The 56,417-nt window shown below is 63.8% G+C and carries 55 protein-coding genes and 1 tRNA gene (2 of these 56 cut by a window edge); 34 read left to right on the forward strand and 22 right to left on the reverse strand.

Annotated elements, in window-relative coordinates:
• From F0185_RS14085 to F0185_RS14120, 8 genes are all read left to right on the forward strand, one after another.
• Positions 1-394, forward strand: partial view of a Crp/Fnr family transcriptional regulator gene (locus tag F0185_RS14085; protein WP_167225406.1) — the 3' portion only. The gene continues 293 nt to the left of window position 1, outside the view; the window shows 394 of its 687 coding nt (coding positions 294-687); its start codon lies off the left edge, out of view; it ends in the stop codon at positions 392-394.
• A gap of 95 nt (positions 395-489) precedes the next feature.
• Positions 490-2,298: an aminopeptidase P family protein gene (locus F0185_RS14090; protein ID WP_187362529.1), complete on the forward strand. Its 1,809-nt coding sequence runs from the start codon at positions 490-492 to the stop codon at positions 2,296-2,298.
• Entirely contained in the window at positions 2,298-2,564 is a 267-nt protein-coding gene (locus F0185_RS14095) for a hypothetical protein (protein ID WP_167225409.1), read from the forward strand. The genes F0185_RS14090 and F0185_RS14095 overlap by 1 nt, the downstream gene beginning before the upstream one ends.
• Before the next feature lie 24 nt (positions 2,565-2,588).
• A complete protein-coding gene (locus tag F0185_RS14100) occupies positions 2,589-3,335 on the forward strand; it encodes an MgtC/SapB family protein (RefSeq protein WP_167225411.1) in 747 nt (248 codons plus the stop codon).
• Between the two features lie 13 nt (positions 3,336-3,348).
• Positions 3,349-3,927: a DUF924 family protein gene (locus tag F0185_RS14105; RefSeq protein WP_167225413.1), complete on the forward strand. Its 579-nt coding sequence runs from the start codon at positions 3,349-3,351 to the stop codon at positions 3,925-3,927.
• Positions 3,928-4,755 carry a Rossmann-like and DUF2520 domain-containing protein gene (locus tag F0185_RS14110; protein ID WP_167225415.1) on the forward strand — a complete coding sequence of 276 codons (828 nt, stop codon included), beginning with the start codon at positions 3,928-3,930 and terminating at the stop codon, positions 4,753-4,755.
• A 176-nt stretch (positions 4,756-4,931) separates the two neighbouring features.
• Positions 4,932-5,294: a hypothetical protein gene (locus tag F0185_RS14115; protein ID WP_167225417.1), complete on the forward strand. Its 363-nt coding sequence runs from the start codon at positions 4,932-4,934 to the stop codon at positions 5,292-5,294.
• A 391-nt stretch (positions 5,295-5,685) separates the two neighbouring features.
• Positions 5,686-6,183, forward strand: a complete 498-nt coding sequence (locus F0185_RS14120; protein WP_167225419.1) for a hypothetical protein — start codon at positions 5,686-5,688, stop codon at positions 6,181-6,183.
• A 373-nt stretch (positions 6,184-6,556) separates the two neighbouring features.
• Here the strand turns inward: F0185_RS14120 and F0185_RS14125 are convergent, their stop codons facing one another.
• Positions 6,557-7,138 carry a putative pterin-binding protein gene (locus tag F0185_RS14125; RefSeq protein ID WP_167225420.1) on the reverse strand — a complete coding sequence of 194 codons (582 nt, stop codon included), beginning with the start codon at positions 7,136-7,138 and terminating at the stop codon, positions 6,557-6,559.
• A 217-nt stretch (positions 7,139-7,355) separates the two neighbouring features.
• Between F0185_RS14125 and F0185_RS14130 the strand changes: the two genes are divergently transcribed.
• Both F0185_RS14130 and F0185_RS14135 read left to right on the forward strand, forming a co-directional pair.
• Positions 7,356-7,949 (forward strand): alpha-ketoglutarate-dependent dioxygenase AlkB family protein, encoded by a 594-nt coding sequence (locus F0185_RS14130; protein WP_167225422.1) that lies wholly within the window; start codon positions 7,356-7,358, stop codon positions 7,947-7,949.
• Positions 7,950-8,152: 203 nt separating this feature from the next.
• Positions 8,153-8,710 carry a porin family protein gene (locus F0185_RS14135; RefSeq protein WP_167225424.1) on the forward strand — a complete coding sequence of 186 codons (558 nt, stop codon included), beginning with the start codon at positions 8,153-8,155 and terminating at the stop codon, positions 8,708-8,710.
• Between the two features lie 143 nt (positions 8,711-8,853).
• Here F0185_RS14135 and F0185_RS14140 read toward each other — a convergent pair whose 3' ends face one another.
• A complete protein-coding gene (locus F0185_RS14140) occupies positions 8,854-9,327 on the reverse strand; it encodes an REP-associated tyrosine transposase (protein WP_167225425.1) in 474 nt (157 codons plus the stop codon).
• 126 nt (positions 9,328-9,453) lie between these two features.
• Positions 9,454-11,121: an energy-dependent translational throttle protein EttA gene (ettA, locus tag F0185_RS14145; RefSeq protein WP_167225427.1), complete on the reverse strand. Its 1,668-nt coding sequence runs from the start codon at positions 11,119-11,121 to the stop codon at positions 9,454-9,456.
• Between the two features lie 303 nt (positions 11,122-11,424).
• Here ettA and F0185_RS34815 point away from each other — a divergent pair, with 303 nt between their 5' ends.
• Entirely contained in the window at positions 11,425-12,198 is a 774-nt protein-coding gene (locus F0185_RS34815; protein ID WP_167225429.1) for a choice-of-anchor L family PEP-CTERM protein, read from the forward strand.
• A 62-nt stretch (positions 12,199-12,260) separates the two neighbouring features.
• Here the strand turns inward: F0185_RS34815 and rarD are convergent, their stop codons facing one another.
• Positions 12,261-13,127, reverse strand: coding sequence for an EamA family transporter RarD (rarD, locus tag F0185_RS14155; protein ID WP_167225833.1), 867 nt, complete (start codon positions 13,125-13,127; stop codon positions 12,261-12,263).
• A 256-nt stretch (positions 13,128-13,383) separates the two neighbouring features.
• On the opposite strand from rarD, the gene F0185_RS14160 reads away from it, so the two are divergent.
• The 3 genes from F0185_RS14160 to F0185_RS14170 all read left to right on the forward strand — a co-directional run bounded on the left by F0185_RS14160 (position 13,384) and on the right by F0185_RS14170 (position 17,143).
• A complete protein-coding gene (locus tag F0185_RS14160; protein WP_167225431.1) occupies positions 13,384-15,264 on the forward strand; it encodes a potassium transporter Kup in 1,881 nt (626 codons plus the stop codon).
• 123 nt (positions 15,265-15,387) lie between these two features.
• A complete protein-coding gene (locus tag F0185_RS14165) occupies positions 15,388-15,840 on the forward strand; it encodes an FKBP-type peptidyl-prolyl cis-trans isomerase (RefSeq protein WP_167225433.1) in 453 nt (150 codons plus the stop codon).
• Positions 15,841-16,066: 226 nt separating this feature from the next.
• A complete protein-coding gene (locus F0185_RS14170) occupies positions 16,067-17,143 on the forward strand; it encodes a PEP-CTERM sorting domain-containing protein (RefSeq protein WP_167225435.1) in 1,077 nt (358 codons plus the stop codon).
• Here F0185_RS14170 and F0185_RS14175 read toward each other — a convergent pair.
• The 9 genes from F0185_RS14175 to F0185_RS14215 form a co-directional block, all read right to left on the reverse strand.
• Positions 17,118-17,585 (reverse strand): GNAT family N-acetyltransferase, encoded by a 468-nt coding sequence (locus tag F0185_RS14175; RefSeq protein ID WP_167225437.1) that lies wholly within the window; start codon positions 17,583-17,585, stop codon positions 17,118-17,120. The two genes, F0185_RS14170 and F0185_RS14175, sit on opposite strands and share 26 nt — an antisense overlap.
• A gap of 26 nt (positions 17,586-17,611) precedes the next feature.
• On the reverse strand, positions 17,612-18,655 hold the full coding sequence (locus tag F0185_RS14180) for a histone deacetylase family protein (protein ID WP_167225439.1): 1,044 nt from the start codon (positions 18,653-18,655) through the stop codon (positions 17,612-17,614).
• A 26-nt stretch (positions 18,656-18,681) separates the two neighbouring features.
• The gene (gene gshA / locus F0185_RS14185) at positions 18,682-20,274 is read right to left on the reverse strand and encodes a glutamate--cysteine ligase (protein ID WP_167225441.1); all 1,593 of its coding nucleotides are present in this window, start codon (positions 20,272-20,274) and stop codon (positions 18,682-18,684) included.
• 143 nt (positions 20,275-20,417) lie between these two features.
• On the reverse strand, positions 20,418-22,253 hold the full coding sequence (locus F0185_RS14190) for a DUF885 domain-containing protein (protein WP_229477010.1): 1,836 nt from the start codon (positions 22,251-22,253) through the stop codon (positions 20,418-20,420).
• Positions 22,254-22,300: 47 nt separating this feature from the next.
• Positions 22,301-23,134, reverse strand: coding sequence for a peptide chain release factor N(5)-glutamine methyltransferase (gene prmC / locus F0185_RS14195; RefSeq protein WP_167225443.1), 834 nt, complete (start codon positions 23,132-23,134; stop codon positions 22,301-22,303).
• Positions 23,135-23,136: 2 nt separating this feature from the next.
• Positions 23,137-23,610 carry a disulfide bond formation protein B gene (locus F0185_RS14200; RefSeq protein ID WP_167225445.1) on the reverse strand — a complete coding sequence of 158 codons (474 nt, stop codon included), beginning with the start codon at positions 23,608-23,610 and terminating at the stop codon, positions 23,137-23,139.
• A gap of 221 nt (positions 23,611-23,831) precedes the next feature.
• Positions 23,832-24,908 carry a peptide chain release factor 1 gene (prfA, locus tag F0185_RS14205; RefSeq protein ID WP_167225447.1) on the reverse strand — a complete coding sequence of 359 codons (1,077 nt, stop codon included), beginning with the start codon at positions 24,906-24,908 and terminating at the stop codon, positions 23,832-23,834.
• Between the two features lie 82 nt (positions 24,909-24,990).
• Complete coding sequence (hemA, locus tag F0185_RS14210) at positions 24,991-26,265, reverse strand: glutamyl-tRNA reductase (protein ID WP_167225449.1); 1,275 nt, start codon at positions 26,263-26,265, stop codon at positions 24,991-24,993.
• A 357-nt stretch (positions 26,266-26,622) separates the two neighbouring features.
• A complete protein-coding gene (locus F0185_RS14215) occupies positions 26,623-27,312 on the reverse strand; it encodes a response regulator transcription factor (RefSeq protein ID WP_166891310.1) in 690 nt (229 codons plus the stop codon).
• Between the two features lie 243 nt (positions 27,313-27,555).
• Between F0185_RS14215 and F0185_RS14220 the strand changes: the two genes are divergently transcribed.
• The gene (locus tag F0185_RS14220) at positions 27,556-28,047 is read left to right on the forward strand and encodes a hypothetical protein (RefSeq protein WP_167225451.1); all 492 of its coding nucleotides are present in this window, start codon (positions 27,556-27,558) and stop codon (positions 28,045-28,047) included.
• 34 nt (positions 28,048-28,081) lie between these two features.
• Here the strand turns inward: F0185_RS14220 and minE are convergent, their stop codons facing one another.
• Genes minE through minC form a run of 3 tightly spaced genes read right to left on the reverse strand, consistent with a single transcriptional unit; the run spans position 28,082 to position 29,927 of the window.
• On the reverse strand, positions 28,082-28,333 hold the full coding sequence (gene minE / locus F0185_RS14225; RefSeq protein WP_166875981.1) for a cell division topological specificity factor MinE: 252 nt from the start codon (positions 28,331-28,333) through the stop codon (positions 28,082-28,084).
• Between the two features lies 1 nt (position 28,334).
• Positions 28,335-29,150: a septum site-determining protein MinD gene (gene minD / locus F0185_RS14230; protein ID WP_166875984.1), complete on the reverse strand. Its 816-nt coding sequence runs from the start codon at positions 29,148-29,150 to the stop codon at positions 28,335-28,337.
• A 27-nt stretch (positions 29,151-29,177) separates the two neighbouring features.
• On the reverse strand, positions 29,178-29,927 hold the full coding sequence (minC, locus tag F0185_RS14235; RefSeq protein ID WP_167225453.1) for a septum site-determining protein MinC: 750 nt from the start codon (positions 29,925-29,927) through the stop codon (positions 29,178-29,180).
• Between the two features lie 171 nt (positions 29,928-30,098).
• On the opposite strand from minC, the gene F0185_RS14240 reads away from it, so the two are divergent.
• Complete coding sequence (locus F0185_RS14240; RefSeq protein ID WP_167225455.1) at positions 30,099-31,043, forward strand: hypothetical protein; 945 nt, start codon at positions 30,099-30,101, stop codon at positions 31,041-31,043.
• 26 nt (positions 31,044-31,069) lie between these two features.
• On the opposite strand, the gene metE is transcribed toward F0185_RS14240, so the two are convergent.
• Complete coding sequence (gene metE / locus F0185_RS14245) at positions 31,070-33,370, reverse strand: 5-methyltetrahydropteroyltriglutamate--homocysteine S-methyltransferase (protein WP_167225457.1); 2,301 nt, start codon at positions 33,368-33,370, stop codon at positions 31,070-31,072.
• A 109-nt stretch (positions 33,371-33,479) separates the two neighbouring features.
• Between metE and F0185_RS14250 the strand changes: the two genes are divergently transcribed.
• The 11 genes from F0185_RS14250 to F0185_RS14300 all read left to right on the forward strand — a co-directional run bounded on the left by F0185_RS14250 (position 33,480) and on the right by F0185_RS14300 (position 42,092).
• The gene (locus F0185_RS14250) at positions 33,480-34,388 is read left to right on the forward strand and encodes a LysR family transcriptional regulator (protein ID WP_167225459.1); all 909 of its coding nucleotides are present in this window, start codon (positions 33,480-33,482) and stop codon (positions 34,386-34,388) included.
• A 165-nt stretch (positions 34,389-34,553) separates the two neighbouring features.
• Positions 34,554-34,883, forward strand: a complete 330-nt coding sequence (locus tag F0185_RS14255; RefSeq protein WP_167225461.1) for a hypothetical protein — start codon at positions 34,554-34,556, stop codon at positions 34,881-34,883.
• A gap of 65 nt (positions 34,884-34,948) precedes the next feature.
• A complete protein-coding gene (locus F0185_RS14260; RefSeq protein WP_167225463.1) occupies positions 34,949-36,127 on the forward strand; it encodes an acetyl-CoA C-acetyltransferase in 1,179 nt (392 codons plus the stop codon).
• A gap of 151 nt (positions 36,128-36,278) precedes the next feature.
• Positions 36,279-37,019 carry an acetoacetyl-CoA reductase gene (phbB, locus tag F0185_RS14265; protein ID WP_126073641.1) on the forward strand — a complete coding sequence of 247 codons (741 nt, stop codon included), beginning with the start codon at positions 36,279-36,281 and terminating at the stop codon, positions 37,017-37,019.
• A gap of 86 nt (positions 37,020-37,105) precedes the next feature.
• Positions 37,106-37,810, forward strand: a complete 705-nt coding sequence (locus tag F0185_RS14270) for a YuaM family protein (RefSeq protein ID WP_167225465.1) — start codon at positions 37,106-37,108, stop codon at positions 37,808-37,810.
• 1 nt (position 37,811) lies between these two features.
• Positions 37,812-38,528, forward strand: coding sequence for an AAA family ATPase (locus F0185_RS14275; protein WP_167225467.1), 717 nt, complete (start codon positions 37,812-37,814; stop codon positions 38,526-38,528).
• Positions 38,521-39,540, forward strand: a complete 1,020-nt coding sequence (locus F0185_RS14280; RefSeq protein WP_167225469.1) for a DUF1993 family protein — start codon at positions 38,521-38,523, stop codon at positions 39,538-39,540. The genes F0185_RS14275 and F0185_RS14280 overlap by 8 nt, the downstream gene beginning before the upstream one ends.
• Entirely contained in the window at positions 39,521-40,081 is a 561-nt protein-coding gene (locus F0185_RS14285; protein WP_167225471.1) for a hypothetical protein, read from the forward strand. Before F0185_RS14280 ends, F0185_RS14285 begins: the two co-directional genes overlap by 20 nt.
• A gap of 59 nt (positions 40,082-40,140) precedes the next feature.
• The gene (gene pip, locus F0185_RS14290; RefSeq protein ID WP_167225473.1) at positions 40,141-41,097 is read left to right on the forward strand and encodes a prolyl aminopeptidase; all 957 of its coding nucleotides are present in this window, start codon (positions 40,141-40,143) and stop codon (positions 41,095-41,097) included.
• Positions 41,098-41,161: 64 nt separating this feature from the next.
• On the forward strand, positions 41,162-41,620 hold the full coding sequence (locus F0185_RS14295; RefSeq protein ID WP_167077931.1) for a DUF2721 domain-containing protein: 459 nt from the start codon (positions 41,162-41,164) through the stop codon (positions 41,618-41,620).
• A gap of 16 nt (positions 41,621-41,636) precedes the next feature.
• A complete protein-coding gene (locus tag F0185_RS14300) occupies positions 41,637-42,092 on the forward strand; it encodes a hypothetical protein (RefSeq protein WP_166891343.1) in 456 nt (151 codons plus the stop codon).
• Between the two features lie 9 nt (positions 42,093-42,101).
• Here the strand turns inward: F0185_RS14300 and F0185_RS14305 are convergent, their stop codons facing one another.
• Positions 42,102-42,593: an SRPBCC family protein gene (locus F0185_RS14305; protein ID WP_368737917.1), complete on the reverse strand. Its 492-nt coding sequence runs from the start codon at positions 42,591-42,593 to the stop codon at positions 42,102-42,104.
• Between the two features lie 248 nt (positions 42,594-42,841).
• On the opposite strand from F0185_RS14305, the gene F0185_RS14310 reads away from it, so the two are divergent.
• Positions 42,842-44,881 (forward strand): NADPH-dependent 2,4-dienoyl-CoA reductase, encoded by a 2,040-nt coding sequence (locus F0185_RS14310; RefSeq protein WP_167225475.1) that lies wholly within the window; start codon positions 42,842-42,844, stop codon positions 44,879-44,881.
• Between the two features lie 167 nt (positions 44,882-45,048).
• On the opposite strand, the gene F0185_RS14315 is transcribed toward F0185_RS14310, so the two are convergent.
• Positions 45,049-46,170: a beta-ketoacyl-ACP synthase III gene (locus F0185_RS14315; RefSeq protein ID WP_167225477.1), complete on the reverse strand. Its 1,122-nt coding sequence runs from the start codon at positions 46,168-46,170 to the stop codon at positions 45,049-45,051.
• Between the two features lie 111 nt (positions 46,171-46,281).
• Positions 46,282-47,739 carry a S41 family peptidase gene (locus F0185_RS14320; protein WP_167225479.1) on the reverse strand — a complete coding sequence of 486 codons (1,458 nt, stop codon included), beginning with the start codon at positions 47,737-47,739 and terminating at the stop codon, positions 46,282-46,284.
• Between the two features lie 406 nt (positions 47,740-48,145).
• Between F0185_RS14320 and F0185_RS14325 the strand changes: the two genes are divergently transcribed.
• Positions 48,146-50,395 carry a TonB-dependent receptor plug domain-containing protein gene (locus F0185_RS14325; RefSeq protein WP_167225481.1) on the forward strand — a complete coding sequence of 750 codons (2,250 nt, stop codon included), beginning with the start codon at positions 48,146-48,148 and terminating at the stop codon, positions 50,393-50,395.
• 69 nt (positions 50,396-50,464) lie between these two features.
• Positions 50,465-52,507 (forward strand): M13 family metallopeptidase, encoded by a 2,043-nt coding sequence (locus tag F0185_RS14330; protein ID WP_167225483.1) that lies wholly within the window; start codon positions 50,465-50,467, stop codon positions 52,505-52,507.
• Between the two features lie 125 nt (positions 52,508-52,632).
• Here the strand turns inward: F0185_RS14330 and F0185_RS14335 are convergent, their stop codons facing one another.
• Positions 52,633-53,520 carry a c-type cytochrome gene (locus F0185_RS14335; RefSeq protein WP_167225485.1) on the reverse strand — a complete coding sequence of 296 codons (888 nt, stop codon included), beginning with the start codon at positions 53,518-53,520 and terminating at the stop codon, positions 52,633-52,635.
• Between the two features lie 196 nt (positions 53,521-53,716).
• On the opposite strand from F0185_RS14335, the gene F0185_RS14340 reads away from it, so the two are divergent.
• The 3 genes from F0185_RS14340 (at position 53,717) to F0185_RS14350 (ending at position 55,074) form a co-directional block, all read left to right on the forward strand.
• Positions 53,717-53,792, forward strand: a tRNA-Arg gene (locus F0185_RS14340).
• Positions 53,793-53,877: 85 nt separating this feature from the next.
• Positions 53,878-54,189, forward strand: a complete 312-nt coding sequence (locus F0185_RS14345) for a hypothetical protein (RefSeq protein ID WP_167225488.1) — start codon at positions 53,878-53,880, stop codon at positions 54,187-54,189.
• A gap of 288 nt (positions 54,190-54,477) precedes the next feature.
• Complete coding sequence (locus F0185_RS14350) at positions 54,478-55,074, forward strand: HAD family hydrolase (RefSeq protein ID WP_167225490.1); 597 nt, start codon at positions 54,478-54,480, stop codon at positions 55,072-55,074.
• A gap of 45 nt (positions 55,075-55,119) precedes the next feature.
• On the opposite strand, the gene F0185_RS14355 is transcribed toward F0185_RS14350, so the two are convergent.
• Entirely contained in the window at positions 55,120-55,752 is a 633-nt protein-coding gene (locus F0185_RS14355; RefSeq protein WP_167225492.1) for a hypothetical protein, read from the reverse strand.
• A 289-nt stretch (positions 55,753-56,041) separates the two neighbouring features.
• Between F0185_RS14355 and F0185_RS14360 the strand changes: the two genes are divergently transcribed.
• A protein-coding gene (locus tag F0185_RS14360) for an NAD-dependent epimerase/dehydratase family protein (RefSeq protein ID WP_167225494.1) crosses the window boundary here: on the forward strand, positions 56,042-56,417 show its 5' portion. The gene runs 431 nt beyond the window's last position; only the first 376 of its 807 coding nucleotides appear in the window; it begins with the start codon at positions 56,042-56,044; its stop codon lies off the right edge, out of view.

Here is a 56,417-nt window from a genome sequence, read left to right on the forward strand (position 1 = left end):
CGATGTGATGGCGCTGCGCGACACCCGCGTGGCGCGCATGCCGCGCGAAACGTTCGAGTGGCTGCTGGAAGTGAGCCTGCCGTTTACCCGCTTTTTGCTGATGCAGCTCAACGAACGCCTGGGCCAGTTCATCGGCCTGGTCGAAAACGACCGCATGCTCGATATCGACACCCGCGTGGCGCGCTGCCTGGCCGCCATGTTCAACTCGCATTTGTATCCGGGGCTGGAAAAGCTGGTGCAGATTTCGCAGGAAGAAATCGGCTACCTGTCGGGCGCTTCGCGCCAGCGCGCAAACCAGGCCTTGCAACTGCTGGAGAAGGAAGGCCTGGTACGGCTCGACTACGGCGGCGTCCGCGTGCTCGACCTGGAAGGGCTGCGCCACTTCCAGGCATGACCTCCGCGTTCGCGCCCGCGTTCGCGTTCGCGCCACGGCCGGGCGCGATAGAGGTATCATAAGACACAATGACACCACCCGATTCAACGCTGCCCATGCCCACCTCCACCGCGCGCGACGAGCGCCTCGCGCAGCTGCGCGCCGCCATGCGGCTCGCGCAGGTCGACGCCTGCGTCATCCCTTCGTCCGATCCGCACCTGTCCGAATACCTGCCCGGCCGCTGGCAGGGGCGCGAATGGCTGACCGGTTTTACCGGCTCGGTCGGCACTTTCATCGCCACCGCCGACTTCGCCGGCTGCTGGACCGACGCCCGCTACTGGACCCAGGCCGCCACCGAACTGGCCGGCAGCAGCGTGCAACTGATGAAAATCCCGTCCGGCGCCAGCCTGCTGCACATCGACTGGCTTGCCGCCAACCTGGCTGCGGGCCAGACGGTGGCGGTGGACGCGCGCGTGCTCGGCCTGTCCAGCGCGCGCCTGCTGGCCGACGCCTTGAAAGCGCGCGGCGTCAATTTGCGCACCGATATCGACCTGCTGGACGCCGTCTGGAGCGAGCGCCCGGCGCTGCCGCCCGCACCGGTGTTCGAGCACGCCGCGCCGTTCGCGTCCCTAAGTCGCGCCGACAAGCTGGCCGCCATCCGCGCCGCCATGGCTACACTGGGCGCGAACCGCCACTTCGTCTCGACTCTCGACGACATCGCCTGGCTGTTCAACCTGCGCGGCGCCGACGTGAGCTACAACCCGGTCTTCCTGGCGCATGCGCTGCTAACAACCGACAGCGCGACCCTGTTCGTGGCCGAAGCCAAGGTCGATGCCGCATTGCGCGCACGCCTGCTGGAAGACGGCGTCAGCCTCGCTCCCTATGAAGACGCCGCCGCCGCCCTGGCCGCATTGCCGGCAGGTGCAACGCTGCTGATCGACCCGCGCCGCATCACCGCCGGCATGCGCGAGGCTGTCGCAGCGGGCATCAACGTGATCGAAGCGGTCAACCCGAGCACCTTCGCCAAGTCCAGGAAATCCGCGCTCGACGCGGCCCACGTGCGAGCCACCATGGAGCAGGACGGCGCCGCCCTGTGCGAATTTTTCGCCTGGCTGGAGGCCGAACTGGCCAACCCGGCGCGCGCGCCGCTGACCGAAGTGGCGATCGATCGCCACATCACGGCCGCGCGCGCACGCCGGCCCGGTTTCGTGAGCCCCAGTTTCGGCACCATCGCCGGTTTTAACGCCAACGGCGCCATCATCCACTACCGCGCCAGCGACGCCGCGCACGCCGTCATCGAAGGCGACGGCCTGCTGCTGATCGACTCCGGCGGCCAGTACCTGGGCGGCACCACCGACATCACCCGCGTGGTGCCGGTCGGCGCCACCAGCGAGGCGCAGCGGCGCGACTTTACCCTGGTGCTTCAGGGCGTGATCGCGTTGTCGTCGGCGCGCTTCCCGCGCGGCACCCGCTCGCCGATGCTCGATGCGCTTGCGCGCGCCCCGATCTGGGCCGCCGGCATCGATTACGGCCACGGCACCGGCCACGGCGTCGGTTTCTTTTTGAATGTGCACGAAGGGCCGCAGTCGATTTCCGCAAGCGCCATGCCGGAGCCGCACACCGCCATGGAAGAAGGCATGATCACCTCGGTCGAACCGGGCATCTACCGGCCCGGCCGCTGGGGCATCCGCATCGAAAACCTGGTTCTCAACGTGGCGGCGGACAGCACCGAATTTGGCCACTGGCTGCGCTTCGAAACCTTGACCCTGTGCCCGATCGACACGCGCTGCCTGCACCTGCCGCTGCTGCGCGCCGACGACATCGCCTGGATCAACGACTACCACGCCACCGTGCGCGCGCGCCTCGCGCCGCATGTCAGCGGCCCGGCCGCCGCCTGGCTTCAACGACGCACACAGGAGATCTGATGTCGACCGCACGTTCAACCCGCGCCAGCGCCGCCGTCGACCGCCTCAAGGTCCGCAGCGGTAACGCCGGCTATTCCATGGCCCGCACCGGCGACGGCCTGTTCTTCCTGTCCGAAGCGCCGGGCGAGCCGCCCCTGTGCGCGCCGCTCGACCTTGATGAGTTTGTCGCCTTCGTCAACAAGCTCGGACCGCAGGTGGCGCGGCGCGTCAGCAAGCTCGATGTCGCCTTCGAAAAGCAGCTGGTGAAAAAGAAGCCCGCACCATAATGTAGTTCCGCACAAGGACAGCGCATGCCCACCATGGAATTACTGTCGGCCTACTGGTCGAAACCCGAAATCGCCACCAATGGGCTGATCCTGCTCAATTTGCTCGGCGCGCTGATACTCGGGCTATTGGTCGGCTACGAACGCTCGTACCACGGGCGCGCGGCCGGCATGCGCACCTATGGCCTGGTGTGCATGGCCTCGGCCGCGCTGACCATCGTGGGCGGCTATCCGGGCTTCTGGTTCGGCGGCCATGGCGCCTCGCTGCTGGCCGCGGTCGACCCCACGCGCGTCATCCAGGGCATCGTCACCGGCATCGGCTTTCTGGGCGCGGGCGTGATCATGCGCGAAGGATTCAATATCAGCGGCCTGACCACGGCGGCGTCGATCTGGACCTCGTCGGTGATCGGCATCCTGGTCGGCGTCGGCTTTTATCTGGCGGCGATGGGGCTGGCCTTCTTTTCGGCGATGATCATGATTTACCTGTCCAAGGTCGAAGCCTGGCTGCCCTCGCGCCACGCGGTGGCGGTGATGATGCGCTTCAAGCACGACTTCGTGCCGCGCGAAGATGCGCTGCGCCGCATCGCGCTGGCGCGCGGCTACGCCATCGCCGGCGGCTCGCTCACCATCGGCAGCGAGAACAATATGCAGGAATGGCGTTTCGTGGCGCTGGCGCTGTCCAAAAAGAGCGGTGCGCCGCTGTCCGACCTGGCGGCCGAACTGGCGCAATTCAACGGCATCGACAGTTTTCAAATCTCCCATGCCCGTAACTAGCCAAGGAGCTGCCATGAAGGCACAAGACGTACTCGATTTCTGGTTCCTGCCCGCCGGCGCCGAAGGCCACGGCCAGGCGCGCGAGGCCTGGTTTCGCAAGAGCGACGCTTTCGACGCCGAGGTGGCCGAGCGCTTCGGCCCCCTGCTCGAACACGCGCTCGCCGGTGGACTGCGCGAGTGGGACGACCAAGGCCCGCAAGGCGCGCTGGCGCGCATCGTGCTGCTCGACCAGCTCACGCGCAACGCCTGGCGCGGCCAGCCGGCGTCGTTTTCTGGCGACGCGCTGGCGCTGGCGGCCGCCATGCGCCTGGTCGAGAGCGGCGCCGACAAAACGCTCACGCCGGTGCAGCGCTGGTTCGCTTACATGCCCTTCGAGCACGCCGAGGATGCCCGCATGCAGGAGCGCGCGGTGGAACTGTTTTCCGACCTGGCGCAGTACGGCACGGCCTTCGAAGGCGCGCTCGATTATGCGCACCGCCACCGTGGCGTGATCGCGCGCTTCGGCCGCTTCCCGCACCGTAACGCGATCCTGGGACGCGCCTCGACGCTTGACGAAATCGCGTTTCTCAAGCAGCCGGGTTCGGGCTTCTAGGTGGTGCGCACGCTCAATATCGTCGGCGCCGGCCATGTGGGGCGCGTGCTGGGGCGCCTGTTCGCCGCCACCGGCGCATTTGCGGTGGGCGATGTGCTGACCCGCTCGCACGCGGGCGCGCTGGACGCCGTCGGCTTCATCGGGGCCGGGCGCGCGGTGTCGGCCATGGACCAGATGCGCAGCGCCGACGTGTGGATGCTGGCCGTCGGCGACGACCAGATCGGCGCCGTGTGCGCGCAACTGGCGCTCTGCCATCCATTACAGGGCGCGATCGTGTTCCATTGCAGCGGCGCCAAGTCGTCGGCGCTGCTGGCGCCGGCCACGCAGGCCGGGGCGCTGGCGGCGAGCGTGCATCCGATCCGCAGCTTTGCCGATCCGGCACAGGTGGCGCAGCACTTCGGCGGCACCTTTTGCGGGGTCGAGGGCGATGCCGGCGCGCTGGCCGTGCTCACGCCGGCCTTGCAAGCGATCGGTGCGCAGCCGGTGGCGATCGACGCGCAAGCAAAAACCGTGTACCACGCGGCCTCGGTGTTCGCTTCGAATTACCTGGTGACGGTGCTCGACGCCGCGCTGCGCGCCTACCAGGCGGCCGGTGTGCCGGAACCGGTGGCGCGCGCGCTGGCGCAGCCGCTGGCGGCGGAAAGCATGGCCAATGTATTTCGCCTGGGCGCGGCAGCGGCGCTGAGCGGGCCGATTGCGCGCGGCGACATGGACACCGTGGCGCGCCAGCAGGCGGCGCTGGCCGCGTGGGACGGGCCGACCGGGGCGCTGTACGCGGCGCTGGTGGCGCCGACGCAGGACCTGGCGCGACGCAAGGCACGCGGCTAAGGAACACGGTTCACGCTTATGCAACGCGGCTGATGCATTAATGCGAAAAGATGCAACCATGCATCGACAAACGCAAAAAATCGCAATAAGCTAGACCGTTACGGTGATGTTGCGGGAGACTTGCCAAAACGGCAGGGATCGCCATGCCGCAGCTTACGTCGACCAGGGAGACCAGCATGCTATTTTTGAAAAGTACGTCTGTCACAAAGGCGCCCGGCATTTATGAAGTCGACATCGCCGCCAAACCGCCTGGCAAGACCTTCGGCGTATTCATCGCCACCGACCCTGACAATCCCCCGAATTCGATTCTCGCCGGCCTGGCCGAGCTGGGCTTCCAGAACACCCACAGCGAGGCCTACACCCACAAGGATCGCGGCAAGGTGCTTGACCTGCACTTTCAAAAAGATGGCACCGACATCTTCAAAGGCTGGAAAACCGAAGAGTGCGAGGAGAACCTGAAAGCCATCGATACCTTGTTCGGCAACGTCGGCATCAGCGTCACGCCGCGCGTGATGTCGCTGGCCGAAGCGTATTCCTGAGCCGACCTAGCTGTAGCGGCTCGCATTTGAAAACGGGCGTGCTCGCATTCGACGCCGTTTTCGGCTCGAATTTTCTGCAACTGGTGGGGTGCCCGTGCTCACGCTATCTGCAAATGAGCTTTCAATCGACGGCGCCAGCTCGCATTCCATGGTGCCGTGTTCGCGCTAACTGCAAGCACCAGAAGGCCATGGATCGTCTCGTTTGGGTCTAGACAATCGGGTGCCGATGTCTCGAAAGTACCGTATCAACCCATGTGAGACACGAAAAGCGTCTCGATGGCAGCGTCACGCATGGGTGTATACAATACAATGCATGACGGCAAGGCTCGCTTTCGGCCATTTGCGGACAGCGGCCCCCTCATTCCAAACCAGCAATGGCTGAATACGTTTAGTGCTCGACGCCAATTTTTTTGAGGTAATCTTAGTGAAAACTCGCGTTACCTTGGCAACGTGTTTCTTTGCCTTTTCCACCTTGGCGACCTCGGCCCTTGCCGGTGAAAGCGGGTGCGCTCAGCAACTTGACGAACAAATGAGAGAAATGCAGGCAATGGTTTCAGGGTATGCAGGATCCGTCACATACAAGAAACTCATGGATCGGGCGATGCAATGCATGAATTCAGGCACGTGCGGAAAGGCTGACCTGTTGATAGGCGCGCAGGAAATTATGCTGGACGAAACCGTGATCGGGCTACAGCGAGAAAAACTCGCCGTGCTCAAAAAATTTCTGGTGCAACAAAAAACGAAGCCCAACTCCAACGACCCTTGCGAGTTAATGAGATCGTTCCCACCAGTTCTTGAGCAAATAAAAGCGTTGAATGAAAAGCAAATCGAAAAATTCCAAGAGCTTTCATCCAGCATGTTCATGCCTATTGGCGGTCAGTCGAAGTAATAGTTACCGTCGCGCCAAATCTAGTCGTCAGCTGAACCTCCGAACAACGGTGCAATTGTGTCGTGTCCGACCTGCAGCGCCTGGCGGTTGGGAATGCTCAACGTTGCGTCCGGTTTGGACGAAGTCGAGCGTCTCCAGTGAGTCGTATGCCGCCCGCCAACTTCAACCCTTCGATCCAGTTTTTTATGGATTGATGCCAACTTTTCATTGACAGTTATCGTGAGCATGCAAAAATGGAATGCGAGTCGGCGCGGAAAAACGCAAGCTCATTTGCAGATAATGTGCGCACGTGTGTTCCGTCATTTGCATTTAATTCGAACCGAAATCGGCGTCAAATGCGAGCATGACCGGTTTCAAATGCGAGCCGTTACACCTAGCCGGCCACCTCGATGTGATACAGGGCCCACGGACAGGCGCCGAAGCGTTCGGCCAGCGGCCGCGCCGCCATGTCCGCAAAGCGGTCCGCATCGTACACCGCCCATAGCGGCCCCAGTCCGCCCAGCGCCATCGGTTTGCCGTCCAGGTGGGTGGCGACAATGAAGCGCTGCGCGCGCGCCTGCGCCACCGGCAGCGCCACCGCATAGCCATCGACCGCGCGCAGCAGCAGTTTGCCGTCCTCGCGCGGGCGCGTGCCGGAGAGCGCCACCACATCGAGCAGCAGCGGGCCGCGCAGCGTGTGCGGCCTGGCGTCGTATTCCAGCGTAGGGCGGATGCTCTGCGCGGGCAGCGCCAGCAGGGCGCCGAAGTCGATGCCGAAGGCTTTGTCGAAGCTGAGCTTTTGCTTGTGCATCATCTGGTCGCGCACCGGGTCGAACGGGCCGCGGTTGCTGTGCGCCAGCGCGCCGGTCAGGGTCAGCAGGGCCGGCCCGGGTGCGCGCCCGGCATTCGCGCCGCCGGCCGCTGCCGGCAGGGCGGCCGCGCTCAGGGCCGCGCCCAGGAAGTGACGTTTTTTCATGCGAAAATAGCTCCGTCGTTAAGAGCCTATTCCAGTAGGCGGGGGGAAGCACATGGCGATGCCTGCCATGCGCGGGCAAGGCGCGAGGAGGCCGCATGGCTAGCCATGCAACGACGAGCAACGCCGCCCCCGTTTGGCAGGCGCGCCAGGTGCGACTCCTGCCTGCTGGAATAGGCTCTAAGTACCCACAGTGTCTTCCTGCCATCATACCGCCCCCATGGACCTGTTTCAAGAAACCCGGCTCACTCCGTTCCCGCTCGACGACGGCGCCTTGTCGGTGCTGCCGCAACTGCCCTTGCGCCTGCCTAACGCCGAGGTGCTGGCGCGCCTGATTGCCGAGACCGACTGGCGCGCCGAGTCGATCACCCTGTGGGGCAAACAGCACCTTCAGCCGCGCCTGACCGCCTGGCATGGCGAGGCGGCCTACACCTATTCCGGCCTGCGCCTCGCACCGCTGCCGTTTTCGCCGCTGCTGCTGGAACTCAAGCATGCCGTCGAGGCCGCCTGCGGGCAGCGCTTCAACAGTGTGTTGCTCAATTACTACCGCAACGAACGCGACAGCATGGGCATGCACAGCGACGACGAAGCCGAGCTCGGAGCGCAGCCGGTGATCGCTTCGCTCAGTTTCGGGGCGTCCCGAACCTTCATCCTGCGCCATAAACGGACGAAACAGACACTTAAACTAGGCTTAAATGACGGTACTCTAATAGTGATGTCAGGAAACACTCAAACGCACTGGCAGCATGGAATCAACAAGTCGACGCGCGCGATCGGGCCACGCGTGAACCTAACTTTCCGCTACATCTATTAATTTGCGCTTAACGTGCGCTAACTGAAAAATACATATAGCTGAACTCCCAGTCAGTTATTTGCCGCGAGGGTGATTTTTCTCGTTACATCTGCTTACAAGTCTTACGGAATGGGACTTCATGCGTCCTTTCGCTGGTGCTATCTTGATTACCTCGCAATTCATTGGGAATTGCGGAACAGACTGTTTCACACAAAGGATTCCGCATGAAAAAGCTCATTTTTGCATTGATCGCCGGCGTCACCGCGATGACCGCCGCACAAGCTCAAAGCCCTGCTCCGTACATCGGCCTGGGCGTGGCATCGTCCGACCACAGTTTCAAAATCGGCGGTAGCGACTTCGACGGCGACGGTTTCAAGCCATCGCTGAAAGTCTTCGGCGGCGTCGACATTACCCCGATGTGGGGCGTGGAAGCCGGTTACACCGACCTGCGCAAGGCTGAATACGATTACAAGATCGGCAACAACAGCTACACCGGCAGCACCGAAGGCAAGCGCGCTTATGTCGCCGGCAAGGGCACCATGCCTGTGAACGAGATGTTCTCGGTCTACGGCAAGCTGGGCGTCGGTTACAGCAAGGTCGACAGCACCTCGTCGAACCTGAACTACAAGGAAAGCGACACCGGCGTGTACGCTGGTGTTGGCGCTCAGTACAACATCAACAAACAGGTCGCCCTGACGCTCGAATATGAGCGCTATGGCAAGAGCAAGGACTTCGGTGCCAAGGCGGACGCCATCACCGTTGGCGCTCGTTACAACTTCTGATGATGGGCCCGGGCTGACGCGCTACGCGCGCAGTCCGGGCCGCTCCTGACAGAAGGGCAGACCGGAACAGGCACGGCGCCTTCCAGTGTGTGCAGCAAGCGCCCCCTCCGCTTGTTGTACCCATCGGGAGGCGCTTTGTTTGTTTACAGGCGCTCGTCCGTCACCATGCCCGCCGCGATGAAGCGGTGCAGCGACGACCATTGCCAGTCGCGCGGCGCGGCGCACAGGCCGTGGCGCAGGGGATTGTGGTGGATGTAGTCGACCAGGCCGGCGTACTCGTCGGCGCCGACCGGATGCTGCTGGTAGTGCGGTTCCCAGATATTGTCCAGGCCCGCTCCCGCGCGCGACTTGCCCAGCGACTTGGAAAACGCGATCTTGACCGCGCGCCAGCGCGCCGCGCAATCGTGGTCGCCCGGGGGCAGGGTCCAGATGGCGTGGGCGTGGTCGGGCAGGGCGACCCAGGCATCGACATGGAATGGTTTGCGGCTGCGCGCCTGGCGGATCGCTTCGCCGAAGGCGGAAATATGGTCGGTCAGCAGGGTGCCGCCGCGCCCGGACAGGCGCACCGTAAAGAAGTAACTGTGCCCGGCGACCCGGTTGGCGCGATAGTCATTCATCTTTCCAGTATGCCGGGCAGGGCGGGCTTGTCGTTCGATCAGCGCCAATGTGGCGTGGTTTTATAGCGAGCTGTGCTGCAAAAAACGCTTGCGCCACCCCGCCGGCGGGGTGGCTTGCGGCACCGCTTACACCGTGAGCGGCTTGTAGCGGATGCGCTTCGGCTTGGCGCCTTCTTCACCCAAACGCTTCTTCTTGTCCGCTTCGTATTCCTGGTAGTTACCGTCGAAGAAGGTCACTTGTGAGTTGCCTTCGAAGGCCAGGATGTGGGTCGCGATACGGTCCAGGAACCAGCGATCGTGGGAAATGACCATGACGCTGCCGGCAAATTCCAGCAAGGCATCTTCCAGCGCGCGCAGGGTTTCCACGTCCAGGTCGTTGGACGGTTCATCGAGCAGCAGCACGTTGCCGCCTTGCAGCAAGGTCTTGGCCAGGTGCAAACGACCGCGTTCACCACCGGAGAGGTTGCCGACGATCTTTTGCTGGTCCGAACCCTTGAAGTTGAAGCGGCCCAGGTAGGCGCGCGACGGCATGTCGAAACGGCCCACGGTGAGCGTGTCGGCGCCGCCGGCCACGTCGTCGAAGACAGTCTTGGTATTGGCCAGGTCGTCGCGGTTCTGGTCGACGATGGATACGCGCGCGGTCTGGCCGATCGCCACTTCGCCGCTGTCTGGCTGCTCTTTGCCGGTGATCATCTTGAACAGGGTCGATTTACCGGCGCCGTTGGGGCCGATGATGCCGACGATCGCACCCGGTGGCACCACGAACGACACATTCTCGATCAGCATGCGGTCGCCGAAGGACTTCGAGACGTTCTTGAATTCGATCACGTCATTGCCCAGGCGCTCGGCCACGGGAATGAAGATCTCGGACGTCTCGTTGCGCTTCTGGTATTCGTGCTCGGACAGCTCGTTAAAGCGCGCCAGGCGGGCCTTGCTCTTGGCCTGGCGGCCCTTCGGATTCTGGCGCACCCATTCCAGTTCCTTGGCGATGGTTTTCTGGCGCGAGGACTCGGTTGCTTCTTCCTGCTTGAGGCGGTTGCTCTTTTGCTCCAGCCACGAGCTGTAGTTGCCTTTCCATGGAATGCCATGGCCGCGGTCGAGTTCGAGAATCCATTCGGCGGCGTTGTCGAGGAAGTAGCGATCGTGGGTGATGGCGACGACGGTGCCCGGGAAGCGCAGCAGGAATTGTTCGAGCCAGTCGACTGATTCGGCGTCCAGGTGATTGGTTGGTTCGTCGAGCAGCAGCATGTCGGGTTTCGACAGCAGCAGGCGGCACAGCGCCACGCGGCGCTTTTCGCCGCCGGACAGGATGCCGATCTTGGCGTCCCACGGCGGCAGGCGCAGCGCGTCGGCGGCCATTTCCAGCTGCAGGTTCAGGTTGCCGCCGTCGGAAGTCGAGATGATCGCTTCCAGGCGCGCCTGTTCGGTCGCCAGCGCATCGAAGTCGGCGTCTTCGTCGGCATACGCCGCGTACACCGCTTCGAGCTTGCCTTGCGCTTCGAACACTTCGCCCAGGCCCGATTCGACCACCTGGCGCACCGTCTGCTCGGGATCGAGCACCGGTTCCTGCGGCAGGTAGCCGATGTTCAGGCCCGGCATCGGCACGGCTTCGCCCTGGATGTCGGTATCGATCCCGGCCATGATTTTCAGCAAGGTCGACTTGCCGGAGCCATTCAGGCCCAGCACGCCGATTTTGGCGCCGGGGAAGAACGACAGGGAAATATCCTTGAGGATCTGACGCTTGGGCGGGACGATTTTGCCCACGCGATTCATGGTATAGACGTAATTGGCCATTGAGTTTCTTGAAATGGGGACGGAAGGTCAACAGGATACAATAAGTCGCCCCGGCTTTGGCTCTTTCCTGCGCCGGCCGGCTGGCCGCTCCGGCGAACAGTGTCCCCTTTTATGCATATTGCAAGTTTTATGCCGGGTGAGTGTCGGGATTATTTACACTTGCAAACATGGCGACGCGCAATGTTTCCGCAAGTCATTGATTTTGCGCATATTTTGCTTTTGGGCATGAAAATTGCTCTATTTGCATTGGGCAGCAAGCGCCAATAAAAACAAATTCCAACTCTTACCTGAAAAGATAACTCAATGACATTTAATTTGATCCGCAGCGTGATGTCGGCCGCCGCACTGATTCTGGCCACCAGCTCGGCGCATGCACTGGTTGTAAGCAACTCCACCAACGCGACCGACCTGGCCAAGGCCTTGGGCGGCACCGGCGTCAGCATCAGCAACGCCAGCCTGGTCAGCGCCACCCCGACCGCGAGCGGCATCTTTACCAAGGGCGGCAATATCGGCTTCGAGCAAGGCGTCCTGCTGACCACCGGCGTGACCAGCTGCGCAGTCGGCGTCAACAACGGCCCTGGTTGCTCGGGCGCCGGCACCACCACCTCGCTGAAATTCGACTTCACCAGCACCACCGGCAACATCTTCTTCAACTATGTGTTCGCTTCCGAGGAATACAACGAATACGTGGGCTCCAAGTTCAACGACCTGTTCGAACTCAAGCTCAACGGCGTGAACATCGCCCTGGTGCCGGGCAACAACGGCGTGGTGTCGATCAATAATGTCAACGCGGGCATCAATGCCGGCTACTACCGCGACAATGGCGCCAACACCATCGCGACCGGTTACGATGGCTTGACCACGGTCATGACCGCCAAGGCCTTCGGCCTGGTTGGCAAGAACACCTTCGAATTCCTGATCCAGGACCGTGGCGACACCAACCTGGACTCGGGCGTGTTCATCCAGGGCGGCACCTTCGCCGCCGATCCGGTCGGCGTGCCTGAACCGGGCAGCCTGGCCCTGCTGGGCCTGGGCCTGGCCGGACTGGCCGTCGCCAAGCGCAAAAAAGCGGCGTAAGCACATCGCCTGATAAAAAATAGCGGCCTGCGGGCCGCTATTTTTTCATGCCGCCGCCGCGCCTATTTTCGCCTGAGCAATCCTTCTGCCGCATACAGCGCCAGCGCGCTCCAGATGATGGCGAAGCCGATCATGCGCTCCTGGGTAAACGCTTCGTGGAACAAAAAGATCCCCAGGCTGAGCTGGATGGTCGGCCCGATGTATTGCAGCAAGCCGAGCACCGACAGGGGAATCTTGCGCGCGCCGCTGGCAAACAGCAGCAGCGGAATGGCCGTGATCGGCCCCGAGGCGATCAGCAGCCAGCGGGTGGTGTTCGATGGCGTATTGAGAAAGGCGTTGTCACCGGTCATGGTCAGCCAGATGACGAAGCCGAGCGCGAACGGGAACAGCAGCATGGTTTCGAAGGACAAGCCTTCCAGCGCGCCCAGCGAGGCGGTCTTGCGCAGCAAGCCGTAGCCGCCGAAGGAGGCGGCCAGCGCCAGCGCGATCCAGGGCATGCGCCCGGCTTGCCAGGTCAGCCACAGCACGCCGCAGGTGGCCAGCGCGATCGCCAGCCACTGGACCACGCGCAAGCGTTCCTTGAGGATCAGAAAGCCGAGCATCACATTGAACAGGGGATTGATGAAGTAGCCCAGGCTCGCTTCGATCACGTGGCCGCTGTTGACCGCCCAGATGTACAGCAGCCAGTTAAGACTGAGCAGCAGGGCGCTGAGCGCGAAACTGGCCACCACGCGCGGCTGGCGGCGCAGTTCGCCCAGCCATTTCCATTGCTGGCGGATGGTTAATACGATTACCAGGAACAGCAGCGACCACAGCACCCGGTGGCCCATGATCTGGGCCGGCGGCACTTCTTTGATGGCGTGGAAATACAAGGGAAACAGACCCCAGCACAGGAAGGCCAGGGCGGCGGACAGGATGCCGGTACGCATGATTGACAATCAGAGATTCATTGGATCAACATTATCCCGCAGTTAGGGGAAGCTTGCTGGCCACCGGCCATTTGCCGATGATGCCAATCTGCCATCGGGAACGCGCTCATCCGCACAGTGGGTTTATCATGGCGTCTTCAAAAGCAAGGGCAATCTTGCTGTCACCAAGGGTATTTATGATGCAACGAAATGTGCTTGCTTTTTCCATGGTCATCTTCTATTGTGCAATGCACCAAAACAAGAATATGGTGCAATCTTGACAGCGCAACACAAGAAGAGCAGCCTGGCGGCCCTGACCCTGGCCGCCGTCGGTATCGTGTACGGCGATATCGGCACCAGTCCCCTGTATACCCTCAAAGCCGTGTTCCACCAAGACCACGGGCTCACCCTGAACACCCCCAACCTGCTGGGCATCATTTCCCTCATTTTTTGGGGCCTGACCCTGATTGTGTCGCTCAAGTACGTCGCCCTGATATTGCGTGCCGACAATCGCGGCGAGGGCGGCATCATGGCATTGATGGCGCTGGCGCTCAATTCGGTGACCAAGGCCTCCAAATGGTATTTCCCGCTGATGGTGCTGGGCGTGTTCGGCGCCACCATGTTCTATGGCGACAGCGTGATCACGCCCGCCATTTCGGTGCTGGGTGCGATCGAAGGGCTGGAAGTGGCGTTGCCCGGCATCCCCAACTGGGTGGTGCTGCTCATTACCGCCGTGGTGCTGGTGGCCCTGTATTCGGTGCAGCGGCGCGGCACGGCCGGCATCGGGCGCTGGTTCGGTCCGGTCATGCTGGTCTGGTTCATCGCCCTGGCGGTGATGGGCGTGGTCAATATTATCGAGGCGCCGCAGATCCTGGCCGCGCTCAATCCCCTGCATGCCTTGCGCTTCATGCTGGAAAACAAGTACACCGCCTTCATCGCGCTCGGCGCGGTGGTGCTCTCGCTGACCGGGGCCGAGGCCTTGTACGCCGACATGGGCCACTTCGGCAAGAAGCCGATCCGCGCGGCCTGGTTCCTGATCGCCTTTCCGGCGCTGGCGCTGAACTACATGGGCCAGGGCGCGCTGCTGATCATGCATCCCGAGCACGTCAGCAATCCTTTCTACAACCAGCTCGGCAGCTGGAGCATCTACCCGCTGGTGCTGCTCTCGACCATGGCCGCCGTGATCGCGTCGCAGGCGACCATTTCCGGCACCTTCTCGATGACCAAGCAAGCCATCGCGCTGGGCCTGATGCCGCGCATGCGCGTGCTGCACACCTCGGAAAGCGAAATCGGCCAGATCTACATCCCGGCCGTCAACTGGCTGCAACTGGTGGTGGTGCTGATCGGCGTATTGATTTTCCAGTCTTCGGACGACATGGCCGGCGCCTACGGCATCGCGGTCACCGCCACCATGCTGTGCACCACCGTGCTGACCTTTTTCGTGACCCGCTACCGCTGGCACCTGCCGCTGGTGCTGTGCTTCGGCGCGACCGGCTTTTTCATCATCATGGACATCATGCTGTTCTCCTCGAGCACCCTGAAACTGTTCCACGGCGGCTGGTTCCCGCTGCTGCTCGGCGCAATTTTGTTTACCGGCATGATGACCTGGAAGCGCGGGCGCCAGCTGGTGTTCGAAAACCTGCAGTCGCACGCCATTCCGCTCGACGAATTCCTGCAGTCGCTGTTCGTGGCGCCGCCCACGCGCGTGTACGGCACCGCGATTTTCCTGCGCGGCGAAAGCGACGGCGTGCCGCACGCGCTGCTGCACAACCTGTCGCACAACAAGGTGCTGCACGAGCGCGTGGTGTTCCTCACCGTGCACATGATGGAAGAGCCATGGGTGCCGGTCGCCGAGCAGGCCAAGGTGACCGACCTGGGCCACAACTGCTTCCAGATCAATGTGTTCTACGGCTTCAAGGATGAACCGGATATTCCCAAGGTGCTGGTCCAGTGCGCCGAGCTCGGCCTGCCGTTCGAGATGATGGAAACCTCCTTCTTCATCGCGCGCCAGACCGTCATTTCGACCCCGGGCAGAGGCATGGCGCCATGGCGCGAGCACCTGTTCGTGACTATGTCGCGCAACGCCCGCGGCGCGGCCGACTACTATCAGATTCCACCGAACCGGGTGATCGAGCTGGGAACCCAGGTCGAAATCTGAACGGCCTGCTTGAAATACACATTGATACATATCCGCGACACTTTTGATGCGTGACGAATAGTGCGGGGACGGGCAACTGCTGCTAAACTTTGGCAACTTTTTCCGTCACCGCCCAAGGATTCCATGAAACTCAAGCTTACTCTCGCCGCCGCCTTTGTCGCCACGCTCGCCCTGACCGCTTGCGGCAGTTCCGATGACAGCCCGGTCCAGGTGCCGCCACCGGCGGTCACCAACCCGACCACCTTCGCCAGCAAGGACGTGGTGATCGGCACCGGCGCCACAGCGGCGCTCGGCAAAAACATTACCGTGCATTACAGCGGCTGGCTGTACGATTCGAGCAAACCGGAAAACAAGGGCACCCAGTTCGAAACCACCGTCGGCAAAACGCCGGCCACGTTCGCGCTGAACCCGGGCAACCTGATCGAAGGTTGGACCGACGGCATCCCGGGCATGAAAGTGGGCGGCAAGCGCACCCTGACGATTCCGGCCGCCAAGGCTTACGGCGTCGCCGGCCGGGGCGTCATTCCAGGCAACGCCGGCCTGGTGTTCGACATCGAACTGACCGAAGTGAAGTAATTCCCCTCCCGGCGCGCCTCCGCTGCGCCGCTGCCCGATCCTTTCGTATCCCGAAAGGATCGGGCCATGCCTGCCCGCGCACGCCTGCCTGCCCGCCAATACCGATCCTCCGCGCCATCGACCATGCCGGACTGCCGCCGCCTGCGCGGCGCACGCATGACATAACACAGCATGCGCGGCCCTGCGGCGCGCACGATGGCAGCTTGTCCACCTTTGAGGATTCGCCATGCCCACTCGCCTTGCACTGGCGCTGTTGCTGTCCGCCGCCGCCACCGCCGCCGCCGTACCAAGCTACACCGTAACCGTCCTGCCCGATGGAATGGCCCCGGCCGGCATCAACAATGCCGGCCAGATCGTCGGCACCCGCAACGAGCACGCCTACCTGTGGTCAAGCGCCGGCGGCGTCGACCTCGGCACCTTGGGCGGCGCCAGCAGCACCGGCGCGGCGCTCAACCGCTTCGGCGAGGTGACCGGCGGCGCGCTCACGGCCAGCGGCGAAGAACACGCCTTCATTTACAGCCATGGCGTGATGACCGACCTCGGCACGGTCGGCGGCGGCACGCTGGCGCGCGGCACGGCGATCAACGACCTGGGCCAGATTGCCGGGGACTTTCATGCGCCCGCCACCGGCTGGGGCGCCTTTGTACGCCTCGATGGCCAACTGCGCGATATCGGCAACCTGGGCGGCGCCAGTACCTGGGCCAGCGGCATCAACAACGCCGGCCGCGTGGTCGGGTCCTGGCTGGCGCAGGGCGACTTCCATCCGCCGCAAAGCGCCTATATCTACGAGAACGGCGTCATGAGCGCCCTCAACTATTCATCCTCGGGCATCAGCAGCGCCAACGCCGTCAACCAGGCCGGCCAGATCACCGGCACCGACTGGCACGGACCGGAAGCGGCCTATCTGTACACCAACGGCATGACGCAGGTGCTGGGAAGCATGTATGGCCTGGCCGCGTGGGGCACCGCGCTCAACAACCGGGGCGAGGTGGTCGGCAACCTGGGCGGGCCGCTGCAAGTGCCGTTCTTTGGGTTTATCTACGCCAACGGCGCCATGAGCGACCTCAATACACTGATCGATCCCGCGCTCGGCTGGACCGTGACCAGCGCCGCCGGCATCAACGACCTGGGCCAGATCGCCGCCTGGGGCTGTCACGACAGCGGGGAGTGCGGCGGCCTGTTGCTGCAGCTGGCCAGTCCCGTGCCCGAGCCGCGCGCCACGGCCATGCTGCTGGCGGGACTGGCGCTGCTGGGGCTGGCGTGGCGCAGCCGCAAGTTCAGCGCAGCATATCGACGTGCATGATGCCGTCTTCGTCGTAGGGCGCGCCCACGGTGGCGAAGCCGAAGCTGGCGTAGAACGCCGCCAGGTGCTGCTGGGCGCCGATGCGGATGCGCTGGCCCGGATGCTGGCGTTCGGCGCGCGCGATGCCCTCGGCCAGCAGGGCGCGTCCGCTGCCGCCGCCGCGCGCGCCCCTGGTGGTGAGCACGCGCCCGAGCGACATCTCGGCGAACTTGACGCCGGGAGCGAGGCAGCGCAGGTAGGCCGCCAGCACGCGCGCGCCATCGACCGTGTGCCAGCCGAGCAGGTGGTGCGCGCCCTGGTCGTAGCCATCCATGTCCGGATACAGGCAGGTTTGTTCGAGGATGAACACATCCTGGCGGCTGGCCATGACCGCGTACAGGTCGGCGCCGGAGAGTTCGTCGAAGTGGCGCCATTCCCAGGCGATGGACGGGTTTGCGGTCATCGTTTCTACTTTCATTGTTCTGCGTTCTAGTTAGCGGTTTCAAAACCTTCGAGCACGTTGACCACGTTGATGCCGATCTCGCTGACCGCATAGCCGCCTTCGAACACGAACGCGGTCGGCAGTCCGGTATGGGCGATGCGTTCGCCGATGCGCAGGAAATCGCTGCTTTGCAGCGCGAACGACGACAGCGGGTCGCCCGCGAACGTATCGACCCCGAGCGAGACCACCAGCGCGTCCGGCGCGAAGCCGGCCAGCTTGACGCAGGCCGATTCGAGCGCCAGGAACCACTGGGCCGGAGTCGATCCGGCCGCCAGCGGCAGGTTCAGGTTGTAGCCCGTGCCTTCGCCGTCGCCGCTCTCGCCGGCGTGCCCCAGGTAGAACGGATACTCGCCGCGCGGATCGGCATGGATCGAGATGAACAGCACGTCCTTGCGGCCGTAGAAAATGCTCTGCGTGCCGTTGCCATGGTGGTAGTCGATATCGAGGATGGCGACCTTCCTGGCGCCGTCGTCGAGCAGATGCTGGGCCGCCAGCGCGGCATTATTGAGGAAGCAGTAGCCGCCGAAAAAATCGGCGCCCGCATGGTGGCCGGGAGGGCGGGTCAGCGCGAAGGTGCCGCGTTCGCCCAGGCGCAGCGCATGCGCGGCGTTGACCGCGCAGTCGGCCCCGGTCTTGGCGGCGATCCAGGTGCCGGCCGTGAGCGGGGTGCCGCTGTCCATCGAGTACAGGCCCATGCGCGCGGCAAAATTATCGGGCTCGATATCGGTGCGCATGCCGCGGATCGGCCACACCGACGGAAACGCGTCCTTGTCGGCATTGGCTTCGTCGAGCGCGACCCACTCGCTCCAGGCGCTGCGCAAGAAATGCAGGTAGCGCGGCGTGTGGATGCGCTCGAGCGAGACCAGCGACACGCCATGCGGCGTGACCACCTTGCCCAGGCCGCGCCGTTCGAATTCGGCCAGCACCATCTCGACCCGCTCCGGCTTTTCGAAGCAGGGCACGAGGGCGCCGCGGAACATTTCGTGGCGCCCCCGGTGCTGGGCATGGTGCTCGTTATAGAAGGTCAGCACGGCCGCTCCCGCTGTCAGTCACCACCTCAGTCACCACATAATGTGCTGCTGTTGTAGGCCGCCACGAAGTCGTCGAAGCTGCCGCTCTGGGTCTGCTCGATGATGGCCTGTTCGGCCAGCGAGGTCGCCGCCATCTCGTCGAACAGCGCCGCTTCGGCCGGCATCAAGGGGCTGTCGCGGAAGGTGGCCGCATGCAGCTCGCTCTGGCGCAGGCCGAAGGCGGCCGAGGAGCCGAGCGCGCGCACTTCGTCCAGCACCCGCGCCGATGGCGTCAGGGCCGCATTGGCGACCTTGGCGCGCTGCGCGGCCAGCGAGGCCGCATGCACGCCGTCTTCGTTGTGGGCGCTGTCGAGCAGCGCCGCCACCGGGGCGATGCGCTCGATCAGTTGGTCGGCCCACTCCCGCAAGCCGATCTCTTCGCCGTTGCGGGTCAGGGTCAATCCGGGACGGCGGCCTTCCTTGACCGTGCGCGCGAAATTGCGCGCGTGGACCAGGCTTTCCATGTGGTTGATCAGCGGGCTGTCGTCGAGCGCGCAAAACAGCAGGAAGGCATCCATGAAGCGGCCCGTTTCGACGCTGATGCCGATCGGTTCGAACGGATCGACATCGAGGCAGCGCACTTCGATGTACTGCACGCCGCGCTTGCACAGCGCCTGCACTGGACGCTCGCCGGTGCGGATCACGCGTTTCGGGCGGATGGTCGAATAGTATTCGTTCTCGATCTGCAGCACGTTGGTCGAAAGCTGGATCCACTGGCCATCGCGCTTGGTGCCGAGCGCCTGGTACGGCTTGTAGGGCCGGTTCACGGCATCCATCAGGGTGCTGACATAGCTCTCTAACGAGTTCTCGTGCGGCGTCAGGCCCGATTGCGCGTCGTTCTGGTAACCGAGGTCGCTCATGCGCAGGCTGGTCGCATACGGCAGGTACAGCGTGTCGTCGGACAGTTTTTCGAGCTGGTGTTCGCGCCCGCGCAAAAAGCCGGTGGAGAGCGCCGGCGAGGCGCCGAACAGGTACATCAGCAGCCAGCTGTAGCGGCGGAAGTTGCGGATCAGGGCGATGTAGCTTTCGGACTGGAAGTCGCGCAGCGCGCTGCGCCGTTCTTCGGCGATGCCTTCGCTGCTGGAAAACAGCTGGAACATCTGCTCCGGCAGCGAGTAGTTGTAGTGGATGCCGGCGATACACTGCATCGCTTTACCGTAGCGCAGCGCCAGGCCGCGCCGGTACACGTGTTTGAGCATGCCGATGTTCGACTTGCCGTACCAGGCGATGTCGATGTCTTCTTCGGCCGGCAGCTCGCACGGCATCGATTCGCTCCACAGCATTTCGTCGCCCAGCTTGGTGTAGGCGTAGCGGTGGATGGCGTCGAGTTTGTGCAGGGTGGTGCCGATATCGTTTTCCGCCGGCGTGATGAATTCGAGCAGGGCTTCGGCGTAGTCGGTGGTGATCTGCGGGTGGGTCAGGGCGGCGCCCAGCGCTTGCGGGTGCGCGCTGCGCGCCAGGCGCCCGGCGCGGTCCACGCGCAGCGTTTCGCGCTCGATGCCGCGCAGGCCCTGGCCCAGCAGGGCGCGGTGTTCATCATCGTCGAGCAGGGCCAGGCGGCGGGTCAGTTGGTTCGACACGGTGAATCCTTTCTTGTACTGCCAAATAGGTAAGTGCTGCGAGATTAACCGAAATCCGGCCAGCGCGCCTGAGGGTTGGATTTGTTGCCGGGATGGGGCTTGGGTTTTGCTACAAAGATTATTGTATATGCAATGCGGCCGCGCTAAGAGGCCGGTTTTTTGGCCGCCGCGATCCAGGCGTCGACCTGCTGTTCGAGCAGCGCCAGCGTCAGCGGCCCGTTATCGAGCACCACGCTGTGAAAGCGCCGCAGGTCGAATTTGTCGCCCAGCGCAGCCTGCGCCTTCTCGCGCAGCGCGCGGATTTTCAACTGTCCGACCTTGTAGCCGAGCGCCTGCGCCGGCCAGGCGATGTAGCGGTCCACTTCCAGCTCGTTGTCGCCCGGCGCGTTGGCGGTGTTGGCGTTCATGTAGTCGAGCGCCTGCTGGCGCGTCCAGCCCTGGGTGTGGATGCCGGTATCGACCACCAGCCGCACCGCGCGGAACATCTCGGCGTTCAGGTGGCCGAAGGCGGAAAACGCATCCTTGTAAAAACCCAGCTCGGGGCCGAGCGTTTCCGCGTACAAGGCCCAGCCTTCGCCATACGCGCCGTGCCAGCCGTGGCGGCGGAAGGCCGGCAGGTCGGCGATGTCGGCCGCGCGCGCCACCTGCAGGTGGTGGCCGGGCAGCGCTTCGTGCAGGGCCAGCGTTTCCATCTCCCACATGGGACGTGTTTCGATCAGCGAGGTGTTGACCACGAACGCCGCCGGCCGGTCGGCGGCGCCGGCCTCGTACCAGGCCGCGCCCAGCTTTTCGGCGCCCGCGCCGGTGGCCGCCTTGACCAGCACTTCCTGCGCCGGCGCGGTCGCGAACAGTTTCGGCACGGCCGCGTTGGCGCGCGTGATGATGCGCCGGTAGCGCGCCAGCAGCGCGTCGCCGCTGGTGTAGAACAGGCGCGGATCGGTCTTGGCGAACACGATGAACTGGGCGAAGCTGCCGCTAAAACCGGTGCGCGCGATCGCCGCCGTCATCCCGGCGCGCAGGCGCGCCACTTCCTTCAGTCCCAGCGCGTGGATGGCGGCCGGCGCCATTTCGATGGTGGTCTGGCGGGTCACCGCCAGCAGGTAGTAATCGAGGCCGGACGGCAGCGCGCTGGCCGCGATCGACTCGCGCGCGACCGGCACGTATTCGTTGCGCAGGAATTCTTCCAGCTCCTGCAGCGCCGGCGCCACCCGGTTGCGCAGCGCCACGGGACCTGCCAGCGCCAGGGCGTCGCGCACCGGCTTGTCGATGCTGGCCGGGATCTGGCGGAACGGCTGGCCGAGCGGACCGTCGACCGCGTTTTCGCGCAGCTGCTTGAGCAGCGGCGGCACCGCGCGCACGGTCACCTTGGGCGCCACCCAGCCGCTGCGCATGCCTTCGCGCAGTTGCTCGATCAGGCCCGCGACGTGGGCCGGCACCGCGTCCAGGCGCGCCAGGTAGTTACGGTAATCGCCCTCGGTGGCGAACGGCATCTGCGCGGCCAGTTGCGCCAGCGTGATGTGCAGGCCGGCGTAAGCGCTGATCGGCTGCGCCTGGAACGGGTACAGGGCGGCCGCCTTGACCGCCTGTTCTTTCTCCCACACGAACAGGTCGTAGGACAGCTGCTGCTGCGGACTCAGTTTGTCGCGCTCGATCTGCCTGGCCTGGTCGAGCATCTTGCGCTGGTGCGCATTGGCGGCGCGGCTGGCGACCAGGGTGGTCTCGCTCAGGGCCGCGTCGTAGCGGTAGTCGCCCACCGAGGTGGCGTATTCGGGCTGGTTTTGCAGGCGCCATTCCCAGTCGCCGTCGAACAGCGCGCGCGCCTGCTGGTCGGCTGTCTGTCGCTCCGCTGTGGGGCGTTCCGCGGCGACGCGTTCGACGGCTGGGCGCTCTTGCGCCGGCCGTTCGGGCACGGCGGCTTGCCCCGCGCCGGCGGCCAGCGGGGCGAGCATCAGGACAGAGGTGGCGATCAGTTTGCGCATCTGATCATTTTAGCAAAGGGGACGGTGCGCACGTTGCACCGCAGAACTTATATGGCGTCGCCGATCCGTGCGCCGCTGACGCGCTCGATGCCGGCCAGGTCGCGCCAGCTCTGCACCTCGCGGTAGCCGCCTTCGGCCAGCAGGGCGCGCACCTGGGCGGCCTGGTCGTAGCCGTGCTCCATCAATAGCCAGCCTGCGGCCGCCAGATGGTGTGGCGCGCCAGCCACAATGGTGCGCAGGGCCGACAGGCCGTCGGCGTGGTCGGTCAGCGCGCCGACCGGCTCGAAGCGCAAATCGCCCTGGGCCAGGTGGACGTCGCCGTCGGCGATGTAGGGGGGATTGGCGACAATCAGGTCGAACGACTCGGCGGCGATGGCGCCGAACCAGTCGCTTTGCACGAAGCGCACGGCGGCGCGGTTGGCTTGCGCGTTGGTGCGCGCCACCTCGAGCGCGGCGGCGCTGACGTCGAGCGCCGTGACGCCGGCGTCGGGCCGGGTGTGCGCCACGGCCACCGCGATGGCGCCGCTGCCGGTGCCCATGTCGAGCATGCGGCCGCGCACGGGCAGGCGTTCGAGCGCCAGTTCGACCAGCAGTTCAGTATCGGGACGGGGAATGAGCACCGCCGGGTTGACGGCGAAATCGAGGCCGTAGAATTCGCGTCGCCCGACGATGTAGGCAATCGGTTCGCCCGCCAGGCGCCGTTCGACCAGCGCTGCCAGCGCCCCCGCCTCGGGCGCGCTGAGCACCCGTTCGGACTGGGTAATGAGGCCGATGCGCGTGATGCCGAGCGCATGGCAGGCCAGGATGCGGTTTTCCAGCGGTTCGAGCGGCAGCAGCGACTGCAGCGCGCCGACGCGCGCGCCGGCGCCAATGGTCCACATGATCAGCGGTTGCCGCGCCGTGCCAGCACGAACAGCAGCAAGGCGCTGATGATGGCCAAGCACAGGGTCGACCATTGCGGGATCGACAGGCCGAGCAGGGTGTCGACCGCGTCTTCGCACAGGCCGTCGGCTTCGAAGATCCATGGCAGGTAGATCGCGGTCGGGACTTTATTGAGCATGGTCTGCATCGGGTCGATGCCGCACGACAGGCCCGGATGGGCCAGCACCCACAACTGCTTGCCGGCGTAGAACAGGCCGGTCAGGGAGCCGGCCAGCCCGAAGAAGGTCCACAATTTGAACTGCTTGGCCGACGCCGCCGCCAGGCACACCAGTCCGCAAAAGAAGTAGGCGTAGCGCTGGATCACGCACAGCGGGCATGGCAGCATGTTCTTGTAGTGCTGCAGGTACAGCGCCGCGCCAAGCAGGGCGAAGCAGACGGCGGAAAGGGTCATCAGGAGCGTGCGGTTGTTGGGCATCGTTTCAGGTCCTAGAAGTGTTTTTGTTTGCGGGGACCTCGAACAACCTACTGCGCGCCGCAATTGTCGTCCTGCGATGCTCACCGTACCTTCGTACGGCTGCGCTTCTCGGACGACACTTGCGCCGCTCGCTACGGTTGTTCGAGGTCCCCTGGCGTCTCTTGACATGCGGCCTGGGTACGCCGCATTGCACAGTCTACAACGTCCAGCTTATGAATTGTTTAATCGCCGAGGGCGGCCAGCAATTCAGCCTGGTGTTCGGCCGCCAGCGCGTTGGTCAATTCGGTCAGTTCGCCGTCCATGATGAAGTCGAGTTTATACAGGGTCAGGTTGATGCGGTGATCCGTCATGCGGCCCTGCGGGAAATTATAGGTGCGAATCCGCTCGCTGCGGTCGCCCGAGCCGATCAGGCTTTTGCGGGTGGCCGCTTCCTTCGACTGCTGCTCGCGCAACTGCACATCCTTGATGCGTGCCGCCAGCACCTTGAGCGCCGAGGCCTTGTTCTTGTGCTGGCTGCGGTCGTCCTGGCATTCGACCACGATCCCGGTCGGCAGGTGGGTAATGCGCACCGCCGAATCGGTCTTGTTGATGTGCTGCCCGCCGGCGCCCGAGGCGCGGTAGGTGTCGATGCGCAGGTCGGCCGGGTTGATGTTGACGTCTTCGACTTCGTCCGCTTCCGGCATCACCGCCACGGTGCAGGCCGAGGTGTGGATGCGGCCCTGGGTTTCGGTGGCCGGCACGCGCTGCACGCGGTGCCCGCCCGATTCGAATTTGAGCTTGGAGTAGGCGCCGTTGCCGATCAGGCGCACGATCACTTCGCGGTAGCCGCCCAGGTCCGACACCGATTCCGACACCGTCTCGACCTGCCAGCGATTGCGCTCGGCGAAGCGCACGTACATGCGCAGCAGGTCGCCCGCGAACAGGGCCGACTCGTCGCCGCCGGTGCCGGCGCGGATTTCGAGGAAGATGTTGCGCTCGTCGTTGACGTCTTTCGGCAGCAGCATCTTTTGCAGGTCCATCTCCAGCTGCGCCACGCGCGCCTTGCCGGCTTCGATTTCCTCCTGCGCGAAGTCCTTCATGTCCGGGTCCGAGAGCATCTCCTGCGCGTCGGCGATATCGTCCTGGGCGCTCTGGTACTCCTTGAACAGCGCCACCAGCGGGCCGATTTCGGCGTGCTCGCGCGTCATCTTGCGGTAGGCGTCCATGTTCGAGGTGGCGCCTTCGCTCATGAGCAATTCGTCAAGTTCGACAAGGCGGTTGGCCAGTTGATCCAGCTTGGCCAGCATCGATGGTTTCATAGGGTGCTCGTGTAAGGTGAAGGAAGCTAACAACCGGGAACGGCCGCAGGACTGCGGCGCGGTACGACAAGGGGCTTGGGCGCTAACGGCGGCCGCGGAACAACTGGGGCAGCAAGGTCGCCAGGCGCGCGCGCTCGTCGCCCTGGGCGCGATGCAGGGCCTGCTGCGGGCCGTGCAGGAACTTGGCGGTCAGGCCCTTGGAGAGGGCGTCGAGCACGGCGTCGACATCGTCGCCGCGCGCCAGCATTTTTTTGGCGCGTTCGAGTTCGAACAGGCGCATCGCTTCGCTGTTTTCTTGCAGATCCTGGATCACGGGCACCATGGCGCGGTCGTCGATCCAGTGCATGAAGGACTGCACCCGCGTTTCGATGATGGCTTCGGCCTGGGCCACCGCGGCCTGGCGGCTCTCCAACCCGGTCTGGACCACTTGTCCGAGGTCGTCGACGGTGTACAAAAATACGTCGTCGAGACGCCCGACTTCGGCTTCGATATCGCGCGGCACGGCCAGGTCGACCATGAACATCGGTTTATGCCGGCGCGCCTTGATCGCGCGCTCGACCAGGCCCAGGCCAATCAATGGCAGCGAGGACGCGGTGCAGGAAATGACGATGTCGAACTGCGCCAGCTGCTCTGGCAGCGCGGCCAGGCGGATCGCCTTGCCATTGAAACGGTGCGCCAGCGTTTCGCCGCGCTCCATGGTGCGGTTGGCGATGGTGATGTTTTTCGGGTTCTGGGCCGCAAAGTGCGTGGCGCACAACTCGATCATTTCGCCGGCGCCGATGAACAGCACATTCTGGTCGGAGATCTTGTCGAAGATGCGTTGCGACAGGCGCACCGCGGCGGCCGCCATGGAGACGCTGTGGGCGCCGATTTCGGTGGTGCTGCGCACTTCCTTGGCCACCGAAAAACTGCGCTGGAACAGCTGGTGCAGGTAGGTGCCGAGGCCCCCGGCTTCGTCGGCCAGGCGCATCGCGTCTTTCATCTGGCCGAGGATCTGCGGTTCGCCCAGGACCATGGAATCGAGCCCCGAGGCGACCCGGAATGCATGACGCACGGCGGCATCGTGCGGCAGCATGTACAGGTGCGGGCGCAGTTCGGCGAAGTTGAGCTTGTGGTAATCGGCCAGGAAGTGGGCGCTCGCATCGAGCGGATTGGCGACATCGCTGGCGGCGTACATCTCGGTGCGGTTGCAGGTCGAGAGGATCGCCGCTTCGTCGCCGCCACGGGCGTCGATGCGGGCAAACCAGCCGCGCGCCGCCTGCACCGCCTGGCCGAGCTGGTCAGGCGCGAGCGCCAGCTGCTCGCGAAGCGAGACCGGTGCGGTGGTGTGATTGAGGCCGACGGCGAGCAGTTGCATGGCTTTACAGTGTACGGATGTGTACCGCCATTATACCGTGATGTGTCAAGGACCTACTGAAAGGAGGGTTTTTTGGTGCGGGAGGGCAACGATTGGGGCCAATCAACCGGGACAGTGGACGCGCATTATCGGCGTTCAAAAACCGCTAACTGAACTATTCCCGACAAGTTCGGTCTAAAAATGACCAACCCGCCTGAGGGCGGGTTGGTCGGGAATGTGGGTGGCCCCGGGGAGCCGGGCCACGATCGGACCTAGTGTCATCACCAGTAAGGGTGGCTGGGAGAGGACATTCCTAGGGCTGCGACAAAATAATAGCACCATGTGCCCAAAATTCAAGCAGATACGCCGCGCACCGGTTCACGCCCCCAGCTTCTCCAGCCGGTATCCATAGCTGTACACCGGCACCAGGCGGAAGCCATTTTCCGGGCGCAACTGCAACTTGTTTCTTACACGCGACACATGGGTATCCATGGTGCGTGACGGCACCGCCGTCTCGCGGATCCACACCGCTTCATGAATATACGCGCGCGACAAGGGACGGCCGATATTCCGAAAAAACAACAGTGCCAGGTAGAATTCTTTGTGCGTGACTTCGATGACGTTGCCGTCCATCAGCAACCGGCCCGGCCGGGTTTCGAAAATATACGGTCCGAACTGGAGTTGTTCGGCCCCGTTCTGGGCCGGGTAGGCGCGCCGCAGCAGGGCTTGCACGCGCGCCACCAGTTCGCCCCGGCGCAGCGGCTTGACCATGTAATCGTCGGCGCCGGCGCCAATGCCGGCCACGATGTCATCTTCGGCCGAGCTGCTGGTAAGGAACATCATGGGGGTGGTGGAGGGCAGCTTTTCCTTGGCGCGGCGCAGTACTTCGGTGCCGTTCATGTCGGCCACCTGCCAGTCCAGGATCAGCATGTCGACGCTGTCTTTACGTAGCTGTCCGAGCAAATCTTTACCACTGTCAAACGACTGACAGACGTGTCCGGCGGAGGTCAGCACCTGGCAAATCAGGTCTGCCTGGCTGCGATCATTGTCTAGGACGGCAATTCTCATGGTGGCGTGTGTCGAACGTAAAAACGTGTCGTAGGAGGAGTCCTACCTTGTGCTATTGAATAGTTACTCTGAATATAACAGACTTTTACAAAGCAACACTAATTGGAACACATTAATTTACATCCGGCAACGAACTGATCTGCCGTGCCATCCCCTCGTTTGATTACACGGTACACTGGAAAAACGCCGATTTCAATCGACTTTTTGAGTCTTGAAGGAAATTTACATATCGAAAGGAGAACCATGAACAAAGCCTTGACAGCGATTCCAGGCAATCCCGAAGCGATTTTGCAAGTGCGCGAAGCATGCCGGCGCATGGTGCGCAACCGCGCGGCCGTCTCGGCCGGCATATCGGCGTTGCCGGTTCCCGGGCTCGATGTGATGTCCGACCTGACCATGCTGACCGGACTGGTGAACGACGTCAACGCCGCCTTCGGCCTGTCCGCCGAACAAGTCGAGCACTTGCAGCCGACCTACAAGCGCATCGTCTTCGGGGCGGCGGCGGGGGTGGGCGGCATGATGGTGGGAAAATTAATCACGCGCCAGCTGGCGCTGCGGCTGCTCAAGCGCAGCGGCGGCAAGGCGTTTGTGAGGTCGGCCGCGCGCTTCGTGCCGCTGGCCGGGCAGGTGGCCTCGGCGGCGATCGGGTTTACCGTGTTCCGCAAGCTCGGCTACGACCATGTGGACGCCTGCGCCACGGTCGCGCGCGAATTGCTGGCGGCGCGCGCCGTTTAGCAGCGTGCCGGGTGGCACGTTAGTGCCGGACCGATCAGGTATCCGGCAACACCACGTTTACTTCAAGCACTTCCAGGTTGCCCTGGCGGTCCAGCGACAATTTGATGTCGTCCGGATTGACGCGGGTGTACTTCGAGATCACTTCAAGCAGTTCGCGGTGCAGCGCCGGCAGGAAATCCGGGCCGGTGCGGTGACCGCGTTCGCGCGCGATGATGATCTGCAGGCGCTCCTTGGCCGCGGTGGCGCTTTTCGGCTTGGAGGGAAACAGGAATGAAAGCAGGGCCATATCACTTTACTCCGAAGATGCGCTGGAATATGCCTGGTTTTTCATAGCTGGTAAAGCGCAGCGGTACATCGTCGCCGAGGAAGCGCGAGACCACGTCCTCGTAGGCCTCGGCCACGTCGGTGCCCTTGAAATGAATCGCCGGATTGCCCTGGTTCGATGCGTGCAGCACCGATTCGGACTCGGGAATGATGCCGACCAGGGGAATGCGCAGGATTTCCTGCACGTCCTGGTAGGACAGCATTTCATCGTTCTCGACCCGCTTGGGCGAGTAGCGCGTGATGAGCAGGTGTTCCTTGACCGGCTCGGCGCCGGTCTGGGCGCGGCGCGACTTGGCCTGGATGATGCCGAGGATGCGGTCCGAATCGCGCACCGACGACACTTCCGGATTGGTCACGATGATCGCTTCGTCGGCGAAGGTGAGCGCCATCAGCGCGCCATGCTCGATGCCGGCGGGCGAATCGCAGATGATGTATTCGAAGCCCATGTTGATCAGGTCGTGCAGCACGCGTTCGACGCCTTCTTCCGACAAGGCATCCTTGTCGCGCGTCTGCGAGGCTGGCAGGATGAACAGGTTGTCGCAATGCTTGTCCTTGATCAGCGCCTGGTTGAGCGAGGCTTCGCCATTGATGACGTTGATCAGGTCGTAGACGACCCGCCGTTCGCAACCCATGATCAGGTCGAGATTGCGCAGGCCGACGTCGAAGTCGAGCACGGCGGTCTTGTGGCCACGCATGGCCAGGCCGGTAGAAAAGCTGGCGCTGGAGGTCGTCTTGCCGACGCCACCCTTGCCGGAAGTCACAACAATAATTCTTGCCACAGGGGGTCCTTTTTTCGTATCTGGTATTTAAACGCGGGAGGCCGGACTGATCGACAGTATATCGATGCGGTCGCCGATCAAGCGGATTTGCGTCGGCTGGCGCGCCAGCTGCGGCGCGAAGCCATCTTCGAACGTGCGGTAGACGCCGGCGATCGAGACCAGCTCGGGCTGCATCGCCATGGCGAAGATGCGCGCGTCGGCATTGCCCGAGGCGCCGGCCAGGGCGCGTCCGAACAGCGACGCGTAAATATGGATGCTGCCGTCGGCGATGATTTCGGCGCCGTTGTTGACCACCGCCGTGACGATCAGGTCGCCGCCGCGCGCATATACGCGCTGGCCGGCGCGCACCGGGGTGTCGATGATCATGGTGCCGGGCGCGACGATGGCTGTGGCCGGGGCGGGCGCCGGGATGGTCGCTGCCGGCGCTGCCGCTTCGCTGCGCGCCTTGTCGCCGCTGGCGCCGTCGTCGAGCGAGAGGCCGCGCGCGCGGATCGCCTCGTGCATGGACGCCGGGGCGCCGCGCACGGCCACCGCGTTCAGGTGGTATTTTTTGAGCAAGGTGACCATCTTGTCCCAGTCGATGCGCGGCGCGTTCTCGGCCAGGGCGCTGATATCGATCACGGCGAATTCGTCTTCGAAGAAATCGGCCGAGCCGCCCGTCATCTGCTTGAGCGCCGCATCGATCGCCAGCGGGTCGGCCGAGTACAGAATCGTGGAGATCGCCACCACGGTGGAGATCTTGATTTCGATAGGCAGTTGGGACGGGCTTTTGAGCATAGACGAGTCGTGAGGGATGGGCGGATCACCGCCCAAAGTGGCGCAGGCTCGTGCATTCTACTGTGAAAATTGCGGTTAGGGGAGGGTTGTCCCGCATGTTCCGCGAGGCAACTTCAAACCGGTTTTGAGGCATGCGTCATTCATGCCGGGCGAATAATTGGTGTAGTCTCGATGGCCCTTAATCCCCCGCTCGGGGAGGATGTGGTACAAGCGTGCGGTACACTGAAAGGAACCATCGTGAATAAGCCGGTCGACAAAACAGCGCTGAAATTGCTATCGAAATATAGCAGCCTGTCGCAGGCGATTGCCCGTTCTGAACATCCACTGGAGGCATACGAACAGCGTTGGATCGACGCGCGCGGGGTCACCAGCGACGAGCAATTCGCTTACCTGAAACAGCAGGGCCTGGCCTTCGATCCGGTCGACATCGAGCATGATGAAGCGGTTCATCGCTGTGTCGAGTACGCGAAGCAATGCCAGAAGTCGCACGTGACCGATCTTTTCCTGTCGAGCTTCTCGAGCGGGCGCCTTGATTACCGCAGCGGCCTCGCGCCCTTTGCCATGATGCAGAGCATGCCCGATCACGGCTTCACGCAATCGTCCGCGCCGCGCTTTTGCGCCGTTTGTTCCGGCTACGATATCTATAGTGGGATGGACGCCACCGACTTGAATGTGGATCGCCACAGCGCCGGATCGATCGGCCTGCTGAAAACGCCGGAGGTGATCCAGTTTTACCTCGCTCAACATGTACAACTCGCCCGCCAGGCGCCCACGGCGGAGGATTTCCGCATTTTCAACGCGATTCTCGATACCTTGCGCTCGCTCGAGGCGCAGACCAAACCGACGGAAGTGCACCGATCCCTGAAAAAAATCGACGGTTTCAAGGCGAGCGTCCACCAGTGCAGGGTCTTGCTGGAAGCGCTGGGTATCGCCGGCATTCTGGAGACCGAGAAACACAAAGGCTACCTGACGCACTACACCAATCCCGGGCTTGCGCCATCGAAATCGCACAAATCCGATTGGGCCTACCCGGTCGATTTCTGGACCGGCGCCGATGGGGTTAACAAGGAAGCGCTCGCCTTCTGGTTTGGCGCCTATCCCGAGATCCGGCTTTGATGCGACGCCTTACCGCAAGCGCCGCCTCAGGCCCGCATGCGCCGCGCCGCCGCCACCATGTTGACCAGCGCCGCCTCGGTCTCGGCCCAGCCGCGCGTCTTCAGCCCGCAATCCGGATTGACCCACAAATTAGCCGCCGGAATCACCTGCGCCGCCTTGCGCAACAGGCGCTCGATGGCGTCCGTGCCCGGCACCGCCGGCGAATGAATGTCGTACACCCCCGGCCCGATCTCGTTCGGATAGCGGAACTTGCCAAAGCCATCTAATAGCGCCATGTCCGAGCGGCTCGTTTCGATGGTGATCACGTCGGCATCGAGCGCGGCGATCTGCGGCAGGATGTCGTTGAACTCGGCGTAGCACATATGCGTGTGAATCTGGGTGTCGTCGCGCGCCGCGCCGGCCGTGATGCGAAACGCGCGCGTGGCCCACGCCAGGTAATCGTCCCAGCGCGCGCGCCGCAGCGGCAAGCCTTCGCGCAGGGCCGGTTCGTCGATCTGGATGATGCCGATGGCCCCCGCCTGCAAGTCCGCCACTTCGTCGCGCATCGCCAGCGCGATCTGCAAGGCGGTCAGCGCGCGCGGCTGGTCGTCGCGCACGAACGACCATTGGAGGATGGTCACCGGCCCGGTCAGCATGCCCTTGACCGGGCGCGCCGACAGGCTTTGCGCATGCACGGCCCAGTCGACCGTCATCGCGCGCGGGCGCGCCACGTCGCCATACAGCACCGGCGGCTTAACGCAGCGCGAGCCGTACGATTGCACCCAGCCGTGCTGCGTAAACACGAAGCCGTCGAGCTGTTCGCCGAAATACTCGACCATGTCGTTGCGCTCGGCTTCGCCATGCACCAGCACGTCGAGCCCGATGGCTTCCTGGCGCGCCACCGCGTGCGCGATTTCGGCCCGCATCGCGTTTTGATACTGGGCCAGCGGCAGGGCGCCCCGACGGAAGGCGGCGCGCGCGGCGCGGATCGCCGCCGTCTGCGGAAACGAGCCGATGGTGGTGGTGGGAAACGCCGGCAGCCGCAAGCGCGCGCGCTGCACCACCTGGCGCGCGGCAAACGGGGCGCCGCGCCGGTCTGCGTCGCCCGGCAAGGCTTGCACCCGGGCCGCGACGGCGTCGCTGTGGACGCGGGTGCTGCGGGCGCGGCTGGCAATCGCGGCGCGTGCCTCCACCAACTGCGGCGCAGCGGCTCCGCGCAACGCGGCTTTCAGGGTTGCCAGCTCAGAGAGCTTTTCGGTGGCAAACGCCAGCCATGAACGCACCTCGGGGTCGAGCGCGCTTTCGTTGGCCAGGCTCAGGGGCACGTGCAGCAGCGAACACGAGGGCGCCAGCCAGAGCTCGCCGCGCTTGTCCAGCAGCGGCTTGAGCACGGCGATGGCCGCGTCGAGGTCGGTGCGCCAGATGTTGCGCCCGTCGACGATGCCGACCGACAGCACCTTGGGCAGGGCCAGCCAGTCGCACACACTGGTGAGCTCATGCGCCGCGCGCACGCCGTCCACATGCAGGCCGGCCACCGGCAGGCGGCAGGCCAGGCCGAGGTTTTCTTCCAGCGGCGAAAAATAGGTCGCCAGCATGATGCGCGCGCCGGACTGCGCCAGCAGCCAGTAGGCGATCTCGAAGGCGTTTCGCCATTCCTGCGGCAAGTCCAGCCCGAGGATCGGTTCGTCCACCTGCACCCATTCCACCCCCTGGGCTTTCAGGCGCATCAACAGGGTCGTGTAGACCGGCAGCAGTTTTTCGAGCAGGCTCAGGCGATCAAAACCGTCTTCGCGCGCCGTGCCCAGCCACAGGAAGGTGAGCGGGCCGATCAGGGTGGCCTTGACCCGGTGCCCGAGCGCTTGCGCCTCGGCCACTTCGGCCAGCAGGCGTTCGCCGGCCAGCGTAAAGGCTGTCTCCGGGCCGAATTCCGGGACCAGGTAATGATAGTTGGTGTCGAACCACTTGGTCATGTCGAGCGCGTGGCCGCTATGTTGTCCAGCATGCGGATGGGCGCAGCAATCGGTGTGCCCGCCGCGCTCGCCGCGCGCCATGGCGAAATAGCGCGTCAGCGGCGTGGCCGCCTCATCAAAACCGAAGCGCGCCGGTTCGCAGCCGAACAGCTGGATGTGGCTGGCAACCTGGTCGTAGAAGGCGAAGTCGCCCACCGTTACCAGTTCCAGCCCGGCGTCGGCCTGCAAGGCCCAGTGGCGCGCGCGCAGGGCGGCGCCGGCCGCTTCCAGCGCGGCTTCGTCGAGCTCGCCGCGCCAGAAGGCTTCGAGGGCGGTTTTCAGTTCGCGCCGCGCGCCGATGCGGGGAAAGCCAAGTACGTGGGTGTGCAGCGTTTTCATGATGTCATCGAGATTTCATTGTTGGTGTGTAAAGTTTGCGGCAAAGTGTCATATAATCAAAACGAAACCTTTTGCAGTTCCGCATGAAAAATTTTCATTGATCGAGACCATGCTAGAACTTCGACATCTGCGCACGCTGACCGCCTTGCGCTCCTCCGGCAGCCTGGTGCGCGCCGCCCAACTGCTGAACCTGACGCAATCGGCCCTGTCGCACCAGGTCAAGCTGATGGAAGAGCGCTATGGCGCACCCCTGTTCGAGCGCAAGTCGCTGCCGATCGCGTTTACCGCCACCGGCATGCGCCTGTTGCAGCTGGCCGACCAGGTGCTGCCCGAGGTCGAGCAGGCCGAACGCGACGTAGCGCGCCTGTCGCAGGGCGACCGCGGCCAGTTGCGCGTGGCGCTCGAATGCCACACCTGCTTCGACTGGCTGATGCCGGTGATGGACGCCTTCCGCCAGCGCTGGCCCGACGTCGAGATCGACCTGGTGTCGGGCTTTCACAGCGAGCCGATCGACCTGCTGCGCAGCGGCCAGGCCGACCTGGTGATCGGCTCGGCCGGCGGGCCGGAGTACACCGTGTTCCCCCTGTTCCGCTACGAAATCCTGGTGGTGCTGGCCCAGAAGCACCGCCTGGCCACCCAGCGCCGCCTGGAAGCGCCCGACTTCGAGGGCGAAACCCTGATCACCTACCCGGTGCCGGAAGAGCGGATCGACCTGATCCGCGAGGTCTTGCGCCCCGCCAAGGTGAGCTTCGAGCGCCGCACGGCCGAGCTGACCGTGGCCATCCTCCAGCTTGTCGCCAGCCGGCGCGGCTTGGCCGCGCTGCCCAACTGGGCCATCAAGAATTACGTCGATTACGATTACGTGCTGTCGCGCCCGGTGGGCGAGTTCGGCCTGTGGAGCGACCTGTTCGTATCGGTGCCGCCGGCGCTGGCGGCCAAGGCCTACGTGAGCGACTTCGTCGGGGTAATCCGCGAACAATGCGCGCGCACCCTGGACGGCATCACCCTGCTTAGCTGATATTCAAGCGGGGTAATTTGCGGCCGCACGGCAATCCCCGATTGTTTTTAGTAAATAAGCTGATAAGATTGATTTTGCTCAAACTCGAACGGAACCTGGAAACTAAGATGGAGGACTTTGTCACGCTGTGAGCTGTCAAAGCCTGTCCATCCGAAAAGGGAAACCATGTTTTCAAGTTCCGACCCATTTTTCCGCTCCATGCGGGAACTGTTCGACACCCAAGCGGGCATGTATCAACGCAGCGTCCACGCAGCCATGGATGCGGGTGTGTCCGCGACGCAAGTCAATGTCGATTCGATAAGAACCCTGCTTGCCACCGCCACCGTCGCCATCCGGCAGTGGCAATGCGCGGGCGGCGCCAGCAACTGGCTGACCCCGGTTCCGCGCGATGCATGGCAGTTTGCAATTTTCGGTCGGCCCCAGCTGGCCGCGCCGCCCGCCGGCGCAGCCTCTGGAACGGCGGCCGGCACCGCGCTCGCCGAAGGGCAAGCCTAGTGCCGGGCCGCTCACTTGAAACCCCACTGGCCACAGCGCCAGAACACAGCACATCGGAGATTCACATGGAAGACGTCGTAATCGTGGCCGCTGGCCGTACCGCAGTCGGTAAATTTGGCGGCGCACTCGCGAAAATCCCCGCCGCCGAACTGGGCGCCCACGTCATCAAGCACCTGCTGGCCAAGATCGACCTCGATCCGGCCAAAGTGAACGAGGTCATCCTCGGTCAGGTGCTCACCGCCGGCGCCGGCCAGGGCCCTGCGCGCCAGGCCGCCCTCAAGGCCGGCTTGCCCGACATGGTGCCGGCGTTCACCGTCGGTAAAGTCTGCGGCAGCGGCCTGAAGGCCACCCACCTGGCGGCCCAGGCCATCAAGTGCGGCGACGCCGACATCATCATCGCCGGCGGCCAGGAAAACATGAGCGCCTCGCCGCACGTGCTGCCCGGCTCGCGCGACGGTTTCCGCATGGGCGACACCAAGCTGGTCGACACCATGATCGTCGACGGCCTGTGGGACGCCTTCAACCAGTACCACATGGGCGTCACGGCCGAAAACGTCGCCAAGAAGTATGAAGTCTCGCGCGCCGAGCAGGACGAATTCGCGCTGCAATCGCAGCTCAAGGCCGAGGCCGCGCAAAAGGCTGGCAAGTTCAAGGATGAAATCATTCCCTTCGAAATCGTGTCCAAGAAGGGCACCATCGTGTTCGACACCGACGAGTATCCGAAGCACGGCACCACGCTCGAATCGCTGGCCAGCCTGCGCCCCGCTTTCGACAAAGCTGGTACGGTTACGGCCGGCAATGCGTCGGGCCTGAACGATGGCGCCGCCGCCGTGATCATGATGTCCGCGTCCAAGGCCAAGGAACTGGGCCTCAAGCCGCTGGCGCGCATCAAGGCCTATTCCTCGGCCGGGCTGGACCCGTCCATCATGGGCATGGGCCCGGTCTCGGCGACCAAGCTGTGCCTGCAAAAAGCCGGCTGGACCCACGAAGACGTGGACCTGATGGAAATTAACGAAGCCTTCGCCGCACAGGCGGTTGCCGTCAACAAAGAAATGGGCTGGGATACCAGCAAGATCAACGTCAACGGCGGTGCAATTGCACTGGGGCACCCGATTGGTGCATCGGGCTGCCGCGTGCTGGTGACCTTGCTGCACGAAATGATCCGCCGCGACGCCAAGCGCGGGCTGGCCAGCCTGTGCATCGGCGGCGGCATGGGAGTTGCTTTGGCAGTAGAACGCGACTGAACCTCGTTGCGCGCAAGCGCAATGGCGTGACACGGAGCGACAATGAGCGCAGCGGGGCACGACCCGGCGGCGCTCGAGCGGAGCAAGGGCGGTTCCAATCCCGCCCCCGCGATTTGGTTGGAGTTGGTGTACAAAAACAGGAGAAGACAACATGGCTAGAGTTGCATTAGTGACCGGCGGTATGGGCGGTTTGGGCGAGGCGGTCTGTTTCAAACTGGCCGCTCTCGGGTATCGGGTCGTCACCACGTATTCCCCTGGTAACAAAAAGGTCGCCGAATGGCTGGCGACCACCAAGGACATGGGCTACGACTTCAAGGCGTATGAGTGCGACGTGGCCGACTACGATTCGGCGCAAGCCTGCGTGGCCAAGATCCAGGATGAAGTCGGCCTGATCGACGTGCTGGTCAACAACGCCGGCATCACGCGCGACATGACGTTCAAGAAAATGGACAAGCCGAACTGGGACGCCGTCATGGCGACCAACCTCGACTCCGTTTTCAACATGACCAAGCCGGTGTGCGATGGCATGGTCGAGCGCGGCTGGGGCCGCATCATCAACATCTCGTCGGTGAACGGGCAGAAGGGCGCCTTCGGCCAGACCAACTATTCGGCCGCCAAGGCCGGCATGCACGGCTTCACCAAGGCGCTGGCGCTGGAAGTGGCGCGCAAGGGCGTGACCGTCAACACCATCTCGCCAGGCTACATCGGCACCAAGATGGTCATGGAAATCCCGAAAGAAGTGCTCGACACCAAGATCATCCCGCAAATTCCGATGGCGCGCCTGGGCAAGCCGGAAGAAGTCGCCGGCCTGGTCGCCTACCTGTCGTCGGACGAAGCCGCTTTTGTGACGGGCGCTAACATCGCCATCAACGGCGGACAGCACATGTCCTGATCGCCGCTGGCGTTGGCATCATCAAAAAGCACTGCCCGCGGGGTGGTGCTTTTTTTCTTGAAATTGTAGTTACGCAAAGGCGGTTAATGAGCAGTACTGCATTTGATATTCTTGCGATTGCCGATACCTTCACGCCGGTTCGCAAGAAAAATAGTCGTACCCGATTAGAATTGCTGGCGCACCGTATCTTGCGCTACAGCTTTCTGCTTGCGCTGGGGCTGTTCGCGATTGCATTGCTGTTTCTCGCATGGCATCAGTTTCGCTCGCCACTTTCCGGATTGGAAGTGGACATTGTGCGCGGATTGACGCTTGGAACCCTGTTCATGCTCTTTCTTTGCCTGGGGGCACTGGCCGTTGAAGTGATGTGCTGGGCTGTCGCACTCAAGCGCAGCCTGTGGCGTGGCTTCGTGTCGGAACTTCAATGGGATCTTGGCCAGGCCGGACAGTTGGACCAATTCGACAAAAAAGACTTGAAGCGCGCCTGCGAGTTCCTGGAATTGAGGACCAATCGTGCGCGTGAGCGAATCAAATCCTTCGTTGGCGGCACAGACAAGCTGGCATTGTTGGTACTACTGGCAGGTGCTTGGGCGGTTTATAAAGAAGTACCTTGGCGGACATCACTTTTTCGTGCCGATTGGGCTGATCCTGCCTATTTTCCCGGCACTGCCCTGTTTTTGCTCTTTGTATTTGGCATGGGCACAATCACTGGCGCGGTTATCCTGAACTTCCAGGTGCAGCGATACGTTTATCAGCTTGAAGTCCTCAAGCTGCAATTGTCTACGCGAGATTAGCATGGCCCTCAGCGTCAAACCCTATATACGCGAAATTTCGATCGCTGATGAAGCCGAGATCGATTTCGACAGCTATCCCTTCACTATTCCCGCCGTGCGCGACATGGGGGTGATCGAGCCGCACGCCGACGTGACTTTTTTCGTCGGTGAAAACGGCGCCGGCAAGTCGACCCTGCTCGAAGCGATTGCCGTGGCGATGGGCCTGCCCAGCGAAGGCGGCAGCCGCAACGTTCATCGCGCGCAGCAGGATGTGTCATCGCTGCATGGCTGCCTGAAACTCGTGAAGAGCTTCCGCAAACCGGCCTGGTCGTACTTCCTGCGTGCCGAAAGCCTGTTCAACGTGTTCAGTTACATCGACGAGGTCGGCAGCCTGAAGCCATCGAAGCACACCCGTTCGCACGGCGAAGCGTTCATGGACGTGATCCTGGAGTTTTCCGCTGGCGGCCTGTACCTGCTCGACGAGCCCGAGGCGGCTCTCTCGCCCAATCGCCAGCTGGCCGCGTTGTCAGCCATCGACCAGCTGGTCAAGCAGGACTGCCAGTTCATCATCGCCACCCATTCGCCGATCCTGCTGTCGTACCCGAACGCCAAAATCCTGCAGTTCGACGGCAGCGGCATCACTGAAGTGGCGTTTGAGGACACCGAACACTTTGCGGTGACGCGCGACTTTCTCAACCACTATCCGCAGCGCCTCAAGCAACTGCTTGCCGATGACTGACCACAGGAACACCACCGACTTGAATACCACCTCCACGCTCACCTTCAGGCTCGCCACCGTTGCCGACATCGCCGCCATGTCGGCCATTCGCCTGGCCGTCACCGAAAACCGCCTGCGCGATGCGGGCCGCATCACCACCGCCATGTACCGCGACTATCTGGATGGCGTGGGCCGCAGCTGGGTGTGCGAGGACGACGGCGTCATCGCCGGCTTTGCCAGCGCCGACCGCGCACAAGGGTCGATCTGGGCGCTGTTCATCGACCCGGCGCGCGAAGGGCAGGGCATCGGCAAGCGCCTGCTGGCGCTGGCGGTCGAGGATTTGTTCGCACAGGGGCACGAGCAGATCGTGCTCTCGACCGGCGCCGACACGCGCGCCGACATCTTTTACGAATCGCAGGGATGGGAGCGCGGCAAGATGAAAGACGATATCGAAGTCCAGTATTCGCTGCAACGCCTGCGCGAGGCGCCTGCGGCGACCGACAATCTGTACGAAGCGAGCGTGCCGGTGTTCCGGCGCTACCTGGGCCGGCTGCGCGCCATGCTGGCGCTGGCCGAAGCGCATCCGCAAGGCCCCGCGCTGTTGGAAGCGCGCCTGGCGCCGGGCATGCTGACCCTGGCGGTGCAGGCCGAGGTGGCGGCCAATTTCGCCGTGCGCGCCTGCGCCCCTCTGGCCGGCAGCACCTTGTCAGACAGCGGCGCCTTTCCCGCCAGCGCGCTGCGCGACAGCGGCAAGTTCCCGGCGACCTACAAGGGCCTCGGCCAGCGCATCGACTTCGTGCTCGGTTTCCTGGACGCGCTCACGCCCGCGCAGTTCGACGGCGCCGCCAGCCGCATGTTCAGCGACCGCGCCGGCGAAGCCCTGGTCACCTTGCCCGGCCAGCCCTTCCTGCTGCAGTACGCGCTGCCGAACTTCTTTTTTCACCTGACCGCCGCTTACGCCATCCTGCGCCAGAACGGCGTTGCGATCGGCAAGGCCGATTTTGACGGGTTTCATGTCTACACCAATGCTTGACCGTTCGCCGGCGGCTTTGCTGCACGAACTGCTGCTGCGCGGCCTGTGGAGCACCGTGATCGACGAAGCCGCGCCGGAAGCGCTGCGGCGCCAGGGCGGCGCGGTAGCGCGCTTGCTCGCTGCCGGCGTCGACCCGCACGACCTGGTGGACGTCATCCGCGAGGCGCAGGTCGACACCATCTACAACGTGGCGCAACTGATCGACTGGCCCGATGAGCATCTGGCGCCGGATGCGGCGCCCGAGGTCCGGTTGACTGCAAGCCTGGTGCACGCCGCCGGCGTGGCGCAGCCGCTGCCCGAGCTGCATTCCTGCCTGATGGAGCGCGACCCGAGCGGGCGCGCGGGCGAGCCGCGTTCTCCCGAGCTGCGTCAATACGGCATGCTCGAGGCGGACGTGCGGCAGCAAATCGGCGCCCTGATCGGCGAGCGTAAATTCCCGGCCGCCGCCGTCCTGTGGAAGCGGCACGCCGGCGGCGATCTGAAAGCCGCCCTGGCCGCGGTACAGCAGCTGGCCGCGCAAGCGTGGCAGGGCGCCTGCTGAAGCGGCGGCCGCTCCGCGCCAGTGCGCTACAATCGACTGTCAACCATAAGAGGACTCCCATGCCCGCTATCCCGACCTGCCTGTTCCCGCCGATCCAGCCGACCCGGCACGGCATGCTGCAAGTCGATGCGGTCCATACCATCTACTGGGAGGAAGTGGGCAACCCGAAAGGCATCCCCGTGCTGTTCCTGCACGGCGGGCCGGGCGCGGGCCTGTCGCCCCAGCACCGGCGCTTTTTCGACCCGCAGCAGTACCGCATCATCCTGTTCGACCAGCGCGGCGCCGGCAAGTCGACCCCGCTGGGCGAGTGGCGCGACAACACCACCCAACTGCTGATCGACGATATCGAAACCCTGCGCGCGCAGTTCGGCGTGGACAAGTGGCTGGTGTTCGGCGGCTCGTGGGGCTCGACCCTGGCGCTGGCCTACGGCGAAGCGCATCCCGAGCGCTGCCTCGGCTTTATCCTGCGCGGGATTTTCCTGTGCACCGCCGCCGAAGTGGACTGGTTCCTGCACGGCGTGCGCTGGTTCTACCCGGAGCTGTACGACGAATTCGTGGCCCCGATTCCCGAAGCCGAGCGGGCCGACCTGCTCACCGCCTACACCACGCGCATGCTGTGCGACGATCCGGCCGTGTACTGGCCGGCGGCGCGCGCCTGGAGCCGCTTCGAAGGACGGCGCGTGTTCCTGCTGCCGCAGCCGGAAGACACCGCCTCCGACACGCTCGATCTGGGCGTGGGCCGGCTCGAATCGCACTACATGGCCAACGGCGGCTTTTTGCGCGAAGACCAGTTGGTGCAGGACGTCGGCCGCATCGCGCACCTGCCGTGCGTGATCGTGCAGGGCCGCTACGACGTCATTTGCCCGCCGCTGTCGGCCTACCGCCTGCACCAGGCCTGGCCCGGTGCGCGCCTGCGCATGGTGGCCGACGCCGGCCATGGCGCGCTGGAGGCGGGCATCGCCCGGGCGCTGGTGGGCGCCACCGAGCAGTTCAAGCGCAGCGGGCGCTTCGATTAGCGACGGCGGGGGTGGCCCTGCTACACTAGCGGCTGTGCATGCATAACCACTATTTTAGCGCCCTATGAACCTCCAGCTCACCGATATCGGCCACGTCATCCAGTTGGCCATTGCGCCGGTGTTCCTGCTCACCGGCGTATGCACCAACCTGATGGTGCTGACCAACCGCCTGGCGCGCATCATCGACCGCTCGCGCGTGCTGGAAGATCGCCTCGACATCGCCTACCAGGACGCCTACATGGACGAACTGGATGTGCTGTACCGGCGCTGGCACCTGATTAACTACGCCATTGCACTGAGCACCGCCTGCGGCCTGCTCATTTGCCTGGTCATTGCGCTGCTGTTCCTGGGCGATACCACCAACGTCCCGCTCGACCAGTATATCGCCGGCCTGTTCGTGATCGCGATGCTGTGCCTGATCGGCGCCTTCGTGTACCTGCTGGTCGAAATTTTTGTCGCGTCCAAGACGCTGCGTTCGCGCAGGCACGTGCGTCCGCCCGGGTCCCTGCCGAATCCACACTAACAGATTGAATTTTCTTATGCACGATTATCAACGTCCCCCGACCCTGTACCGCTACGCGCCGCGCGCCGAACTGGAAGCCGCGCTGACCCTGGGGCAGTTTCGCCTGGTCCCGGTCAACAACTGCCTGACCCTGTCGTTTTCGCAGGCCTGGGACAAAGCCCTGTTCGACGTGTTTTCGCCGGCCGACTGCTGCCTGGTGATCCACAATAGCGAGGAATTCGGCGAGCGCCTGCACCGCGCCGTGCAGCGCACCCTGCCAAGTTGGGCCGGCATCGACGGCGCCGTCGAATACGGCGTGCGCGCGGCCCTGGGCGCGGCCTTCACCAAGAGCAGCGCCGAAGCCGAAGAACGCGAGTGGCAGTTCGCCTGGCGCGCCATGGCGCCGCAAATGAGTCTCAATCCCGTGACGGTCAAGATCGGCAGCATCGAAACCTTCGCCGAACTGCGCGAGCCGCACAGCTACCAGGCCTAGTTACCTGCCTCAGTTACCGGGACTGTCGCCCCGTTCGAGCCGCGCCAGCACCGCTTTCATCATGCGCTCGATGTCGGAGCGGATGATGTTCGCCCCCAGCATGCCGGGCACGTAGAACTTCGGCACCAGCTTGCCGCTGTAGACGATGCGCGTGCCGCCCGTCTCGGGCACCGGCACCAGCTCCCAGCGGCACTGGTAGACGCGCATGTCGCCGGTGACCAGGCTGATGTCGATGGCCGTCATCGGCTCTTCGCTGGCCTGCACGATCAGGTGGATATCGCGCCGGATGAACAAAAAGCTGGCCACCCCGAACTGCTCGATGATGGCCTTGTTGCCGGTGCGCGAAAGGACCTTGGACGTTTTCAGGTCCGGCACGAACTCGGACATGCGGTCGTAATTGGTCAGCACCTTCCATACGGCGGCCGGCGACGCGCGTACCTCGCCGCTCGACGCGACCTCGAACACATGCTGGTCGGCCACGTCGACACGCTTGACCGTCACCTCCAGCCTGGATTGGGCCAGGACGGGCTCGGAACAGGCGAGAAGGCAACAAAATAGGATTCGCGGAAACATGGACCCAGCCTACGGGAAAGCGGCGGGCCTGACAAGCAGGCACGCTCAAGCGTGCGCGCGATAGCGGGTCGGCGGGCCGGCCAAAGATTAGAACCCGGCATCTACAGAAGTAGGTTGTAATGTCGTCTCGACATGCAGTGCCGACGCTCCGTCTTTACGCCTCCACCCAACCGACCATGACAAACCAACCTTATCCCCACCTGCTCGCGCCCCTGGACCTCGGCTTTATGACCCTGCGCAACCGCGTCATCATGGGGTCGATGCACACCGGGCTGGAAGACCGCTTCTACAACTACGGCAAGCTGGCCGCGTTCTACCGCGAGCGCGCCAGGGGTGGCGTGGGGCTGATCGTCACCGGCGGCATCTCGCCCAACCGCCAGGGCTGGCTGCTGCCGTTCGGCGGCACCCTCAATTTCGCGGGCGACGTGATCAACCACCGGCGCGTGACGAAGGCGGTGCACGAGGAGGGCGGCAAGATCCTGATGCAGATCCTGCATTCGGGGCGCTACGGCTACCAGCCGCTGGTGGTGTCGGCGTCGAACGTGAAGTCGCCGATTTCGCCGTTCAAGCCGCGTGCGCTGAGCGAAGCCGGGATCGAAGCGACCATCCGCGACTACGCGCGCTGCGCCAGGTTGGCCAAACGGGCCGGCTACGACGGCATCGAAGTGATGGGCAGCGAAGGCTACCTGCTCAACCAGTTCCTGTGCGCGCGCACCAACCTGCGCCAGGACCGCTGGGGCGGCAGCATCGAGAACCGCATGCGCCTGGCCATCGAGATCATCAAGCGGATTCGCCTGGCGGTCGGTACGGACTTCATCATCATGTACCGCCACTCGCTGCTCGACCTGGTCGAAGGCGGCAACACCTGGGACGAGGTGGTCAAGGTGGCGCATGCGCTGGAAAGCGCCGGCGTCACCATCCTCAACACGGGGTATGGCTGGCACGAAGCGCGCGTGCCGACCATCGTCACCTCGGTGCCGCGCGCCGCTTTTGCCAGCGTGGCCGGGCGCCTGCGGCGCGAGGTAAAGATTCCGGTGGTGGCGTCGAACCGCATCAACATGCCGTTCGAAGCGAACGACATCATCGCGCGCGGCGACGCCGACATGGTGTCGATGGCGCGCCCATTCCTGGCCGACGCGCAGTTCGTGGCCAAGGCGGCGGCCGGGCGGGCCGACGAGATCAACACCTGCATCGGCTGCAACCAGGCCTGCCTCGATCACACCTTCTCGAACAAGCGCGCCAGCTGCCTGGTGAACCCGCGCGCCTGCCACGAGACGGAGCTGGTGTACGCGCCCACGCGCCGCGCGCGCAAGGTGGCGGTGGTGGGCGCCGGCCCGGCGGGCTTGTCGGCGGCGACCGTGGCGGCCGAATGCGGGCACGCGGTGACCCTGTTCGATTCGAGCGACACGGTCGGCGGGCAATTCAAGATCGCCATGCAAATCCCGGGCAAGGAAGAATTCGCCGAAACGATCCGCTATTTTTCGCGCAAGCTGGAGCTGACCGGCGTGACCGTGCGCCTGGGTGAACGGATCACGCGCGAGGCGCTGCTGGCCGGTGGTTTCGACGACGTGATCGTCGCCACCGGGATCAAGGTGCGCATGCCGCCGATCGAAGGGATCAAGCATCCCAAGGTGCTGTCCTACATCGACGTGTTGCAGAACAAGGCGCCGGTGGGCAAGCGCGTGGCGATCATCGGCGCGGGCGGGATCGGGTTTGACGTAGGCGAGTATTTGCTGCACAACCCGGCGCACCCCTTGCCGTTGCCGGTGGCCGAGTGGGCCGGCGAGTGGGGCGTGGACCTGGAAGCGACCACCAGCGGCGGCCTGGTGGCGCCGCACGCGGCCGAACCGGTGCGCCAGCTGTTCCTGATGCAGCGCAAGGCATCCAAGCTGGGAGCGGGGCTGGGCAAGACATCCGGCTGGGTGCACCGCGCGACCTTGAGCAGGAATGGCGTGGTGATGCTGGCGGGGGTCACGTACAACAAGATCGACGATCACGGGCTGCATGTCACGGTGAACGGGGAAGAGCGCCTGATCGCGGTCGACAATGTGATCATCTGCGCGGGGCAGGACAGTTTGACGGAGCTGATGCCGGAAGAGGGGGCGGCGGCGCAGGGCGGGCCGGTGTTCCACAAGATCGGCGGGGCGGCGCTGGCGGCCGAACTCGATGCCAAGCGCGCCATCAAGGAAGGTGCGGAACTGGCGGCGCGGCTGTAAGCGACGGTCAATGCCGCAATCGGGTTTCGTCCCACGATGTAGAGCCGTCGTCCCCGCGCAGGCGGGGAACCATGACATCCGTGCGCATCGGTGCTATGGACCCCCGCCTGTGCGGGGGCGACGGTTCATGATGCACGGGGATCAGGGCATGCAGCGCGGTGTTTTACTTACTTCTTGCGCACCACCACGCACCCGATCGAATACCCCGCCCCAAACGAGCAAATCACGCCGTGCGAGCCGCTCGGCATATCGTCCTGGTACTTGTGGAAGGCGATGATCGAACCGGCCGACGAGGTGTTGGCGTACGTGTCGAGGATGACCGGCGCTTCCTGCGGCTCGGCGTCGCGCCCGAGCAGCATGCGGGTGATCAGCAAATTCATGTTCAGGTTGGCCTGGTGCAGCCAGTAGCGCGATACCTGCGCCACTTCCAGCCCGGCGTTGGTGACCGTCTCGCGGATCATCTCGGCCGCCATCGGGCACACTTCCTTGAACACCTTGCGGCCCTGCTGGCGAAACAGCTTGTCCGGCTTGCCCATGCCCGATTCGTCGAAACGGTTCATGAAGCCGAAGTTGTTGCGGATGTTGTTCGAAAATTTGGTCTTGAGCTTCGACTCCAGGATCTCGAACTGGTGCGCGCTGGTCGCCGTGTCGGCCGCTTCGATCACGATCGCGGTGCAGGCGTCGCCGAAAATGAAGTGGCTGTCGCGGTCGCGGAAGTTCAGGTGGCCGCTGGTGATTTCGGGATTGAGCACCAGCACCGCGCGCGCCTGGCCGCTTTGCACCGCCGCCATCGCCGTCTGGATGCCGAAGGTGGCCGAGGAACAGGCCACGTTCATGTCGAAGCCGAAGCCGTCGATGCCCAGCGCTTCCTGCACCTCGACCGCCATGGCCGGGTAGGCGCGCTGCATGTTGCTGCAGGCGACCAGCACCATGTCGATGTCGGCCGCCGTGCGTCCGGCCCGGTCCAGCGCCTGCAGCGCCGCCGCCACGCAGATTTCGGCCTGCAGCGAGATGACCTCGTCGGCGCGCTCGGGAATGCGCGCCGTCATGCGCGCCGGATCGAGAATGCCGGTTTTTTCCATCACATAGCGCGATTTGATGCCCGAGGCTTTTTCGATAAAGGCCGCGCTCGAGCCTTCGATGGCCGTCAGCTCGCCCGCCGCGATGGCAGCGGCGTGCTCGGCGTTGTACAGCTCGGCGTAGGCGTTGAAGGCGACAACCAGCTCTTCGTTGGAGATCGAATGGGGCGGCGTGAACAGGCCCGTGCCGCTGATGACGACTTGTTTCATGGTGGAGCTTTCAAATAGGGTAAGCCGGGCATGACCCGGCAGGTGCCGACGATTCTACACAATGAGATTGGCGCTGGCGAGAAAAGCGCGGGGGGACGCGGCGGCCGGCGCTTATTTTGCTTTGTTGGCGGGCGCGGGCGAGGGCGTGGCCTGGGCCACCGGCGGTCGCTCCGCCATGGCCGCCTTGGCCAGCTGCACCGGCAAGCCTTTGAGGTGATTGATGGCCTGCGCCAGCTGGAAGTCGTCGGCGCCGCCGTATTCGAGCGGTTTGCGCTTGCGCTCGAGCGCAAGCAGGCGGCGCTGGGCCTCGAGCTGCTCGCGCGTGCTGGCCGCGCTTTCCTTGTCGCGATCGTTCGACAGGTGTTTTTCCAGGTCGGCCTCGCGCATGCGAAAGCCGTTCAAGCCATCGCCATCGGCGTTTTCGTCCACCAAAAAGTCGGGAATGATGCCGCGCGCCTGGATCGAACGCCCGGCCGGGGTGTAATAGCGCGCCGTGGTCAGCTTGACGGCGGTGTCGCTGCCGAGCGGCTTGATGGTCTGCACCGAGCCCTTGCCGAACGTGCGGCTGCCGAGGATGGCGGCGCGCTTGTAGTCCTGCAGCGCGCCGGCCACGATTTCGGAGGCCGAGGCCGAGCCGGTGTTGACCAGCACCACCATCGGCACCGTCTTGAGCGCGGCCGGCAGCCTGGCCAGCGCGTCGCCGTTGCCCTGCAAGGTGTAGAACTCGGGCGTGCCCAGGTAGCTCTGGCGCGAGTTGGCCAGCTGGCCGTTGGTCGAGACGATTTCTGCGCCTTTGGGCAAAAACGCGGCCGAGACGCCGATGGCGCCCTGCAGCAAGCCGCCCGGATCGTTGCGCAGGTCCAGCACCAGGCCCTTCAGGCCCGGATCCTGCTGGTACAGGGCGGCGAGGCGGGCCGCCATGTCGTCCACGGTCGGCTCCTGGAATTGCGAAATGCGCAACCAGGCGTAGCCCGGCTCGATCATCTTGCCCTTGACGCTTTTCTGGATGATTTCCTGGCGCATGATCGTCATCACCAGCGGCAGCGGCACATCCTTGCGCTGCAGGGTCAAGGTGACCTTGGTCATCGGCTCGCCGCGCATCTTCTTGATGGCTTCGTCGATGCCCAGGTTCTGGATGGCCTCGTTGTTGATGCGCGTGATCAGGTCGCCCGCCTTGATGCCGGCGCGCCAGGCCGGCGAATCCTCGATCGGGGCCACGATCTTGATGAAGCCTTCTTCGCTTTGGGCAATTTCGATGCCGAGGCCGACGAACTTGCCCTGGGTGCCTTCGCGCAGGTCGCGATAGGCTTTCTTGTCGAGATAGGCTGAATGGGGATCGAGCGAGGCCACCATGCCGGTCAGGGCCTCGGTCAGCAGTTTTTTGTCGGAAACGGGTTCGACATAATCGTTTTTGATCAGATCGTAGGCCTCGGACAGCTGGCGCAACTCCTCGAGCGGCATGCCTTGCTCGACCGGCTTTTGCGCGAGTGCCGAAAACTGCATCGAAATAGCCACGCCGGCAATGGCGCCCAGGCTGAGCAGCCCGGAGTTTTTGAGGGTAGAGCCCATGATGTCACCTACGATGCGAAGAAAAGGCGCCAGTTCACCTGATGAGCTGGCACGAATCCAGTATAACCCCCGAAGGCGGTGTCAGGTCTGACATTCGTACACGATCCCGGCTGTAGCGCAAACCCAGATGTCGAGGCCGTGTCCGAATGTCAGCGCAGTAATCGGCGGGGTGCGCCGAAAATCGCGCCGAAGCAAGCACCTTATATAACTGGCAGATATGAAAACCGCTGTCCTTATGGTGTTTGCTTAAGAGACCTGACACCGGGGTGGGGTTGTGTATCGAAAAGTAAAAAAACCATGCCCGACGGTTCCCCCCGGAATGCAGGGGCTAGAATGCGATCATCGCGAGCCACGTGACGCGCCAACAGTTGCCGTCCAGCCAGCCTGATCCACCACTGAACCCTCGATGAGCAAACTGATTCCTTTTACTTGCGCCGCCCTGATTGCCGGTAGCGCTTGCTCCGTCCATGCGCAGGAAACGTCCGCCGTGCCTCCGGCCGTGTCGGCGGACCTGCCCGTCGCACCGGTTGCCAAGGCCGGCCCGGCGCCAGCGGCCAAGCCCGCAGCCGGCGTGACCGCGGTCACCATCAACGGTAGCCGCGCCGACGATACCGAATCGCGCCGCCTGTCGACCGCCGCCAAGATGGTGTTCGGCCGCGAGGAACTCGACCGCAACGGCGACAGCAGCGTCGGCGAAATCCTCAAGCGCCTGCCCGGCGTGACCATGGGCGGCCCGCCGGGACGCGGCGGCGGCGGAGCGCGCATGCGCGGCCTGGGCAACGGCTACACGCAAATGCTGGTCAACGGCGAGCGCCCGCCGGCCGGGTTTTCGCTCGAATCGCTCTCGCCCGACCAGGTCGAACGCATCGAAGTCATGCGCGGCCCGGTGGCCGAGCACAGCACCCAGGCCATCGCCGGCACCATCAACGTGGTGTTGCGCGAGGGTTACCAGCAAAAAGATATCCAGCTCAAGCTGTCCGACAGCATCGAGGACGGCCGCCACGGCCCCAACGTGTCGCTCACCATGCCCGGCAAGGCGGGCGCGCTGACCTGGCTGATGAGCGGCTCGGTCGGCGCCAGCCGCCAGTATGACGAGAGCGTCACCACCTACGACGATGCGGATCCGGCCGGCCTGCTCCTCAAGGACCAGCAAGTCGACGCCCATAGCAGCCGCAGTGCGCGCTCGCTGCACCTGACCCCGCGCCTGTCGTATAAATTCGACAATGGCGACACGCTCAATTTCCAGCCGTTCTTGATCCATAACCGCAGCGAAGGCAACAGCGACAGCCTGCTGACCCAGCGCATCGGCCCGCCGCAACGCGAATACGCGCTGGCGCTGGCCGACTCGCGCTCGTCGATGACCATGTTGCGCGGCTTCGGCAACTGGCTGCACCGGATGGACGCCGGCGCCAAGCTCGACGTCAAGTTCGGCTTCGGCGCCGGCCGCAGCGAAAGCACCTCGCTGCGCAATCAGTACGCCGACAATGGCGCGCTCAAGGATTACTTCAACGACGTCGATACCTCGCGCAACCATAGCTTGAACAGCGGCGGCAAGTACAGCACGCCGCTGGCCAAGGGCCATCTGTTGGCGGCCGGCTGGGAGGTCGAAGGCGGCCACCGCGAGCAAAGCACGGTGGCGCTGGTCAACGGCCGCGCCCAGTTCGCCGAATCGGGATCGAGCATGACGGCCGACACGCGCCGCGTGGCGACGTACGTGCAGGACGAGTGGGACATCACGCCGCAATGGTCGGCCTATGTCGGGCTGCGCTGGGAAGGCATCCGCACCAGCGCCACCAACCAGGGGCGCGACGTGCGCAACAACAGCAGCGTGTGGAGCCCGGTGCTGCACTCGGTCTGGCGCATTCCCGGCCATGACAAGGACCAGGTCCGCGCCAGCCTGACGCAGAGCTACCGCGCGCCCCAGCTGAACGACCTGATCGCGGTGCCGACGTACTCGCAGCTCAACAGCGCGACCCGTCCCGACCGCACCGGCAACCCCAACCTCAAGCCGGAATTGGCGCAGGGCATCGACCTGGCCTACGAGCATTACCTCGGCAAGGGCGGCATCCTCAGCGCCAGCGGGTTTATCCGCAAGATCGACAACCTGATGCGGCGCGAACTGACCCTGCGCGACACCCCGGACGGTCCGCGCTGGCTGTCGAGCCCGTCGAACATCGGCAGCGCGCGCACCAGCGGCATCGAACTGGAAGCGAAGTTCCAGCTGGCCGACCTGGTGGCCAACGCCCCGACTATCGACCTGCGCTCGAACTACAGCCGCTTCTGGTCGAGCGTGGACGGCATTCCCGGCCCCGACAACCGGCTCGACCAGCAAGCCAGGCAGACCGCCAACCTCGGCCTCGACTGGCGCCTGAAAGAGGTGCCGATGACGCTCGGCGGCAGCTACAACTGGACCCCGGCAATTCTGGTGCGCACCAGCGCCGACGAAGTGGCCACCATCGGCGTGAAACGCCAGTTCGACGTCTACGGATTGTGGAAGTTCAGCCCCGCCACCCAGCTGCGCATTTCCGCCAACAACCTGCTGAACGACGACTACCTGTCCGGGCGCACGGTCACCAAGGGCGGTATCGCGCAATCGTCGGACGCAGCCAGCCGCACCTACACCACCTGGACCGTGCGCCTCGAAATGAAGTTATAGTATTCGACTGTGGCCACAAGCCATTTTTCACTTGCCCCATCATTACTTGCCCCATAAGGACACCCACCCGTGAAACGTTATCTCCTGAGCACCCTGACCCTGAGCCTGGCGGCCGCGTTTGCCAGCGCCGCCGAACCGGTAAAACCCGTCGGCCCGCTTTCCGGCATCGACATGCAATACATCGACAGCAGCGTGCGTCCGCAGGACGATTTCTTCAATTACCTGAACGGCGTGTGGCTGAAAAAGACCGACATCCCGGCCGACAAGTCGAGCTGGGGCACCTTCGCCCAGTTGCGCGACGACACCTTGCCGCAACTGCGCACCCTGATCGAAGCCGCCCAGGCCGAGAAGAACAAGAAAGCCGGCAGCGAAGCCCAGAAAATCGGCGACCTGTACACCAGCTACATGAACGAAGCCAAGCTGGAAAAGCTCGGCTACAAGCCGCTGGCCGGCGAATTGCAGCGCATCCGCGCGCTGCGTGAAAAGAAAGCCATCCCGGCCCTGATCGCGCACCTGTCGCAAATCGGCGTAAGCGCGCCGTACGGCATCTACGTGGGCCAGGACAGCCGCGAATCGACGCGCTACGCCACCTACATCAGCCAGAGCGGCCTGGGCTTGCCGGACCGCGACTATTACCTGAAAAAAGACGATACCAAGCTCTCCGAGGTGCGCGCCAAGTACGAGCGCCACATCGAGAAAACGCTGGGCATGGCCGGCCATAAAGATGCGGCCGCCGCAGCCAAGGGCATCCTGGCGCTGGAAACCGCGCTGGCCGAAGTGCAGTGGAGCAAGGTCGACCTGCGCGACCCGGTCAAGCGCTACAACAAGGTCGAGCTCGCCAAGCTGGGCGAGCTGACCCCCGCCTACGACTGGAAGAACGCGCTGGGCGCGGCCAATATCGCGGGCAAGGTCGACTACGTCATCGTCGGCCAGCCGAGCTACCTGTCCGGCTTTAACCAGGTGCTGGAAAAAACCGACCTGGCGACCTGGAAATCGTATTTCGAATGGCATCTGCTGAGCAGCTATGCCGAATACCTGTCGAAAGAGTTCGTCGACGCCGATTTCGCTTTCTTTGAAACCGTGCTCAAGGGTGTGCCGGAGAATGAACCGCGCTGGAAGACCGGCGTTGCGACCGTCAACACGGTGCTGGGCGAAGCGGTCGGCAAGCAATACGTTGGCAAGCATTTCCCGGCCGAGCGCAAGGCGCGCATGGAAGAGCTGGTGCAGAACCTGCTGATGGCCTACAAAGAGAGCATCGACACGCTCGACTGGATGGGTCCGGAAACCAAGAAAGAAGCCCAGGCCAAGCTGGCCAAGTTCCGCCCGAAGATCGGTTATCCGAGCAAATGGCGCGATTACTCGGCGCTGACGGTCAAGCAGGATGACTTGGTCGGCAACATGATGCGCGCGCGCACATTTGCCTACAACCGCAGCATCAACAAGCTGGGCAAACCGATCGACCGCGAAGAGTGGGGCATGACGCCGCAGACAGTGAACGCTTACTACAGCTCGACGATGAACGAAATCGTGTTCCCGGCGTCGATTTTGCAGCCGCCGTTTTTCGACATGCGCGCTGACGACGCGGTGAACTACGGCGCCATCGGCGCGGTGATCGGCCACGAGATCAGCCATGGCTTCGATGACAAGGGCAGCCAGTCCGATGGCGACGGCAACCTGCGCGAATGGTGGACCAAGGAAGACCGCGCCAAGTTCCAGGCCAAGGCCGACATGCTGGTCAAGCAGTACAGCGGCTACAGCCCGCTCAAGGGCTACAACGTCAATGGCGAGCTGACCCTGGGCGAGAACATCGGCGACAACTCGGGCGTGGCGATCGCCTACAAGGCCTACAAGCTGTCGCTGGGAGGCAAAGCGGCGCCGGTGATCGACGGCCTGAGCGGCGACCAGCGTTTCTTCATGGGCTTCGGGCAGGTATGGCGCATGAAGATGCGTGAAGCGCAGCAGATCGTGCAGGTCAAGACCGATCCGCATTCGCCGGGCCAGTTCCGCGCCAACGGCACCATGATGAACCAGCCGGCCTTCTACGAAGCGTTCGGCGTGAAGGAAGGCGACAAGATGTACCTGCCGCCGAAAGAGCGGGTCACGATCTGGTAATGTCGTGAGATGAGATGATGAGGGCCACGCGAGTGGCCCTTTTTTTGTACGCCAGGTTGTGGGTGGATATCTCCAGGCGAAAAAAAACCGCCCTGAACGAGCGGTTTCGGTAGAACGCTGGACGCTTACTTGGCTGCGGCAACCATGAAATCGACCGCGGCCTTGATTTCATCATCCGAGGCCGACGAACCGCCTTTGGCAGGCATGGCGCCGGCTTTGCCGATGTAGCCCTTGAGTGCGTGCTCATACAGCAATGGTGCGCCCTGGGCGATGCGTGCGGCCCAGGCGGCCTTGTCGCCGAACTTCGGCGCACCGGCGATACCTGCGCCGTGGCAAACGACACATGAGGCGTTATAGATGGTCTTGCCTGTATCGGCGGCCAGTTTCGGCGCGTCGGCCGGTGCTGCCGCCGCTGGGGCCGGGGCCGCAGCAGGTGCTGGTGCGGCTGCTTCGGCTGGCGCCGGCGCCGCTGCTTCGGCAGGCGCTGCCGCCGGCGCTGCTGCTGCCGGGGCTGCTGGTTCCTTGAATTTGGCGCCGCTCTGGTTCGCCATGTGCACGACCGCGCGCGCTACTTCGACATCATCGAGGTCCGGGTTGCCGCCGCGGGCAGGCATCGCGCGGATACCGTCGATCGCGTGCTTGACCAAGGTATCGTAGCCTTGAGAGATACGCGAGCCCCATGCGCCGGGATCGCCCATTTTCGGCGCACCAGCTGCGCCCGTTGCGTGGCAGGCTGCGCAGTTAGCCGTGTACACGGCGTCGCCAGCGAGGAAAATCTTCGGTGCGTTGACATCCTTGAGCGTGAAGCCTTCGTCGGCCAGCGGACGCAGGCGTGCGGCGACCGCTTCGGCTTTCTGGCTTTCGGTGCCGGCGCCCGTGGTTTTGGTCGTCGTCACGAACGTCACGAGCAGAATGATGCCGATGACAGTGACCAGGAAGAAGCCGGCAACCGCAGCGACGAGCTGCTTGGGTGTCCGGATCGCGGATTCGTGTTCGTTGTGTGCGTCGCTCATGATGTCCTTAGTACAATATTCAAAAAGCTGCCGGCCGGTCGTGTTCGCATGATGAACTTGCAAATACTCGCCAAACCCGCGATTATAGACTCAAAGCACCTCTTATGGAACGCAAATTCCCTGTAACGCGACACTTTCCATGGACGCGGTGCCAGAAAAAACGGTATCCTTCGCCTCACGTTCGATTTTCCTCAGCGCGGCTGTAGCTCAGTGGATAGAGTATTGGCCTCCGAAGCCAAGGGTCGTGGGTTCGATCCCCGCCAGCCGCACCAACCATCTTCAATCAAATCAACAGCTTGGCGATTGCGATGCTGCGCGTTGCTGCGCTCGTGTCGGCACCGTATATCCGCAAAGGACATGATGGCAATCAGCGCAAAAGGCAAGCGTCGCATCTCCGTCAATGAGCGCGTGTATCTGTGGCGCATGTTTGAACACTACGATCAGAGCTGGTTTGATGGCGTTCAGGTGAGCGTCGCAGCGGTGGACCAAGCGCTGTTCGTGCGCTATGGACTTCATCAGCCCGATGACAGTCGAACCGCTGTGATCTCTCGCGGTCGCGGCGCGCCGGATGTTCGCACAGCCTGTCCAAGGTTCGAGGGCGAGGATCGTGTCTTGACCCCGCAGGGCGTTCGGGACCTCATTGATTGGGGGCTCGCAGTCGCGCTGTGATCGCCCGCCGCAGGTGGGGCTTGTTCGGCCATGTTCGGGAAATGGGAGAGCACGACCATCTCTGGCGATCGGCTCGGCCAGGCCAAATCGCCGACCCACACAGCGACAACGCTTGAGCCTGCAGGGAAAGATGACTTTCAATTCCCCCGTTCTTGCTTCCCTTGCCTGATTCTGCAAGTCCGGAATATGATGTTATTTCAAAGGCATTAGCCAAGGGAAGCCGATGCTTGCGAATGTCTCATTCGGTTCCAGGCCGGGGTCGCGGTTTCGTACAAAGGGGAGCATCGTATGGCAATCAAGGCGGTCGCGTTCGATGCCTTCGGCACGCTGGTGGAGATCGGTGACAAACGCCGGCCGTTTGAAGCCATCCTGCGCCTGTCGACAGCGGCCTCGGTCAGCTCGCCCATGGTCGGCGCAGTCGATCTGGCCGCATTTGCCCACGCATGCGGTGTCGCGCCGGATCCCCGCCATGCCAGCGACCTGGCGGCCGAGCTGGCGTCGATCGCCCCTTACCCCGAATCGCGCTCCGTGCTCATCGAACTGCGCCGGCGCGGCATTCATACTGCCGTGGCGTCCAATCTGGCGCTGCCATACGCCCAACCGATCCGCGACCTCCTTGGCGACCTGATCGATACCGCATGCCTGTCGTTCGAGGTTGGCCATGTCAAGCCCGATCCCGACTTTTATCGCGCCCTGTGCCACCAGTTGAACCTGGCGCCCGACGAAGTGTGGATGGTGGGCGACACCTGGCGTTGCGATTATCTGGGCGCCACGGCAGCCGGCCTGCACGCCTTGCATCTGGACCGGCGCGGCAACGCCAGCCCGGAGCAGGCGGCGGTGTCGATCAGGGACTTGACGGGCGTACTTCATAAAGCTACTAGTTGAGCTTCTGATCAGCGCCGACATCGCCAGCCGGACCGCTTCCGATAGTCAGTAGCGCCGTTCCTGGCTCAGGAATTGGGTGCGGGCATACGTGTCAATGGCGGCGTCCACGCCGCCGGCGCGAAAGGCCGCGCGTACCAGCTCGCGTTCGGCCTCGACCTGCCGAAAATCGAAGGCCGGACGAAATACAGTGGACGGCAGCGGCGCCCGCGCCAGCACCGCGCGCAGTCGATGGATGAGTTGTTGGAGCGCCGGGTCCACATCCCATTGCCGGCCATCGATTTCGGCCAGGGCCAGGTCGATCAGCCACTGGCCCCGGGGAAGTTGGTCGTAAAGGACGAAGAGATGGGTGCGGTAGACGGGGTCCGGGGCCAGCGCCACCAGGAACGCCGCGTACGGCACCCCCATCCCGCACATGCTTGCCGAGTTCAGGTCGCTCATCAGCGCTTCACTCATCCCGCCGAGCAGCTTGAGGAGGACATAATGCTGGTCCAGCGGTTCATATTTGAGCGACGGATACTGCGCCAGGGTTTCCGCCAGCTCTTCCCCATCGCGCACCAGCGGCGTGACGTAGTTGCGTACGGCGTTCATGGTCTGTAGGCAGCGCGAGGGCATGCAGCGCATCAGCGCGAACACATCATCGCTGTTGAGTAGCAGGGGCACATAGGGTGGCAGGCTCATGGCATGAAAGGGCAGTCGATCCTGCCGCTCCGGCAACATAGGAAGGGGTAGTTTACCCGAATGCCCTGTCACCGGCCCCCAGGCCTGTAGGACAGTTGGTCCCGCTATCCTTGCCGCCATGGGTGCGCGCCCGGAGCTGTGGGTAAGAAATACTTGTTCATGCGCGCAGGATTCCTCGTTTGACCCTGCTGCCTTGTCGCTCGGATAATCAACTTTTTCTGACCGGTAGCACGCAAATGATGAACAAGTATTTCTGCAGTGATCGATCCGTTAGCGCTTCGGGTGGCGCATGACGGCGCACAAAGTTCTTATTACTGGCGCGGCAGGGCGAATCGGGACGGCCTTTGTCCGCCAGCTGAACGGCCAGTTCGACCTGCGCCTGGGTGACCTCGATAGCGCCGCGCTGGCGCACATGGGCGGCGAGGCCGTGCAGCTTGACGTCACCGACCTCGACGCCTGCATGCGCGCCTGCGCGGGCGTGCAGACCGTGCTTCACCTCGCGGCCGACCCTTTGCCCGACGCCGATTTCCACACCTCACTGCTGCCGACGAACATCGTCGGAAGCTATAACGTGTTCCTGGCGGCAAAGGCGCAGGGTTGCCGGCGTGTTGTGTTTGCCAGCAGCGCCCAGGCCGTTGAAGGTTATCCGCTGGACGTGCAGGTGC

The sequence above is a fragment of the Massilia rubra genome, from assembly GCF_011682065.1.
Lineage (GTDB): Bacteria > Pseudomonadota > Gammaproteobacteria > Burkholderiales > Burkholderiaceae_D > Telluria_A > Telluria_A rubra.

Bases quoted from the DNA above. Each gene is read 5' to 3' on its own strand.
- F0185_RS14270 (WP_167225465.1), top strand. From the start codon at position 37,106: ATGAGCAGTACTGCATTTGATATTCTTGCGATTGCCGATACCTTCACG.
- F0185_RS14215 (WP_166891310.1), bottom strand. From the start codon at position 27,312: ATGAGAATTGCCGTCCTAGACAATGATCGCAGCCAGGCAGACCTGATT.
- F0185_RS14135 (WP_167225424.1), top strand. From the start codon at position 8,153: ATGAAAAAGCTCATTTTTGCATTGATCGCCGGCGTCACCGCGATGACC.
- F0185_RS14125 (WP_167225420.1), bottom strand. From the start codon at position 7,138: ATGAAAAAACGTCACTTCCTGGGCGCGGCCCTGAGCGCGGCCGCCCTG.
- F0185_RS14295 (WP_167077931.1), top strand. From the start codon at position 41,162: ATGAACCTCCAGCTCACCGATATCGGCCACGTCATCCAGTTGGCCATT.
- F0185_RS14315 (WP_167225477.1), bottom strand. From the start codon at position 46,170: ATGAAACAAGTCGTCATCAGCGGCACGGGCCTGTTCACGCCGCCCCAT.
- metE (WP_167225457.1), bottom strand. From the start codon at position 33,370: ATGAAAACGCTGCACACCCACGTACTTGGCTTTCCCCGCATCGGCGCG.
- F0185_RS14325 (WP_167225481.1), top strand. From the start codon at position 48,146: ATGAGCAAACTGATTCCTTTTACTTGCGCCGCCCTGATTGCCGGTAGC.
- F0185_RS14165 (WP_167225433.1), top strand. From the start codon at position 15,388: ATGAAACTCAAGCTTACTCTCGCCGCCGCCTTTGTCGCCACGCTCGCC.
- F0185_RS14105 (WP_167225413.1), top strand. From the start codon at position 3,349: ATGAAGGCACAAGACGTACTCGATTTCTGGTTCCTGCCCGCCGGCGCC.
- F0185_RS14220 (WP_167225451.1), top strand. From the start codon at position 27,556: ATGAACAAAGCCTTGACAGCGATTCCAGGCAATCCCGAAGCGATTTTG.
- F0185_RS14240 (WP_167225455.1), top strand. From the start codon at position 30,099: ATGGCCCTTAATCCCCCGCTCGGGGAGGATGTGGTACAAGCGTGCGGT.
- phbB (WP_126073641.1), top strand. From the start codon at position 36,279: ATGGCTAGAGTTGCATTAGTGACCGGCGGTATGGGCGGTTTGGGCGAG.
- ettA (WP_167225427.1), bottom strand. From the start codon at position 11,121: ATGGCCAATTACGTCTATACCATGAATCGCGTGGGCAAAATCGTCCCG.
- F0185_RS14300 (WP_166891343.1), top strand. From the start codon at position 41,637: ATGCACGATTATCAACGTCCCCCGACCCTGTACCGCTACGCGCCGCGC.
- F0185_RS14115 (WP_167225417.1), top strand. From the start codon at position 4,932: ATGCTATTTTTGAAAAGTACGTCTGTCACAAAGGCGCCCGGCATTTAT.
- F0185_RS14190 (WP_229477010.1), bottom strand. From the start codon at position 22,253: ATGCGCAAACTGATCGCCACCTCTGTCCTGATGCTCGCCCCGCTGGCC.
- prmC (WP_167225443.1), bottom strand. From the start codon at position 23,134: ATGTGGACCATTGGCGCCGGCGCGCGCGTCGGCGCGCTGCAGTCGCTG.
- F0185_RS14140 (WP_167225425.1), bottom strand. From the start codon at position 9,327: ATGAATGACTATCGCGCCAACCGGGTCGCCGGGCACAGTTACTTCTTT.
- F0185_RS14250 (WP_167225459.1), top strand. From the start codon at position 33,480: ATGCTAGAACTTCGACATCTGCGCACGCTGACCGCCTTGCGCTCCTCC.
- F0185_RS34815 (WP_167225429.1), top strand. From the start codon at position 11,425: ATGACATTTAATTTGATCCGCAGCGTGATGTCGGCCGCCGCACTGATT.
- F0185_RS14255 (WP_167225461.1), top strand. From the start codon at position 34,554: ATGTTTTCAAGTTCCGACCCATTTTTCCGCTCCATGCGGGAACTGTTC.
- F0185_RS14280 (WP_167225469.1), top strand. From the start codon at position 38,521: ATGACTGACCACAGGAACACCACCGACTTGAATACCACCTCCACGCTC.
- F0185_RS14310 (WP_167225475.1), top strand. From the start codon at position 42,842: ATGACAAACCAACCTTATCCCCACCTGCTCGCGCCCCTGGACCTCGGC.
- rarD (WP_167225833.1), bottom strand. From the start codon at position 13,127: ATGCGTACCGGCATCCTGTCCGCCGCCCTGGCCTTCCTGTGCTGGGGT.
- F0185_RS14260 (WP_167225463.1), top strand. From the start codon at position 34,949: ATGGAAGACGTCGTAATCGTGGCCGCTGGCCGTACCGCAGTCGGTAAA.
- F0185_RS14345 (WP_167225488.1), top strand. From the start codon at position 53,878: ATGATGGCAATCAGCGCAAAAGGCAAGCGTCGCATCTCCGTCAATGAG.
- pip (WP_167225473.1), top strand. From the start codon at position 40,141: ATGCCCGCTATCCCGACCTGCCTGTTCCCGCCGATCCAGCCGACCCGG.
- F0185_RS14355 (WP_167225492.1), bottom strand. From the start codon at position 55,752: ATGAGCCTGCCACCCTATGTGCCCCTGCTACTCAACAGCGATGATGTG.
- minC (WP_167225453.1), bottom strand. From the start codon at position 29,927: ATGCTCAAAAGCCCGTCCCAACTGCCTATCGAAATCAAGATCTCCACC.
- F0185_RS14100 (WP_167225411.1), top strand. From the start codon at position 2,589: ATGCCCACCATGGAATTACTGTCGGCCTACTGGTCGAAACCCGAAATC.
- F0185_RS14170 (WP_167225435.1), top strand. From the start codon at position 16,067: ATGCCCACTCGCCTTGCACTGGCGCTGTTGCTGTCCGCCGCCGCCACC.
- minE (WP_166875981.1), bottom strand. From the start codon at position 28,333: ATGGCCCTGCTTTCATTCCTGTTTCCCTCCAAGCCGAAAAGCGCCACC.
- prfA (WP_167225447.1), bottom strand. From the start codon at position 24,908: ATGAAACCATCGATGCTGGCCAAGCTGGATCAACTGGCCAACCGCCTT.
- hemA (WP_167225449.1), bottom strand. From the start codon at position 26,265: ATGCAACTGCTCGCCGTCGGCCTCAATCACACCACCGCACCGGTCTCG.
- F0185_RS14175 (WP_167225437.1), bottom strand. From the start codon at position 17,585: ATGACCGCAAACCCGTCCATCGCCTGGGAATGGCGCCACTTCGACGAA.
- F0185_RS14200 (WP_167225445.1), bottom strand. From the start codon at position 23,610: ATGCCCAACAACCGCACGCTCCTGATGACCCTTTCCGCCGTCTGCTTC.
- F0185_RS14350 (WP_167225490.1), top strand. From the start codon at position 54,478: ATGGCAATCAAGGCGGTCGCGTTCGATGCCTTCGGCACGCTGGTGGAG.
- F0185_RS14285 (WP_167225471.1), top strand. From the start codon at position 39,521: ATGTCTACACCAATGCTTGACCGTTCGCCGGCGGCTTTGCTGCACGAA.
- F0185_RS14095 (WP_167225409.1), top strand. From the start codon at position 2,298: ATGTCGACCGCACGTTCAACCCGCGCCAGCGCCGCCGTCGACCGCCTC.
- F0185_RS14320 (WP_167225479.1), bottom strand. From the start codon at position 47,739: ATGGGCTCTACCCTCAAAAACTCCGGGCTGCTCAGCCTGGGCGCCATT.
- F0185_RS14130 (WP_167225422.1), top strand. From the start codon at position 7,356: ATGGACCTGTTTCAAGAAACCCGGCTCACTCCGTTCCCGCTCGACGAC.
- F0185_RS14275 (WP_167225467.1), top strand. From the start codon at position 37,812: ATGGCCCTCAGCGTCAAACCCTATATACGCGAAATTTCGATCGCTGAT.
- F0185_RS14335 (WP_167225485.1), bottom strand. From the start codon at position 53,520: ATGAGCGACGCACACAACGAACACGAATCCGCGATCCGGACACCCAAG.
- F0185_RS14090 (WP_187362529.1), top strand. From the start codon at position 490: ATGCCCACCTCCACCGCGCGCGACGAGCGCCTCGCGCAGCTGCGCGCC.